60 protein-coding genes (2 of these 60 only partly in view) are annotated in these 56,748 nt (G+C 36.6%); 30 read left to right on the top strand and 30 right to left on the bottom strand.

What is annotated here, in order from left to right; translation table 11 throughout:
- The 4 genes from EGI05_RS12130 to EGI05_RS12145 all read left to right on the top strand — a co-directional run.
- Positions 1 to 594 carry the 3' portion of a copper homeostasis protein CutC gene (locus EGI05_RS12130; RefSeq protein ID WP_123263275.1) on the top strand. The gene continues 69 nt to the left of window position 1, outside the view, so 594 of the gene's 663 nt are visible here — the last part of the coding sequence; its start codon lies beyond the left edge, outside the window; its stop codon occupies positions 592 to 594.
- A gap of 95 nt (positions 595 to 689) precedes the next feature.
- Positions 690 to 815, top strand: a complete 126-nt coding sequence (locus EGI05_RS12135) for a GxxExxY protein (RefSeq protein WP_123263276.1) — start codon at positions 690 to 692, stop codon at positions 813 to 815.
- Positions 808 to 3,294, top strand: coding sequence for a beta-mannosidase (locus EGI05_RS12140; protein ID WP_123263277.1), 2,487 nt, complete (start codon positions 808 to 810; stop codon positions 3,292 to 3,294). The genes EGI05_RS12135 and EGI05_RS12140 overlap by 8 nt, the downstream gene beginning before the upstream one ends.
- Before the next feature lie 109 nt (positions 3,295 to 3,403).
- Entirely contained in the window at positions 3,404 to 4,312 is a 909-nt protein-coding gene (locus EGI05_RS12145) for an AEC family transporter (RefSeq protein ID WP_123263278.1), read from the top strand.
- On the opposite strand, the gene EGI05_RS12150 is transcribed toward EGI05_RS12145, so the two are convergent.
- On the bottom strand, positions 4,313 to 4,786 hold the full coding sequence (locus tag EGI05_RS12150; RefSeq protein WP_123263279.1) for a hypothetical protein: 474 nt from the start codon (positions 4,784 to 4,786) through the stop codon (positions 4,313 to 4,315).
- A 105-nt stretch (positions 4,787 to 4,891) separates the two neighbouring features.
- Here EGI05_RS12150 and priA point away from each other — a divergent pair, with 105 nt between their 5' ends.
- The 3 genes from priA (at position 4,892) to EGI05_RS12165 (ending at position 10,975) form a co-directional block, all read left to right on the top strand.
- Entirely contained in the window at positions 4,892 to 7,339 is a 2,448-nt protein-coding gene (gene priA / locus EGI05_RS12155) for a replication restart helicase PriA (RefSeq protein WP_123263280.1), read from the top strand.
- A 163-nt stretch (positions 7,340 to 7,502) separates the two neighbouring features.
- Positions 7,503 to 8,972: a D-alanyl-D-alanine carboxypeptidase/D-alanyl-D-alanine endopeptidase gene (dacB, locus tag EGI05_RS12160; protein ID WP_123263281.1), complete on the top strand. Its 1,470-nt coding sequence runs from the start codon at positions 7,503 to 7,505 to the stop codon at positions 8,970 to 8,972.
- A gap of 83 nt (positions 8,973 to 9,055) precedes the next feature.
- On the top strand, positions 9,056 to 10,975 hold the full coding sequence (locus EGI05_RS12165; protein ID WP_123263282.1) for a M1 family aminopeptidase: 1,920 nt from the start codon (positions 9,056 to 9,058) through the stop codon (positions 10,973 to 10,975).
- 132 nt (positions 10,976 to 11,107) lie between these two features.
- Here EGI05_RS12165 and EGI05_RS12170 read toward each other — a convergent pair whose 3' ends face one another.
- Positions 11,108 to 11,986 (bottom strand): cupin-like domain-containing protein, encoded by an 879-nt coding sequence (locus EGI05_RS12170; RefSeq protein ID WP_123263283.1) that lies wholly within the window; start codon positions 11,984 to 11,986, stop codon positions 11,108 to 11,110.
- 160 nt (positions 11,987 to 12,146) lie between these two features.
- Between EGI05_RS12170 and kbl the strand changes: the two genes are divergently transcribed.
- The 5 genes from kbl (at position 12,147) to gldG (ending at position 16,850) form a co-directional block, all read left to right on the top strand.
- Positions 12,147 to 13,343, top strand: a complete 1,197-nt coding sequence (gene kbl, locus EGI05_RS12175) for a glycine C-acetyltransferase (protein WP_123263284.1) — start codon at positions 12,147 to 12,149, stop codon at positions 13,341 to 13,343.
- 9 nt (positions 13,344 to 13,352) lie between these two features.
- Positions 13,353 to 13,781, top strand: coding sequence for a hypothetical protein (locus EGI05_RS12180; RefSeq protein ID WP_123263285.1), 429 nt, complete (start codon positions 13,353 to 13,355; stop codon positions 13,779 to 13,781).
- Between the two features lie 11 nt (positions 13,782 to 13,792).
- Entirely contained in the window at positions 13,793 to 14,347 is a 555-nt protein-coding gene (locus EGI05_RS12185) for a CopD family protein (protein ID WP_123263286.1), read from the top strand.
- 102 nt (positions 14,348 to 14,449) lie between these two features.
- Positions 14,450 to 15,178 (top strand): ABC transporter permease subunit, encoded by a 729-nt coding sequence (locus EGI05_RS12190; protein WP_123263287.1) that lies wholly within the window; start codon positions 14,450 to 14,452, stop codon positions 15,176 to 15,178.
- 4 nt (positions 15,179 to 15,182) lie between these two features.
- The gene (gene gldG / locus EGI05_RS12195) at positions 15,183 to 16,850 is read left to right on the top strand and encodes a gliding motility-associated ABC transporter substrate-binding protein GldG (protein WP_123263288.1); all 1,668 of its coding nucleotides are present in this window, start codon (positions 15,183 to 15,185) and stop codon (positions 16,848 to 16,850) included.
- 86 nt (positions 16,851 to 16,936) lie between these two features.
- Here gldG and EGI05_RS12200 read toward each other — a convergent pair whose 3' ends face one another.
- The 10 genes from EGI05_RS12200 to EGI05_RS12245 all read right to left on the bottom strand — a co-directional run bounded on the left by EGI05_RS12200 (position 16,937) and on the right by EGI05_RS12245 (position 25,546).
- Positions 16,937 to 17,767 carry an abortive infection family protein gene (locus EGI05_RS12200; RefSeq protein WP_123263289.1) on the bottom strand — a complete coding sequence of 277 codons (831 nt, stop codon included), beginning with the start codon at positions 17,765 to 17,767 and terminating at the stop codon, positions 16,937 to 16,939.
- 156 nt (positions 17,768 to 17,923) lie between these two features.
- On the bottom strand, positions 17,924 to 18,460 hold the full coding sequence (locus EGI05_RS12205) for a PDDEXK family nuclease (protein WP_123263290.1): 537 nt from the start codon (positions 18,458 to 18,460) through the stop codon (positions 17,924 to 17,926).
- A gap of 3 nt (positions 18,461 to 18,463) precedes the next feature.
- The gene (locus EGI05_RS12210) at positions 18,464 to 19,351 is read right to left on the bottom strand and encodes a TIR domain-containing protein (RefSeq protein WP_123263291.1); all 888 of its coding nucleotides are present in this window, start codon (positions 19,349 to 19,351) and stop codon (positions 18,464 to 18,466) included.
- Positions 19,352 to 19,400: 49 nt separating this feature from the next.
- Positions 19,401 to 19,769: a helix-turn-helix domain-containing protein gene (locus EGI05_RS12215; RefSeq protein ID WP_123263292.1), complete on the bottom strand. Its 369-nt coding sequence runs from the start codon at positions 19,767 to 19,769 to the stop codon at positions 19,401 to 19,403.
- A gap of 490 nt (positions 19,770 to 20,259) precedes the next feature.
- Positions 20,260 to 20,973 (bottom strand): leucine-rich repeat domain-containing protein, encoded by a 714-nt coding sequence (locus EGI05_RS12220; protein ID WP_123263293.1) that lies wholly within the window; start codon positions 20,971 to 20,973, stop codon positions 20,260 to 20,262.
- A gap of 317 nt (positions 20,974 to 21,290) precedes the next feature.
- The gene (locus EGI05_RS12225) at positions 21,291 to 22,205 is read right to left on the bottom strand and encodes a helix-turn-helix domain-containing protein (RefSeq protein ID WP_123263294.1); all 915 of its coding nucleotides are present in this window, start codon (positions 22,203 to 22,205) and stop codon (positions 21,291 to 21,293) included.
- A gap of 512 nt (positions 22,206 to 22,717) precedes the next feature.
- Positions 22,718 to 23,557 (bottom strand): SDR family oxidoreductase, encoded by an 840-nt coding sequence (locus EGI05_RS12230; protein WP_123263295.1) that lies wholly within the window; start codon positions 23,555 to 23,557, stop codon positions 22,718 to 22,720.
- 163 nt (positions 23,558 to 23,720) lie between these two features.
- Entirely contained in the window at positions 23,721 to 24,458 is a 738-nt protein-coding gene (locus EGI05_RS12235) for an SDR family oxidoreductase (protein ID WP_123263404.1), read from the bottom strand.
- 77 nt (positions 24,459 to 24,535) lie between these two features.
- Complete coding sequence (locus tag EGI05_RS12240) at positions 24,536 to 25,105, bottom strand: Crp/Fnr family transcriptional regulator (protein ID WP_123263296.1); 570 nt, start codon at positions 25,103 to 25,105, stop codon at positions 24,536 to 24,538.
- A gap of 78 nt (positions 25,106 to 25,183) precedes the next feature.
- On the bottom strand, positions 25,184 to 25,546 hold the full coding sequence (locus EGI05_RS12245; protein ID WP_262694471.1) for a DUF1801 domain-containing protein: 363 nt from the start codon (positions 25,544 to 25,546) through the stop codon (positions 25,184 to 25,186).
- A 208-nt stretch (positions 25,547 to 25,754) separates the two neighbouring features.
- Here EGI05_RS12245 and EGI05_RS12250 point away from each other — a divergent pair, with 208 nt between their 5' ends.
- Entirely contained in the window at positions 25,755 to 26,588 is an 834-nt protein-coding gene (locus EGI05_RS12250) for a CPBP family intramembrane glutamic endopeptidase (protein WP_123263298.1), read from the top strand.
- Between the two features lie 41 nt (positions 26,589 to 26,629).
- On the opposite strand, the gene EGI05_RS12255 is transcribed toward EGI05_RS12250, so the two are convergent.
- Positions 26,630 to 27,058, bottom strand: coding sequence for a DUF4268 domain-containing protein (locus tag EGI05_RS12255; RefSeq protein ID WP_123263299.1), 429 nt, complete (start codon positions 27,056 to 27,058; stop codon positions 26,630 to 26,632).
- A 245-nt stretch (positions 27,059 to 27,303) separates the two neighbouring features.
- On the opposite strand from EGI05_RS12255, the gene EGI05_RS12260 reads away from it, so the two are divergent.
- The 3 genes from EGI05_RS12260 (at position 27,304) to EGI05_RS12270 (ending at position 29,077) form a co-directional block, all read left to right on the top strand.
- Complete coding sequence (locus tag EGI05_RS12260; RefSeq protein ID WP_123263300.1) at positions 27,304 to 27,711, top strand: RrF2 family transcriptional regulator; 408 nt, start codon at positions 27,304 to 27,306, stop codon at positions 27,709 to 27,711.
- Positions 27,712 to 27,811: 100 nt separating this feature from the next.
- A complete protein-coding gene (locus tag EGI05_RS12265; RefSeq protein WP_123263301.1) occupies positions 27,812 to 28,699 on the top strand; it encodes a sulfite exporter TauE/SafE family protein in 888 nt (295 codons plus the stop codon).
- An 87-nt stretch (positions 28,700 to 28,786) separates the two neighbouring features.
- Positions 28,787 to 29,077 carry a putative quinol monooxygenase gene (locus EGI05_RS12270; protein ID WP_123263302.1) on the top strand — a complete coding sequence of 97 codons (291 nt, stop codon included), beginning with the start codon at positions 28,787 to 28,789 and terminating at the stop codon, positions 29,075 to 29,077.
- A 100-nt stretch (positions 29,078 to 29,177) separates the two neighbouring features.
- On the opposite strand, the gene EGI05_RS12275 is transcribed toward EGI05_RS12270, so the two are convergent.
- Positions 29,178 to 29,975: a T9SS type A sorting domain-containing protein gene (locus tag EGI05_RS12275; protein ID WP_123263303.1), complete on the bottom strand. Its 798-nt coding sequence runs from the start codon at positions 29,973 to 29,975 to the stop codon at positions 29,178 to 29,180.
- A gap of 95 nt (positions 29,976 to 30,070) precedes the next feature.
- Here EGI05_RS12275 and EGI05_RS12280 point away from each other — a divergent pair, with 95 nt between their 5' ends.
- The 9 genes from EGI05_RS12280 to EGI05_RS12320 all read left to right on the top strand — a co-directional run bounded on the left by EGI05_RS12280 (position 30,071) and on the right by EGI05_RS12320 (position 39,451).
- Complete coding sequence (locus EGI05_RS12280; protein WP_123263304.1) at positions 30,071 to 32,212, top strand: TonB-dependent receptor plug domain-containing protein; 2,142 nt, start codon at positions 30,071 to 30,073, stop codon at positions 32,210 to 32,212.
- A gap of 10 nt (positions 32,213 to 32,222) precedes the next feature.
- Positions 32,223 to 33,308, top strand: a complete 1,086-nt coding sequence (locus EGI05_RS12285; protein ID WP_123263305.1) for an HmuY family protein — start codon at positions 32,223 to 32,225, stop codon at positions 33,306 to 33,308.
- A gap of 22 nt (positions 33,309 to 33,330) precedes the next feature.
- The gene (locus tag EGI05_RS12290; RefSeq protein WP_123263306.1) at positions 33,331 to 34,209 is read left to right on the top strand and encodes a heme/hemin ABC transporter substrate-binding protein; all 879 of its coding nucleotides are present in this window, start codon (positions 33,331 to 33,333) and stop codon (positions 34,207 to 34,209) included.
- On the top strand, positions 34,193 to 35,233 hold the full coding sequence (locus tag EGI05_RS12295) for a FecCD family ABC transporter permease (RefSeq protein WP_123263307.1): 1,041 nt from the start codon (positions 34,193 to 34,195) through the stop codon (positions 35,231 to 35,233). The genes EGI05_RS12290 and EGI05_RS12295 overlap by 17 nt, the downstream gene beginning before the upstream one ends.
- On the top strand, positions 35,233 to 36,003 hold the full coding sequence (locus EGI05_RS12300; protein ID WP_123263308.1) for a heme ABC transporter ATP-binding protein: 771 nt from the start codon (positions 35,233 to 35,235) through the stop codon (positions 36,001 to 36,003). The genes EGI05_RS12295 and EGI05_RS12300 overlap by 1 nt, the downstream gene beginning before the upstream one ends.
- A gap of 2 nt (positions 36,004 to 36,005) precedes the next feature.
- Positions 36,006 to 36,656, top strand: a complete 651-nt coding sequence (locus EGI05_RS12305; protein WP_123263309.1) for a class I SAM-dependent methyltransferase — start codon at positions 36,006 to 36,008, stop codon at positions 36,654 to 36,656.
- Between the two features lie 5 nt (positions 36,657 to 36,661).
- The gene (locus EGI05_RS12310) at positions 36,662 to 37,690 is read left to right on the top strand and encodes a hemin-degrading factor (protein WP_123263310.1); all 1,029 of its coding nucleotides are present in this window, start codon (positions 36,662 to 36,664) and stop codon (positions 37,688 to 37,690) included.
- A gap of 143 nt (positions 37,691 to 37,833) precedes the next feature.
- Positions 37,834 to 38,706 (top strand): ChaN family lipoprotein, encoded by an 873-nt coding sequence (locus EGI05_RS12315; RefSeq protein WP_123263405.1) that lies wholly within the window; start codon positions 37,834 to 37,836, stop codon positions 38,704 to 38,706.
- A 127-nt stretch (positions 38,707 to 38,833) separates the two neighbouring features.
- Positions 38,834 to 39,451, top strand: coding sequence for a peptide deformylase (locus tag EGI05_RS12320; RefSeq protein WP_123263311.1), 618 nt, complete (start codon positions 38,834 to 38,836; stop codon positions 39,449 to 39,451).
- 31 nt (positions 39,452 to 39,482) lie between these two features.
- Here the strand turns inward: EGI05_RS12320 and EGI05_RS12325 are convergent, their stop codons facing one another.
- Both EGI05_RS12325 and EGI05_RS12330 read right to left on the bottom strand, forming a co-directional pair.
- Positions 39,483 to 39,791, bottom strand: coding sequence for a hypothetical protein (locus EGI05_RS12325; RefSeq protein ID WP_123263312.1), 309 nt, complete (start codon positions 39,789 to 39,791; stop codon positions 39,483 to 39,485).
- A 65-nt stretch (positions 39,792 to 39,856) separates the two neighbouring features.
- Complete coding sequence (locus EGI05_RS12330; RefSeq protein ID WP_134197411.1) at positions 39,857 to 40,822, bottom strand: protein-glutamine glutaminase; 966 nt, start codon at positions 40,820 to 40,822, stop codon at positions 39,857 to 39,859.
- 323 nt (positions 40,823 to 41,145) lie between these two features.
- Between EGI05_RS12330 and EGI05_RS12335 the strand changes: the two genes are divergently transcribed.
- Entirely contained in the window at positions 41,146 to 41,898 is a 753-nt protein-coding gene (locus EGI05_RS12335; RefSeq protein WP_123263314.1) for an SDR family oxidoreductase, read from the top strand.
- 104 nt (positions 41,899 to 42,002) lie between these two features.
- Here EGI05_RS12335 and EGI05_RS12340 read toward each other — a convergent pair whose 3' ends face one another.
- The 11 genes from EGI05_RS12340 to EGI05_RS12390 all read right to left on the bottom strand — a co-directional run bounded on the left by EGI05_RS12340 (position 42,003) and on the right by EGI05_RS12390 (position 51,274).
- A complete protein-coding gene (locus EGI05_RS12340; RefSeq protein WP_123263315.1) occupies positions 42,003 to 42,488 on the bottom strand; it encodes a YdbT family protein in 486 nt (161 codons plus the stop codon).
- Positions 42,488 to 43,216 (bottom strand): lipoyl(octanoyl) transferase LipB, encoded by a 729-nt coding sequence (lipB, locus tag EGI05_RS12345; RefSeq protein WP_123263316.1) that lies wholly within the window; start codon positions 43,214 to 43,216, stop codon positions 42,488 to 42,490. Before lipB ends, EGI05_RS12340 begins: the two co-directional genes overlap by 1 nt.
- 31 nt (positions 43,217 to 43,247) lie before the next feature.
- Complete coding sequence (trpA, locus tag EGI05_RS12350; protein ID WP_123263317.1) at positions 43,248 to 43,982, bottom strand: tryptophan synthase subunit alpha; 735 nt, start codon at positions 43,980 to 43,982, stop codon at positions 43,248 to 43,250.
- A gap of 61 nt (positions 43,983 to 44,043) precedes the next feature.
- Positions 44,044 to 45,228 carry a tryptophan synthase subunit beta gene (trpB, locus tag EGI05_RS12355; protein WP_123263318.1) on the bottom strand — a complete coding sequence of 395 codons (1,185 nt, stop codon included), beginning with the start codon at positions 45,226 to 45,228 and terminating at the stop codon, positions 44,044 to 44,046.
- Positions 45,229 to 45,231: 3 nt separating this feature from the next.
- Entirely contained in the window at positions 45,232 to 45,777 is a 546-nt protein-coding gene (locus tag EGI05_RS12360; protein ID WP_123263319.1) for a GNAT family N-acetyltransferase, read from the bottom strand.
- A 24-nt stretch (positions 45,778 to 45,801) separates the two neighbouring features.
- On the bottom strand, positions 45,802 to 46,488 hold the full coding sequence (locus tag EGI05_RS12365) for a phosphoribosylanthranilate isomerase (RefSeq protein ID WP_123263320.1): 687 nt from the start codon (positions 46,486 to 46,488) through the stop codon (positions 45,802 to 45,804).
- Positions 46,485 to 47,276 carry an indole-3-glycerol phosphate synthase TrpC gene (gene trpC, locus EGI05_RS12370; RefSeq protein WP_123263321.1) on the bottom strand — a complete coding sequence of 264 codons (792 nt, stop codon included), beginning with the start codon at positions 47,274 to 47,276 and terminating at the stop codon, positions 46,485 to 46,487. The genes EGI05_RS12365 and trpC overlap by 4 nt, the downstream gene beginning before the upstream one ends.
- 37 nt (positions 47,277 to 47,313) lie before the next feature.
- Positions 47,314 to 48,300 (bottom strand): anthranilate phosphoribosyltransferase, encoded by a 987-nt coding sequence (trpD, locus tag EGI05_RS12375; protein WP_123263322.1) that lies wholly within the window; start codon positions 48,298 to 48,300, stop codon positions 47,314 to 47,316.
- Between the two features lie 96 nt (positions 48,301 to 48,396).
- Complete coding sequence (locus EGI05_RS12380) at positions 48,397 to 48,966, bottom strand: anthranilate synthase component II (protein ID WP_123263323.1); 570 nt, start codon at positions 48,964 to 48,966, stop codon at positions 48,397 to 48,399.
- 13 nt (positions 48,967 to 48,979) lie between these two features.
- Positions 48,980 to 50,398: an anthranilate synthase component I family protein gene (locus EGI05_RS12385; protein WP_123263324.1), complete on the bottom strand. Its 1,419-nt coding sequence runs from the start codon at positions 50,396 to 50,398 to the stop codon at positions 48,980 to 48,982.
- A gap of 228 nt (positions 50,399 to 50,626) precedes the next feature.
- The gene (locus EGI05_RS12390) at positions 50,627 to 51,274 is read right to left on the bottom strand and encodes a hypothetical protein (protein ID WP_123263325.1); all 648 of its coding nucleotides are present in this window, start codon (positions 51,272 to 51,274) and stop codon (positions 50,627 to 50,629) included.
- A 139-nt stretch (positions 51,275 to 51,413) separates the two neighbouring features.
- Here EGI05_RS12390 and EGI05_RS12395 point away from each other — a divergent pair, with 139 nt between their 5' ends.
- Positions 51,414 to 51,638: a hypothetical protein gene (locus EGI05_RS12395; RefSeq protein WP_123263326.1), complete on the top strand. Its 225-nt coding sequence runs from the start codon at positions 51,414 to 51,416 to the stop codon at positions 51,636 to 51,638.
- A 3-nt stretch (positions 51,639 to 51,641) separates the two neighbouring features.
- On the top strand, positions 51,642 to 52,019 hold the full coding sequence (locus tag EGI05_RS12400) for a c-type cytochrome (protein WP_123263327.1): 378 nt from the start codon (positions 51,642 to 51,644) through the stop codon (positions 52,017 to 52,019).
- A gap of 49 nt (positions 52,020 to 52,068) precedes the next feature.
- Here the strand turns inward: EGI05_RS12400 and EGI05_RS12405 are convergent, their stop codons facing one another.
- Both EGI05_RS12405 and EGI05_RS12410 read right to left on the bottom strand, forming a co-directional pair.
- Complete coding sequence (locus EGI05_RS12405) at positions 52,069 to 52,572, bottom strand: transposase (RefSeq protein WP_123263328.1); 504 nt, start codon at positions 52,570 to 52,572, stop codon at positions 52,069 to 52,071.
- A gap of 4 nt (positions 52,573 to 52,576) precedes the next feature.
- Positions 52,577 to 53,032 (bottom strand): MarR family winged helix-turn-helix transcriptional regulator, encoded by a 456-nt coding sequence (locus tag EGI05_RS12410; RefSeq protein ID WP_123263329.1) that lies wholly within the window; start codon positions 53,030 to 53,032, stop codon positions 52,577 to 52,579.
- Positions 53,033 to 53,217: 185 nt separating this feature from the next.
- On the opposite strand from EGI05_RS12410, the gene lysS reads away from it, so the two are divergent.
- A complete protein-coding gene (gene lysS, locus EGI05_RS12415) occupies positions 53,218 to 54,918 on the top strand; it encodes a lysine--tRNA ligase (protein ID WP_123263330.1) in 1,701 nt (566 codons plus the stop codon).
- Between the two features lie 106 nt (positions 54,919 to 55,024).
- Positions 55,025 to 55,849 (top strand): OmpA family protein, encoded by an 825-nt coding sequence (locus tag EGI05_RS12420; protein ID WP_123263331.1) that lies wholly within the window; start codon positions 55,025 to 55,027, stop codon positions 55,847 to 55,849.
- A gap of 65 nt (positions 55,850 to 55,914) precedes the next feature.
- Here the strand turns inward: EGI05_RS12420 and EGI05_RS12425 are convergent, their stop codons facing one another.
- On the bottom strand, positions 55,915 to 56,748 hold the 3' portion of the coding sequence (locus EGI05_RS12425; protein WP_123263332.1) for a cytochrome d ubiquinol oxidase subunit II. 171 nt of this gene lie beyond the right edge of the window; 834 of the gene's 1,005 nt are visible here — the last part of the coding sequence; its start codon lies beyond the right edge, outside the window — the gene reads right to left on this strand; its stop codon occupies positions 55,915 to 55,917.

Raw genomic sequence — 56,748 nt, forward strand, 5'->3', positions numbered from 1 at the left:
AGAATAGAATTATGTGACGGGCTTAGTGAAGGAGGAACGACTCCCGATTTTGAAACAGCCAGAACACTCCGTGAAAAGATCAATATCCCGATTTTTGTAATGATCCGCCCTCGTGGAGGTGATTTTACTTATTCTGATGCAGAGTTTGAACAAATGAAGGACGAATTATCTCAGTTAAAAGCTTTACAGGTAGATGGATTTGTTTTTGGGATTTTAGATGAAAATGATGAGGTAAATATCGAACAGAATAAAGCTTTAGTTGAACTGGCAAATCCTCTTCCATGTACCTTCCATCGAGCTTTTGATAGAGCAAAAGACCTTGAGATCTCTTTGGAAAAAGTAATTGACTGTGGCTTTAAAACCATCCTCACTTCCGGACAAAAACCTAATGTCTCCGAAGGAAAAGAAAACCTGAGAAAACTGGTGGAGCTTTCTAATGGAAGAATCGAAATTTTAGTGGGTGGCGGGCTTCGCTCAACCAATATAGAAGAGATCAGGGAATTTACCAAAGCAGGATATTTTCATTCTTCTGCCATTACGGATGGTGGTGCTTTTGCCAATCCGACTGAAGTGGTTGCTTTAAAGAGTAAATAAAAACAGTTTTAACACAAAGTTTTTTTAAAGGCTCTGGTTTATTTTAAGAAAGCAAAGAATAGCGACAAAGTCGCTTAAGAAGACAGCTTAATCAAATTTATTCTCAAGTATTAACTTATCTGAAACTGATGAACATGCAACTTGGGCTTCTTATTAATTTTAATAATCCTCTTCTTAAAAATGGCATTCACAGAATTGTAAACAAATTGATCGATGAATAAAACAATCCTTTTTGCTTTCCTTCTTATTCAGAATATTATCTCTGCACAGCTTGCAGAACATAGTTTATCTGGTGAAAAATGGCAGTTCAAAAATGCTAAAGATAACAATTGGCTTTCGGCAAAAGTTCCAGGGACAGTTCATTTGGATCTGATGGATCACAACATAATTCCGGATCCCTTCAAAGATGAAAATGAAAAGAAAGTACAATGGGTGGAAAATGAAGACTGGGACTATCAGACCAGTTTTACAGTTTCATCAAAACAGTTGTCGGAAAGCCAAAATATCGACTTGATTTTTAACGGATTGGACACCTTTTCAGAGATCTATCTCAATGGTAAATTATTGAAGAAAACAGATAATATGTTCAGGAAATGGGTGATTCCCGTTAAAGAACATCTGAAGTCCGGTGAAAATATATTGTTGGTTCAATTTAAATCGGCAGTCAGTACCGGGAAAGAATTAGCAAAAAAGGTTCTGTTTACCATGCCGGAATCTCCCAGAAGTTTTGTGAGAAAAGCGCAGTATCATTTCGGATGGGATTGGGGACCGAGATTGGTAACGGCGGGAATCTGGAAAGACGTAAAATTGGAGTTCTGGAACAATGCTAAACTTGAAAACGTAAAAGTTGGGCAAAAAAATCTTACCAAAGATAAAGCGGATCTTGCTATTCAGGCTGAAATTATTACTGAAAAAGAAGGAAAATATACTGTTTCCATCAATAATAAGCCATTTAACTTTCAATTGAAAAAAGGGAAGAATGCTATTCAGATTCCTTATGCAATTATTAATCCGAAATTATGGCAGCCGAATGGGTGGGGAAAACAGGAATTATACCCCATCAGAGTGTCTTTGCAAAAAGGCTCAATTCATATTGCCGATAAAGACTTCAATATTGGTCTTAGAACGGTGGAATTAATTCAGGAAAAAGATAGCAAAGGAAAATCATTTTATTTTAAAGTCAATGGAAACCCATTGTATATCAAAGGAACGAACTGGATTCCCGGAGACAGCTTTTCCCCAAGAATGACGAAAGAGAAGTACCAACATCTGATCAAGCAGGCTAAAGAAGCAAATATGAATATGATCAGAGTCTGGGGTGGCGGAATATATGAAGATGATGAATTCTATAAGGCCTGTGACGAAAACGGTATTTTGGTTTGGCAGGATTTTATGTTTGCCGGAAGCTTTTATCCTTCGGATGAACATTTTCTGAATAATGTGAAAGAAGAAGTGGAAGATCAGGTCAACCGTTTGCAGAACCATCCTTCAATTGCTTTATGGTGCGGAAATAATGAAGTGGATGAAGCCATTGTAAATTGGGGATATCAAAAACAATTCAACTATTCAAAAGAAGATTCATTACAGGTCTGGAAAGATTACAGAAAAGTTTTTCATGAACTTATTCCAAATACTTTAAAAGAAAACGCGACAGCAGATAAAAATATCTATTGGCCAAGTTCACCTTCTATCGGATGGGGACATCAAGAAAGCTTAACCGAAGGAGATTCCCATTACTGGGGAGTCTGGTGGGGAGAACAGCCATTTGAGATCTATAATGAAAAAGTGGGACGATTTATGTCTGAGTACGGTTTCCAGGGAATGCCTACCTTGGAAACAACCAAAACCATGTTTTCAGGGAATCCGGACCTGAGTTTACAAAATCCAACCATTAAAGCCCACGAAAAACATTCACGAGGATGGCAGATCATAGATGAATACATCAAAAGAGATTATATATTTCCTGCAGATTTCGTAAAATACAACTATGTTTCTCAATTGGTCCAGGCACGGGGAATGCAGATTGCCATTGAGGCCCACCGCCGTGCAAAGCCTTATAATATGGGAACTTTATATTGGCAGCTGAATGATTGCTGGCCGGTGGTTTCTTGGTCTTCAATAGATTATCTTGGAAATTGGAAAGCACTCCACTATCAGGTGAAAAGAAGCTTTGAACAACAGGTGATTTTAACAGAGGAAAAAGAAGGTAATTTGAATTTTTACGCTATTAATGATGAATTAAAGAAATTCAACAATATAAGTTTAAGTATTCAAGTGGCTAAATTTAACGGCGAAATTATAAATCAAATTCATATTAGTCCCGCGGAAAAAGAATTGAATGATATACTGAAGCTTAATTCCGTTGAAATAAAAAAACTGATTGGAGACTCAGATAAAAGTAAAATCTTTTTAAAATTGTCCTTACAAGATCAACATGGAAATGTTATTGCTCAAAACAGTTATTACTTTTCCAAACCTAAAGATTTAAAGCTATCCCAACCGAATATCCGGATCAACAAAATTTCTCCAATGGAAATTGAAATTTCCACTGATGTTCTGGCTAAAGATGTGTACCTGATCGGGGATGTTCATTTTAGTGATAATTTCTTCGATTTGCTGCCCCAAACTTCAAAGAGAATTCAGTTGTCAAAACCGTTGGAAAAAATAGAAGTGCTGAGTCTGTGGGATACTATGAATTAATTTGTTATTCTGAGGGGGACGAAGAATCATATTTTCTTGCAATATGTCTTGTAAAAAAGACCATAACTCAAAATTCAGCCGTAAATTTGCGGCATATTCTTGAAAAGCTATGGTCAATTTTGTTCTGATTGCGGTGTGTATTCTGGCGGGAATGATTTTCAAAGCAACAAAATCCATTCATCCCGATGCTCATAAAGGCATCAATACCTGGATTCTTTATCTGGCTTTACCGGCAGTATCGTTTAAATATCTGCCAAAAGTACATTGGAGCACAGAAATGCTTTTTCCCATTGCGGCTACATTTCTTATAGCGGTTTGCTGTTTCTTTTTTATGATGTTTTACAGCAAGAGTAAGGGCTATTCAAGACGGTCCAGAAGCACATTGGAACTCACAAGCGGATACAGCAATACATCCTTTATAGGTTTTCCTCTGATCAGTGCATTTTATGGAGAAAGTTTGCTAAGTATTGCCATCATTTGTGATCAGACGATGTTCCTGGCCCTTTCCACATTGGGAATCATTGCAGCGGTGAAAGGAGGGAGCAAATCCGGGAAAGTAAGTGCCGCATTTATTCTGAAAAGATTGATCACTTTTCCTCCGTTTCTGGGATGTATAGCAGCATTAGTATTATCTCAGTTCATTGATTTTACTATGGCAGAACCTTTTTTTGATAAACTGGCGGCAACTGTAAGTCCGTTAGCTTTGTTCTCGGTGGGGTTACAGTTAAAATTCAATGGTTGGAAAAAACTGATTCCACAAATGTCGGCTTCCATGTTGTATAAGCTGATTCTAGCTCCGGCAATTGTTCTTGGAGCTGCTTTATTGTTCGGAATAAAAGGCAATATTGCCAAGATCACCATTTTTGAAGCAGCAATGCCCACAGTAGTCACTTCCAGTATTATTGCAGAACAATTCCGGTTGAATACCAAACTGACCAACTTGATCATTGGATTTAGTATTGTTGTAGGTTTTCTAACTTCTGCAATTTGGTATAAAGTGCTTGATTTTATATTCTGATTATTTCTCTAGCTGAAAATCATATAATAAAATAGAATCAATATCATCTCGCCATTCTTCTATAGAAGTGGTGTTACTTACAATAGGAATGATAGAGGTAGGCTGATATGATGAAGTACCTTTCAATCTTATTTTAGCTTTGAAGGTCATTCTTTTCCCCGTTTTTTGAATAGTTTTCAATGCAATTAAAGAAGAGTTCATCATCTGAGCTTCAGAAAAAACAAATTCGATGCTGTTATCTTTTATATCATCTTTTTCGAAGCTTTTTAATGCCTCGAGCAAATCGATTTTTTCTGTAATATTTTGTTCATCAACAGTTTTGAAATTGATAATCTTGTTCTCTTTTATTTCGGCTTTAAGGGTTATTTTTTTACCAATAGGAATTGTGATTTCTTGCTTATTTACCGAAACTTTGTCTTGAGACTGAGCAGCAATTGCAAGAAAGAATGTGATAAGTAAAAAAAATCTTTTCATGGTTGGTTTCTTTTAGATTGAATTAAAGTATTTTAAGAACGATAAAAATAGAAATTATTGCAGTTTTCTAAAGAAAAATCTAACTTTACCCTTTAATTATTTCTCTTGCGATACGCCCAGATTGTTTTACCGCTTAATTTAAAAGGATCTTTTACCTACAAAGTTCCCGAAGAATTAATACCCGCAATTCAGCCGGGAATGAGAGTTTTGGTCCCATTTCGCGGAAAGAAGATTTATACGGGAATTGTAGTTGAGCTTCACGATGCGGAACCTGAAAGTTTTGTGCCCCGCGAAATCATCAGTATTCTGGATGAATTCCCGATTCTGCCTAAAGAGCAGATTGATTTCTGGAACTGGCTTTCAGAATATTATTTGTGCAATTTGGGAGAAATCTATCGATTTGCTTTTCCTTCCTCTTTAAAGCTGGAAAGTGAAACCTACCTGAAATTAAAACCTAATGTAACGGTTGATTTCGAAAATCTGGATGTGAATGAAATGTATCTTATTCAGGCACTGGAAATAAGACAGCTTATCAACTTAACGGATATTGAAGCGTTTATCCCTAAAAAAGAGATCATTAAAACCATCAATTCACTGATAGACCTTCAATATATTGAAATTGATGAGAAAATCTCCGAAAAATATAAAGCGAAAGAAATTGCTTACGTAAAGATCAATGAAGGGCTTTTGAACAATCAGGATCTTACGGAAATACTTTCCAAGCTTAACAAAGCGCCTAAACAGAAAGATCTTTTCCTCCATATTTTAGATCAGCAAACCGAAAATCCCACCGGTTTTATCAAAAAATCCACTTTATTTGAAGATGGATACTTTGGGAATTCTCATTTCAAAGCATTGGTGGATAAAAACCTTGTGGAAGAATATTACCTTCAAAAAGACAGGCTTGAAAGCTATGAAGGAGAAACAGAAGACATCGAAGAGCTTTCTGAAACACAAAAACAGGCGAATAAAGAAATTGAAGAAGCGTTTAACCATCATAAAAATGTATTGCTTCATGGCGTTACTTCTTCCGGGAAAACCCATATTTATCTTGAAAAGATTGAAGAATGCGTCAATTCCGGGAAAAATGTATTGTTTTTACTTCCTGAAATTTCTTTAACGAAGCAGATCACGCAAAGATTAGAAAAAAAATACGGGAAAAAGCTGGGTTTTTATCACCAGAAACTTACCGATTTTGAACGCGTTGAGGTCTGGAGAAGAATTAAAAACAATGATATACAAATTCTCATAGGAACACGGAATGCTTTATTCCTTCCATTTCAAAATATAGGCTTGATCGTGGTGGATGAAGAACATGATTCGGCCTATAAGCCAAGAGAAGTTTCACCTTATTTCAATGCCAAAGATGCAGCATTGGTTTTGGCGGGGTTTTATGGTGCTAAAGTAATCCTGGGTTCTGCCACACCTTCTGTGGAGAGTTATTATCTGGCTCAGAAAAATAAATTGCAATATGTTTCCCTCAACGAAAGGTTTGGTAAGGTGAAATTGCCTGAGTATGAACTGATCAATTTCAAAGAAGCTCAGGAATCCAAAAAAACTTCCGGGAATTTTTCTTTGCGTTTACTGGAAGAGATTAAAAAAACGCTGGAAGATAAAAATCAGACCATGATCCTTCACAACCGCCGTGGTTATGCCAATGTGGTGGAATGTGAAAGCTGTGGATATGTGAATTACTGCTCAAATTGTGACGTGGTCATGACCTATCACAAAGCGGCCAATGAAATGAAATGCCATTATTGCGGGCAAAGAGCGTCTAAGCCTAAAACCTGCCCGAAATGCCATTCCGAAAACCTTAACGAAAGAGGAGTGGGCGTAGAACAGATTCATGAAGAGGTATCCAAGCTGTTTCCGGATTATGAGGTAGACAGGATGGATGTAGATTCCATGCGAAAGAAATTTGCTTATGAAAAACTCTACGAGAAAATTGAAGAAGGAGAAACCGATATTATTGTAGGAACTCAGATGATTTCCAAAGGCCTGGATTTTGATCATATCGAGCTGGTGGGAATTCCCAAAGCTGATTCTTTATTGTATGTTCAGGATTTCAGAGCAGAGGAAAGAGCGTATCAGTTGATCACTCAGGTTTCCGGAAGAGCGGGAAGGGTTTCTGGAAAGGGAAAAGTATTGATTCAGACCTACAATCCGGATCATTCTGTATTTCAGCTGATCAAAATGAATGAGGTGGCGAAAATATATGAATATTTCTTACAAGAAAGACAGAAATTCCATTATCCGCCCTTCACGAAGCTGATCATGATTGAGCTAAAGCACCGTCGGGAAGATAAAGTGAACCGCGCTTCTCAATTCTTAGGGTCTGTGTTAAGAAAATATCTGCCGGAAGATTGTGTTTTAGGCCCGGAAAAAGCACAGATTGCGAAACTTAATAACCTGTATCAGTTTCAGATATTGCTTAAGCTTCCGAGAGGAAAGAACTATGAGAAGTTCAAAAATCTGGTTTTGATAAGTTTGAATGAATTTGATAATATTACTGCTTATCAGAGCATCAAAAAAGACGTTTTTGTGGATTTTTAACAATTTTTAACAAACTTTACACACTTTTATAAGGTGTTAATGCTCAGGTTTCTGACAATAATTTCTACTTTTGATCGTTGATTTAATGTTTGGCTCTTTTATTGATGATTTTTAACCGAATCGTTTTTATGACATCCAAACATAGAAACAAATTATAAGATAGATGGTAAATTTCAGAAAGTATATTTCAGGCTTTGCGGTAATAGCATCCGGATTTTTCCTTGCTCAGACTACCGTATCTACAGTTCTGTACTCTCCGGCTTACGATAATCAAAAAAGTAATTTAAACTTGCCTTCTCCCATAACTTCGGTTGTGGAAAAAACGATTTTGTCGCCGAAAGAACTTGTAGACATTAATGTAAACACAATGATGTCCGACCCCGTGCTGAAAAATGCAAACTGGGGATTCGTAGTGTACGACCCGAAAACGAAGAAAGTAATCTCTTCGTACAACGAAAATACTCCTTTAGTTCCTGCCTCCACCACTAAGTTATTGACCACTGAAACAGCTTTAAACCTGTTGGGAGAAAACTACCGTTGGATGACACAGCTGGAATATTCAGGAAATATTGATGAGAATGGAGTTTTGAATGGGAATCTTTATATCGTAGGAAGCGGTGACCCGTCTTTAGGGACGAACAAGGCCGGAGCTTCTTCATACAGGGATATTGTTTCAGACTTCGTAAGCGGAATTTCAAATGTGGGAATCAAAAAGGTAAATGGTGATATTATTATTCAGACAGCGCTTTTCAAAGGTACTATTTCAAGGCTTCCGGAAAATGTTGTTTGGCTAGAGAACGGTAATTACTATCTGCCTGTAGGAACTACACGAGAAATAAGCCCGGCTAACGAAAAGCTGATCAAAAAAGGAAGCAATTTTTCTGCAGAGAAAAAATATTTCTATATTTCTCCGTATGTGAACCAAATGGTATATGCTGACAAATATGACGGAGAGGGAATTTTGACAACAAAATTACCGGATGCTCCTGCTTATCTGGCGAACACATTCAGAACAACTTTAGTGAAAAGCGGAGTAGCGGTTACAGGGAAAGTAACTCCTAAAATGACAGACGCCACTCCTGAAAGCAGAAAAATGATTTCTGCCTATAAATCTCCTACATTAGGGGATATTGTATATTATACCAACCAACATAGTGATAATTCCTTAGCCGAAGCTTTATTAAAAACTGTCGGGTTCCAGAAACTGGGAGACCAGACTTCTGAATCTGGAAGAGTTGTAGTAACAGGTCACTTAAAAGATATTTCTTTTGATCTGAACGGGTTAAGCTATGTAGACGGAAGCGGTCTTTCGAGAAGCAATCTGGTAACACCAATCTCTCAGGTAAAATATCTGACCTCATTAATGGATGAAAAGTATTATAAGGCTTATCTTACTTCATTGCCAATAGGAGGACAGTCCGGAACATTGAAAAGAATGTTCATAGGAACCGGAAACGGGCAGATCTTTGCTAAAACAGGAACTTTGAACAGAGTAAAAACCTTGGCAGGATATATGAAGACCAATTCAGGAAAAACATTGGTGTTCTCTTTATTAGTAAATAACTATTCCGGATCTGTAGATATGGTGAAGAAAAGAATGGAAAAAATTCTTGAACCGGCTTTAGACCTTTAATGAATAAGTAATTAAAATTATATAAGAACCTTTTAATCAATGATTAGAAGGTTTTTTTTATCTTTGAGAATAAAAGTTGTATTATGAAGAAATTATATTTTTGGGTTCTGAGCGTTTTTGCGTTTCACTCATTCTACGCACAGAATGAAAATATAGATAAAAAAGGATTGATGGCCAAGGAAATGAATTCCTATACCCATAAGATGAATGTCGGTAATGTCAATCCCAATACCTTGAACTACGATTTACAATACCAGAGAATGGATGTGACCCTAGATCCGGCGGTAGCTATGATTTCAGGTTCGGTAACATCTCATTTTAAGCCGAATCAGAATATCAGCAGTATCTATTTTGATCTCGTGAATTCTTTAACGGTTTCTCAGGTAAAATATCACGGAAACAATCTTAATTTTCAACAACTTGCCACAAAGGAGGTGAAAATTGATTTTCCATCTGCTTTGCAAGCCAATGTGCTGGATTCTTTAACGATCCATTATTCCGGAACACCACCTACAGCTAATGGTGCTTTTACAAACGGAACGCAGGGGGGGACTCCGATGCTTGCTACGCTTAGTGAGCCATACGGAGCCCAGGATTGGTTTCCTACCAAGCAAAGCCTTAATGATAAAATAGAGCGTTTTGATTTTAAAATTACCACTCCTTCTCAGTATAGTGTAGCATCTAATGGAAAACTGATGTCTGAAACCGTTACCGGAGCAAATAAATTAACGTTCTGGAGAACTATGTATCCTATGGCAGCTTATCTGGCGGCTCTTTCCATTACCAATTTCGTGAAACTGAATGATACGATGGGAAATCCACCTTTTCCTTTCGTTAATTATGTATATCCTTCTACAGCATCCGATGCAACGAGCATGGCCAATATAGATTGGACGAAGCAGATCATGAATACGTTTGAAACCTATTTCGGACCCTATCCTTTCAGAAATGAAAAATACGGACATATGCAGTTTATGCCTGGTGGCGGAATGGAGCATCAGACGATGAGTTCTATGGGAAGCTGGAGCAAGGGGCTTATTGCGCATGAGCTGGCCCACCAATGGTTTGGAGATAAAGTAACTTGTGGTGCATGGAATGATATCTGGCTGAATGAAGGCTTTGCTACTTTCGGGGAACATGTAGCGAATGAAAAGCTGATCATGTCCAATACAGATTTCATGAATTATCTGGCAGGCCAGAAAGATTTTGTGACCAGTGCAACAGGAGGAAGCACGTATGTGTCAGATGCCAATCTGGCCAATGTAAATGCTATTTTTAACAGCAGATTGAGTTATTCAAAAGGAGGCTATATTCTAAGAATGATTAAGTGGATTTTAGGGGAAACCGTATTTTATCAGGCTCTTAAAGATTATCACGCAAGACCGAATCTGGCCTATAACTACGTAAGAACGGCCGATCTTAATGCTTCTTTACTTCAGTCTACAGGAAAGGATTTTACGGAATTTTTCAATGATTGGGTTTATGGACAGGGTTATCCTACGTATGACATCAGATGGAAGCAATCGGCGAATCAGATCACTTTTAAAGTTTCCCAGACTCAAAGTAATGCTTCTGTGAGCTTCTTTGAAATGCCTTTGCCGATTAAAGTCAATGGAACCGGAGGAGAAGTTGCTTATTTTGCGTTGGATAATACTTCAAATAACCAGTATTTTACAAAAACGGTTGCATTTCCGGTAGCAAGTGTCCAGTTCAACTATGAATATCAGATGCTGGAAAGAAATTCAACAGTTACTCAGGATGCCACCTTAAGTACAGTTTCTGTAGATGCAGATAGTTTCGCTTTATACCCGAATCCGGCTAAAAATGAACTGTATGTAAAGGGAATTGACCGACCAACAGATTATACCATTCATACCGCAGACGGAAGATTGGTAAGAAAATCAACGTATCAGCCGAATAAACCGATCAACATTACAGAATTGGTTCCGGGGACCTATATTTTCTCTATCAAAGACAAGACAGTTAAATTTATTAAGCATTAATCCTGATATTAAAAAACCGGAACAGTATAAAAAACTGGATAAAAATAATACAGAGAACGTTCAGCAGAGGTTATCGCATACAGTAATTCCATTGTTACAATAAATTTAATGATTAATATATAAGAGAAGCTTTCAGATATGGAAGCTTTTTTGTTTTTTAATAGCGCGATTGGCTTTCCTTTTGGCTTTTCCCATTTTGAAGGCAAACCATTTTTCCCCAAAGATGTTCCTCATCGCATTATCAAAATTTCTGATCAGGATCATGTTTTTAAAGCCTCTCCATTTTTCAAGAAAACTTAAAGGCAATGCCCTCACGGAAACGGAATAGCCTTCTGTTTCATATTGGATATAATGCCAATACCCGGAAGGAATGTAAAGGGTTTCCCCTGGTTGTATAACGGCTTCATAACCGTTTAAATAAAGCAGTCCCGGAAACTCCCGGTAATCGGGTTCTTTGATATTGGTGATGCTGTGGAAATTATAAGGGAGCTTATACATCAGGTCAGATTGTTCCCAGGGAAACAGCCAGATCTTTTTGATGCCCTGGAATTGTGTGATGAATACATGTGACATATCTATATCAATATGATTGCGGGTAATAGAGCCTTCTCCGCCGAAAAACATAAAAGGAAGCCATTTCAGTATTTTTCCATGGGTAACATCGTTATAGATGATATCATTTTTAAGCTCCGGTTTAATGCTTAATAAGTTGAATAAAAAAAGCCTGTGTTCGGTAGGAGATGAGCTTATCAGATCCAGGTATTCTGCAAAAGAGCTTTGCCCGATGGGTTTACTGGCTACTCTGTCCAAAGAATCAAGATCACTTCCGTAAATATTGACAATATGATCTCCGGCCACTTTTTTAAAATACTCATAATTCCATTTTTTGAAAGCGGGGCTTTCAGGATCCACAAAGTCTTCTAAAACGACAGGTTTTGCAGGCTTCATATAGGTGGAAAGAAAGTCTTTATGGTCTATTTTTTTGATTTTTTGTACCGGTGATAATCTCATTTCCCTGAATTTTGGAACAAATATAACAATTAGTCTACTAAATTTATAGACTATTGAGAAAAATATTGTTCATTAATAGAAACATTCAGAATAAAACGGATATAAAGCTGATACTTTACCGCCTTTTTACTAAATTAGCGCATCTTAAAATTTACTAAAAATGATCTCGAAAAAGTATCTTGAAAATCTACAGAACGAACTTCAGAATATTGATAACGACGGGCTTTACAAAAGAGAAAGAATTATTACTTCTCAACAAAGCGCAGAAATAGAAGCGAACGGTAAAAAGCTTTTGAACTTCTGTGCGAACAATTATTTGGGATTATCCAACCATCCTGAAGTGATGAAAGCTTCTCAGGATATGATTGAATCTCATGGGTATGGAATGTCTTCTGTTCGTTTCATCTGTGGAACCCAGGATATTCACAAGCAATTGGAACAAAAGATCGCTGAGTTTTTAGGACTTGAAGATACCATCTTATATGCTGCATGTTTCGATGCGAACGGAGGGGTTTTTGAACCTTTGTTTACTGAAGAGGATGCTATTATTTCCGATGAACTGAACCACGCTTCTATTATTGATGGCGTTCGTCTTTGTAAAGCGGCAAGATACCGTTATAAAAATAATGATATGGCTGATCTGGAAGCTCAGTTAATTGCAGCTTCTGAGAAAAATCACCGTTTCAAAATCATCGTAACGGATGGAGTGTTCTCAATGGACGGAATTGTTGCCAACTTAAAAGGAGTTTGTGACTTAGCAGATAAATATGATGCGTTAGTAATGGTAGATGATTCCCATGCAACAGGTTTCATCGGAAAAACAGGACGTGGAACTCATGAAGCGAATGAAGTGATGGGTAGAGTAGACATTATTACTTCTACATTAGGAAAAGCTTTAGGAGGTGCTTTAGGAGGATTTACTTCTGGTAAGAAAGAGATCATTGATATGTTAAGACAGCGTTCAAGACCTTATTTGTTCTCTAATTCTTTGGCTCCGGGAATCGTAGGTGCTGCTTTAAAAGTATTGGATATGATCTCCGACGATACTTCACTTCGTGATAAAGTAATGGAAAATGCTTCCTATTTCAGAACGCAGATGAAAGCTAAAGGATTTGATATTCCTGATGGTGATGCTGCGATTGTTCCGGTAATGCTTTATGATGCGCCTCTTTCCCAGAAAATGGCTGAAAAGCTTATGGATGAAGGAATCTATGTGATCGGTTTCTTCTATCCTGTAGTACCGAAAGGAAAAGCGAGAATCAGAGTTCAGTTATCTGCTGCGCATACAAGAGAACATTTGGATAAAGCGATTGCTGCTTTTGAAAAAGTAGGAAAGGAGCTTGGCGTGATTTCCTAAACTATCAGAATGCTTTTTAAATCCAGCTACAGAATAGAATTTTCCCAATCCAAAGAGACTGTTTTAGAAAATATAAAAAGCAGTTTGTTGGAAAACCGTTCCAATTTGCCCAAGAATTTTATTGGAAACGTTTCTGAAAATGGTTTTAAAATTAAACTGTTAGGCAGATATTCTCCGGATTTTAAGGGAAGTTTTGACCAAGGAAATAATTTACAGCTAACTGTTGGATTAGGGCTTTTGCAAATAATCAGCCTTTTGTTTATAGTTCTGGCTGCATTTTATATGTATTATAAAAATGAATATTACACAATGGCTATTATTTTAGGCTTGGGAATTTTCATTATACAGGCAAGTTACTATAATATAAAAGTGTCAAAGCGTAAATTCTTTGATTATCTCTTGAGTGTAGATAGTCGATGTAAAATTTCAGATATTTAAAAGTTTATATAATGCTTTACACCATCATCAAAGCTTTACATATTATCTTCATGGTAAGCTATTTTGCGGGAATTTTTTATCTCGTGAGAATTTTTGTTTACTATAAGGATACGGATGAATTTGCCGAAGAAAAGAAAGCTATCTTAAGAGAACAGTATACGTTCATGGCCAGAAGACTCTGGAACATTATTACCGTTCCTGCAGGGGTGATCATGACGGTATGCGGAATTATCATGATCTTTCTGAATACAGGCTTACTGAAAACTCCGTGGTTTCATCTGAAGCTTACTTTCCTGATCGGTTTGGCAATTTACCATTACTGGTGCTGGAAAAAAGTCCTTCAATTGAAACAGCTTAACGGGAATACCCTTGAAACAGCCAATATCAAGCTGAGACAAGCCAATGAAATAGCAACTTTTATATTATTCCTGGTTGTATTCACCGTGATTTTAAAATATCAGGTGATCGAATACTGGTGGCAATTAATTGCAGGATTTTTCGTTCTGGTAGTTCTGATCATGATGACGGTGAAGCTGGTGAATAAGAATAAAAAAAATAAACAATAGTAGTTATAAGTTATGAGTTTTGAGTTATAAGTTGGTTTTTAAAACTGGCAACAAGTAACTCACAACTCATCACTTATCATTTAAAACTCATAACTCAAAAACATGTTTGCAATTTTTAAAAAAGAACTTTGGAGTTACTTCGGGAACTGGAGCGCATGGATCATCATTGCGGCTTTCAGTCTCATTGCGGCTCTTTTTCTGTTTTTTTTCGATAACGATTCCAATATTTTCGAGATCGGGATGGCATCTTTACAGAGCTATTTCGTTCTGGTACCATGGTTACTGATGTTCATTATTCCTGCACTTTCTATGAAGACCTTTGCAGAGGAACAGCAGACCGGAACTTTATACTGGCTTTTTTCACAGCCTTTAAAAGTATCTGACCTTGTATTCGGGAAATTCCTTTCCATTTGGGTAGTCGGGATTTTATGCCTGATTCCGTCATTGGTTTACCTTTATACGGTATATGTTTTGGGAGTTCCGGAAGGAAATATCGATTTGGGAATGACGTTCGGAAGTTATATCGGACTCCTCATCCTGATTGCTGCTTTTTCAGGAGTGGGGATTTTAGCGTCTTCACTTTCGCAGAACCAGATCATGGCGTATTTACTGGGCGTTTTCATGTGTTTCATTATGTATTTCGGGATCGAGCAACTGGCGAGTTATAAGCTTTTAGGCGGAGCAGATTTTATATTACAGAACATTGGGTTTTATCAGCATTTCTTAGCCTTTACAAGAGGGTTGATTGATTTCAAGGATGTAGCCTATTTTGTTCTGATCATTGGTGTTTGTTTAGCGTTGTCCAATCATTTTATTAATAAAAAGAAGTAAGATCATGAAGAAGATATCATTCAAGTCACCGGTAGGAATTTTACTGTTCGTTATTTTGCCTTTGGCGGTGATCCTGTATATTTCAGGAATCAGATTGGATTTAACGAAAGAAAAAAGATATACCCTTTCAGACAACACCATTAAAGTACTGGAATCGGTTAAAAAACCATTAACGGTTGAGGTTTACCTTGAGGGAGATTTCCCGGCAAGCTTCAAGCAGCTTCAGAGCGAAACCAAATTCATGCTGGAGGAATTCAGAAAGGTGAATCCGAAAATAGATTTTAAATTCATAGACCCTATCAAAACCAAAATGTCCCAGGATACTTTGATGGCGATGGGAATGCAGCCTTCCGTATTGCCGGATGTAAAGGACGGGAAGGTTTCACAGATCGTACTGTTTCCGTATGCGGTGATCAAGTATAACAAAAATGGGATTTCCATTCCTTTGGTGGTACAGCAGGCGGGGATTGATGCCGATCAACAGCTTACCAAATCCATTGAAAATTTAGAGTACAACCTCGTTTCCAATATCAAGAACGTAGCAACGGATAAAAGAAAGAAAGTAGGAATTCTGGTAAACCAGGATGAATTGAGTCCGGAAGAATTCCAGGGATTCATGCATTTGGCATTGGAAAGCTATGATGCAGGTCCTATCATTCCTAAAAATCAAACTGAGCTTACAATCGCCGATGTTCCTTTGTTGAAACAAATGAGCGCCTTGGTGATTGCAAAGCCAAGAAAAGCGTTTACGGATAATGAAAAGGTGATTCTGGACCAGTACATTATGAACGGCGGGAAAACCCTTTGGATGATCGATGCGGTGAATGCTGAAATGGATACCCTGATGAGATCCCAAAAAGTAATGCCTTTCCCTGTGGATATCAATATGACGGATTTCTTCTTCAATTATGGAATCAGGATCAATCCTGCTTTGGTAAAGGATGTGAAGAAATTTGCGCTATTAAGGCTGGTAACGGGAGAGGTGAGTGGAAACCCTCAATATACAAGCCTTCCATGGCCGTATTATCCGCTTGGAATTGCTGAAAAAGATCACCCGATCACCAAAAATATCAATCCGGTAAAATTTGAGTTCCCGACTTCTATTGATACATTGGGAAGAAAGAACATCAAAACCCACGTTCTTTTTGAATCCAGCGAAAGAACATTGCTGAAGCAGGTTCCGAATTATGTGGATTTAAAAGAAATTGCCAGCGTAGACAGCCTTGGACAAATGGAAAAACCAAGCACCCCGAAAATCTATGCCGTAGCACTGGAAGGCAAATTTACGTCTGCCTATTCTTCAAGGATTGAAAGAAAATCTTACCCCGGCTTCAAAGGACAAAGCCCGGAAAATAAAATGATCGTGATTGCAGACGGAGACGTGGGAAGAAACAAAGTGATCAAAGGGGAACCTTTACCATTAGGCGTAGATATGCTGACCAACGAGCAGTTTGGAAACGAACAGTTTTTAAGAAATGCACTGGATTATCTGTTAGACGACAGCAACCTGATGGAATTAAGAAACAGAAACATCGAAGAAAGGCTTCTGGACCGACAGAGAATCACCGAAGAAAAAAGCAACTGGCAATGGTTTAATTTGCTGCTTCCTTTAGTGGTGATAGGGGCTTTAGGAGGATTGTTCTTCTGGTTGAGGAAGAGGAAGTTTGGATAACTAAAAAGAGAAACCGGGAGGTTTCTCTTTTTTATTAAGAGGTTTCTTAAGTTTTACCTTTGCAAATACCTTGTTGTAAGTAATGTTTAAAATGGTAAATCAAATCCAGTTTCTGTATTTTCAACAATGTTTTTTGCATCTATTTGTAATTCTATTTTTTCAATAAACCTTATTGCTGTTGAGATGTTATTTAAAATCAATAAACTTTCGTCATAATTTAAAATAGGATTGTCGTGTGCTAAACTTTTATTATTTCTTACATCATTAAATGCATCTAGTATATTGATAGAATATTTCAAAATTTTTTCTGTCATTTCGGATTCTAACAATTTTTGATTAAATAGATATTTCACATATTTTCCAAAAATACTATTTAATGATTCTTCTTTTTTAAAATCAATATTGTGTTTTTTACAAAGTATCCGAATGTATTTAAATGTAAAAGTGTGTAATCTATCAATAGATAATTCTGGCTCATTTCTTTCTATACTTTCTCTAATATTTTTAGCTAAAGTTTCAAAATCTTTGTCATCAAAATTATTAGGCTTAATAGCTTCAATATTTTCAACAATTTTTTCTATTTTGAGTTTTTCAACTATTTTAAGTGTTTCTTTATAAAGATATTCATCACCCTTAAACCTGTTAATAGAACCTCTTTGAGATTTAGCATACCAATAGCTACAAAACTCTTCAATTAATTTGCCAACGATTGAAGAATTTTCAATTTCAATAAATTTTCTTAACAAATTTGCTTTTGAACAAGAAGCGTATTGGTAAATTGGATCATAAATATCTTTTTTGACAGCTTTATATATAAATTCCTGAAATGTCCTGTTTGAAAAGTCCATCACATACCCACTTTTCATTCCTAGAAAGTCTTCTATAGTTTCCTTTTCTTGATAGTTTAGTTCTGCCATAGTATTATTGGTTAATAATTGCCTATAACTATTTCGGCTTTGCGTTAGTGGGCTTTTGAAAAAGTAAACTTTCTGTCATCATCAACGTTTATTAATTGCTAATGTTTTTATTTACAATCTACCCACTAACACAAAACCCATGTTATACGCAGGTGTTTAGTTTAATGTTCTTCTTAGTGTTAAATTAAGGTATTTTTCAGTAATCAAATTGATTAAGTCATCAGTATTATTTAATGCCAAGATTTCAGCTCGGTCAATTACAATGACTTTAATTCTATCAGCAGTTAATGCATCCATAATAACAGAGTTTGCATATCTATAACCATTTAACTGTCCAGCAATACCACTAGAAGATATTAGCAAACCAGTATTTGCTCCACGACTCCTTAGCTTTGCAACAAACTCCCTGCATTTTGCACTACTCAATGGAGGAGCTTCATTTTTACACTCCGAAATAAGTATTGGATCAAGAAAATCAAAGGGCGACCTTACTCTGTTGTTCCAAAAAACAACGTCCAGTTCCTGTGCTCCAGTGTTATCCAATACATTTCTGTCGGCAACTCTGACACCTTGAAAACGTTCAAATAAATAAACAATGAGGTCTTCAAAAATTCGACCTTTAGCATCTGGATTGGGTGCTGTGTCTGATCTGTCTAGAAAATCTTGAATCCTTGCTCTACTGTAATTTGGCATGGCTTAAAAATTTCCGTGAACAGATTTATTTCTTTTGTCAATGAGGGTTTTTTCAAAACCGTCAGAGGCAATCCCATTTATAAAATCTTCGAGATCAAACAGCAATATCGAATTGTAGATTGTTTTAATATTTTCAAATCGCTTATTATCTCTATCCAAATAAAGAATTATTGCTCCTTTAGCCTCGGAGTGATTTAAATATTTTAATAGTTGCTGTTCTGCTTGAAGAATTCGTTGTGCATTTAAATTGCCAGTTTTGACTTCAACAAAAATTGGGTTTCCAAAATATGGCGTTAAATTCTTGCTTCGAATAATCAAGTCAACGCCCTTGTCGACCGTTGATTCGCTTATTGATACATTTTGAATGTCTATTCTCGAAAAAGTGTCCTTTATTAAGCTGAATATTTCTCTTTCATTGGGATTCTTTCTGAGATTTGAAATTCTAGCCAAAGTATTTGTAGTCTCATCTACTGATAGTGTATCTTTTTCTTCCTTCTTTAGGATGTTTTTTTTTCTACTTCCAATATCCTGTACAAAATTTTTCAAAGCCAGCTCAATGAGTGATAGATCTTTGAAGTTAGTTTGGTAATAAAATTTTGTATCTAGAAAGAAAGGAACTTTATATTCTTTGTCTACGAGTATGAAAGTTGGCTTTTTTAAGCCCTCAGCAACTCCCAGTTCAAAGAGTACATTTGAGTTTTCTGATTGTAATACAGCGATGACAAAATCCGATTCTCGAATTTTTCGTCTTATTAAGTCGGAAAAAGTAGTGCCAATAGAAAAGTCATAAAAACTATGATATTCGATTTTTTGACTATTGAGCAAAGATTCTAACCTTGTTAGATCAAAGTTTGCAGGAGCAGATATGTAACAATTCAATTTATGTTTCATGATTTCTTGTAGCTTACATATAATGCCATGATTGATGCAATTTGTTTAATTACTTGCTTTTCAACCTCTCATTCTCATCCTTCAAAGCCACAATCTGCTCTTTCAAAACTTTAATGTAATCCTGTAAGTTTTCTAGTACAGAATCTGGTACATTAAACTGTTGATTATAAAAATTTCCAGAATTAGAATTATCGCTAAAAGTTGAATTGTCATTATGTACAACATTGGTAGCTCGTTCCTCCTTTATTTCTTCCACCGGAACATCCAAAGCGGCGGCCAGTTTTTCCCATTCATCGTCGTATATTCTTACTTCATCATTTTCTTTTCGGGAATAGTTGGAGACATCTGTGGAGATGATCTTAGACATATATTCCTGGGTGTATCCTCTTTGTTTTCTTAGATTTCTTAGCTTTTCCATATACGTTCTTTTATCTGTGCTTTGTACAAATATAGACAAAAATGAGGCAAAATTTTGAAATACGCGATAAGTGAGGGGAGATTTTTTGAACCATTAAGCTTTAGTGAAGGAGTAAAAGTATTAAATGAGATTCTTCATTACGCTTGTGAACTTTGTTCGCAGACCTTCAGTCTGTAATCAGAATGACAAAAGTTACGTTATAGTAGCAGTCTCCTTGTCATTCTGACGAAGGAAGAATCTAAATTTAACCATTAAGGTTTTGGGTGAAGAAGTTAAGGATATAAGTTGAACTTCGTTTTAAGCTTTTATTTAACGCAAAGAATCTTTAGGAAGAATATTGATAAAGTGAGCAAAGGACTCAATCAATGAAATTGATTGTAAGAAGCAAGCTTTATAAGCGACTTAGTCGCTATTCTTTGCACTCTTAAAATATAACGATAGAAAATGAAACTTTGCGTTTTTGTTGATTTAGACCGGCTGTGTATGTCTCTTATCCCATAGGTGGAGGTGGAGCAGGAGCCGTCCTATACATTTTCATCTGCTCTGGAGTACCAATAATTTTTACATTTTCATCTATATACAAAATGTTCATTTTTAACTTAGTGTTTTTTCTTACATCTATTTCTTTTAATTCGTTTCCTCTAATAATTAATTGTATTAATTCCGGATTATTAGAAATATCAAGCCTTTTTAATTGGTTATTGTCAACAGACAGGTATTTTAGTTTTCTATAAGGCTTTAAATCAATCTCTGTAATTTTATTATCCATCATATTAAGAGACTCAATATTAGGACAATTTTTTATTTTAACAGTGGTTAATTGATTTATTCCACAAGCAAATTCTGTCAACATCGGCATATTACTTATTTCTAAATTTTTTAGATTATTTCTTGCACAATATAATTTTTTCAGAAATTTAAAATCCTTAAGTTTCAGGTTTTCAATTTTGTTTATTGTTAAAGTAAGATATTCCAAATTTTTAAACAGATTAATATCATTTGCATGGGTAATATTGGATTCCATCAAATCAAGTTCTTTTACACTTTCTGCCTCAAATTTTTCAATTTTTCCATTTTTATTGATGTCAATTTGAGGATATTTATTCAGAATAATGGACTCTATCTGTGGATTTTCAAATTTCAGCTCTTGTGAAAAAGTGTAATTTATAAAACTTAAGAAGAATAATGCAAAAATAGATTTCATGGACTAGCTTTCAACAAATATAGACAAAAATGAGGCAAAATTTTGAAATACGCGATAGGTGAGGGGAGATTTTTTGAACCATTAGATTTTAAGAAGAGTAAGAGTATCATTTTAACGCAAAGAAAATCTTCATGATGGATATTTAAAAGTGAGCAAAGAGATTCAATCAATACATTGATTGTAAGAAGCCAGCTTCATAAGCGACGTAGTCGCCATTCTTTGCTACCTTAGAATATAACGTGGTGAAATGAAAAACTTTGCGTTTGAACCAATAATGGTTTACCAATAAAGTCGTCACTTATCAGAAACCGCAAGTTTCAGTTAAACAATTTCCTAAACTCTCCCGGCGACTGATTGGTCTTCTGCTTAAACAGCTTACTGAAAGACTGCGGATGCTCAAATCCCAATTCATACGCAATTTCACTCACCGAAAGACTCGTTGTGCTCAGGCGTTCTTTGGCAGAATCAATGATTTTGTTCTGGATATGCTGCTGTGTATTTTGCCGGGTATGAATCCGCAATAAAGTTCCCAGGTAATTCGGAGAAATATTCATTTGCTCGGCGATGGTTTTTACGGAGGGAATTCCTTTTTCGAGGAGATTTCCGCTGTCAAAATATTGGGAAAGAACTTCTTCAAACCTTACCAGCAATTCGTGGCTGGATTTTTTCCGGGTGAAAAACTGCCGTTCATAAAAGCGTTCGGAGTAGATGAGGAATAATTCAAGCTGGGCTACAATGAGATCCTGCGTAAACTTATCAATATTGGTCTGATATTCTTTTTCAATGTTTTTAAACAGATCCACAATGATCTTCTCTTCCTTATCCGAAAGGAAAAGCGCTTCATTGATCTGGTAGCTGAAAAACTCGTAAGATTTTATCTTCCTGATCAGGGAAGTTCCCCAAAGAAAATCGGGATGGATCAGCAATAAATATCCGGTGGGTTCCACTTCCACCTCCGGTTTCATTTCCAGGCTTAAAAACTGGAGCGGAGAAACAAAACACAACACGCCGGAATCAAAATCATATTCCTGCTGCCCGTAATTGAACTTGGCATTCACATTGCGTTTCAGGCCGATGGAGTAGTAGTTCTGCACCCATTTCAGTTCATTATCGTTCACGGGATATTTTACCTTGCTGTAATCGATCAGGCTGATCAGCGGATGTTCAGGATTCGGAAGACCACAGAAAGCATGAAAATCTGAAATAGAATTGAAGCGGAATGTCTCTTTCATAATGACTAAGTTATTTAATTAATTTTAATCCTGGAAAAATTTTGAATCACTAAACCTTAATGGTTCAAAAACGCAAAGCTTTTATTTTTATCATGTGATATTTAAGAGAGCAAAGAATGGCGACTACGTCGCTTATGAAGCTGGCTTCTTACAATCAATGTATTGATTGAATCCTTTGCTTACTTTATAAATATCCATCATGAAGATTTCTTTGCGTTAAATAAAAGCTTCAAATGAAGCTCAACTTAATATTCTTAACTACTTCACTAAATCTTAATAGTTCCAAAAACGCAAAGCTTTTATTTTTATCATGTGATATTTAAGAGAGCAAAGAATGGCGACTACGTCGCTTATGAAGCTGACTTCTTACAATCAATGTATTGATTGAATCCTTTGCTTACTTTATAAATATCCATTATGAAGATTTCTTTGCGTTAAATAGAAGCTTCAAATGAAGCTCAACTTAATACTCTTAACTACTTCACTAAATCTTAATGGTTCAAAAAGATAAATTAAATGGCAGTTGCTTCTGTCAAAGTTTTCCAATCTTGGGCATCTTTGGTCATGATTTCAATCTTTTTATCAAGGTAGTCGGTTGTTCCCACACCCAATAAGAAGTGTACCGGTGGATTAGCCTGTTTACTGATCTCGATCAGAACTTCTGCGGCTTTATCCGGATCGTTCGGCTGGTTTCCATTGATGTCATTAAGGTGCGCCTGTTCCAGGGTTCTTGCGGCTTCATAAGCTTCGATAGGATTTTCCGGTGTTTTTATGGAACCTTTGTTCAGGAAATCCGTACGGAAATATCCCGGATATACTACGGTTGAATGAATTCCGAAATCTTTCGTCTCTTCAGCCAATGCTTCAGTAAATCCTGCTACGGCAAATTTGGTGGCACAATACACTCCCCAACCCGGAAAATTCCCGGAAAACCCTCCGATGGAAGAGATATTGATGATGTTTCCGGATTGTTGCTCACGAAGATGAGGCATCGCATTTCTGATCACATTTAAGGTTCCGAAAACATTCACATCGAAATTTGCTCTTGCTTCTTCATCCGTAAGTTCCTCCAAAGTCCCGATCTGTCCGTACCCTGCATTGTTTACCACGACATTGATCTGTCCGAAAGCGTCCATTGTTTTTGCAATGGCAGATTTCACATCATTGTTGTCTGTTAAATTGACTTCAAGGGGTAAAAAATTCCCGGAAGCTTCCCCGATTTCAGAAATTAAGGATTGTGCATTTCTGGTAGTAGCAGCTACGCGGTAATTTTCAGATAATAATTTTTTAACCAAAGAAAGTCCTAAACCTTTTGAAGCTCCTGTCACGAACCATACATTTTTTGTTTCCATTTTTAAATATTTTTATTTGTTTTAATTGATGGTACAAAGATGGAACGTTGTAAGGTGGAAAATGTAGCCAAATCAACGAATGATGTATCTGAATCGTGGATACTCCGTTTTTTAATAAAAAAGAGAAACACAAAGGTCTCTCTTTACTTATTGATCTCACATTTTACCAGGGGCTTATTCCTGTTTCATCTTCAATATCATTGCTGAAATACTGACCTGTAGGTCCGTTTTCATCAGTCAGAGTATGTTTGATAATAAAAGATGCCGCACTTTCTACAGAACCGGGCCCGCTGTGCGCATTGAAATCTGTGGCGGTATAACCGGGATCAATGACATTCACTTTGAACGGAAGGTCTCTTAATTCATAGGCCAGAACAATTGTATAGGCATTCAAAGCTGATTTTGATGGTCCGTAAGCTGCAGATTTTACATGATAATATTTCCAGTCCGGATCGCTGTGTAAGGTTAAAGAGCCCAGTCCTGAAGTAATATTACTGATTCTCGGGCTGTCTGATTTTTTCAAAAGAGGTAAAAAAGCCTGTGTAACATTGATGACTCCGAAGAAATTGGTTTCAAAAACTTCTTTAATATTATTAACGGAAGTTTCGGTGGCTGTTTGCGGATTTACTCCTAAAATCCCGGCATTGTTGATGAGAATATCCAGTTTTCCCTGTTCTTTTTCCACAATATTTCTAGCTTGTTCAATAGATTCCGGTTTAGTGGCATCGATCTCAATGGCTTTGATATTTTGAAATCCTTTTTCATGGAGTTCTTTGACAACGGCTTCACCCTTTTCAAGATCACGGCTTCCCAAATAAACAAATAATCCTTTTGCTGAAAGTTGTTTTGCGGTTTCCAGGCCAATGCTTCTGTTGGCTCCTGTGATGAGTACTGTTTGCATTTCTTTTGTTTTTAATTGTTGGTGTAAAATTCCGTCAATTAAACAGGATAACATTTGTCATTTGACAAAAAGTGTTTTCAGCGTATATTTTTTCTTATCCGGCTTAGGGAAGATTGCGTAACGCCCAGATAAGAAGCAATATAGGAAAGAGGAATGCGGTTGACGGCATTAGGATAGATTTCCAGGAATTTCAGATAACGGGTGGTAGCATCTTCGGAAACGAGCGGGCTTCTTCTTTCTACTTTTTGAATCAATGCCCGTGAAGTAATTTTGTGCACAATGGCATCCCAGCCTACAATGGTCTGCAAAAGCTCAAGCCAGTCTTTTCTTTGGAAGACAATGAGCTTACAGTCTGTTACAGCTTCCACATAAGAACTGGAGCAGATTTCATTGTCAAAACTTTCCAGATCCACCACCAGATTATTTTCATCGATGAAGTATTTGGTAACTTCTTCTCCTTTGTTATTGTAATAGCAGACCCTCAGGATACCATCTGCCAGGAATCCCACCTGTCTGGCAATTTTTCCCGCTTCTGAAAAATACTCATCTTTAGACAGCTGAAGCTCTGTCGCCTTACTTGCAATAAGATCCATCTGCTGCTGATTCAGACTTCCGAATCTTAAAATAAAATCAAATAACTCTTTCATACTGCAAGATAAATAAAGGTAAGGTAAAGACATTTGCCATTTGGCAAAAAATGATACTAAAGAAAGGGTGTAAAACAATTATTGTCTCTGTTCAGCACGGTATCGTATGGCTTCTTCAAGCACTTCGATATGGATGTCTTTCAGCGCTTTGAATTTGATGCAGTATCCGGTCACACTCGCTTTTCCTATTCTTTCTCCGTAATTTTGAACTAAGAATTTCTTGTCCTCAATACCCATGATATATACGGAAATTCCGGTTGTATTAGCACTCATTCCAATCTTGTAGAATTCTCTGGTTTTTCCACCTGTATATTGCATCATATAAGATCCGTAGCCGATATTCGGATTGGAAACGGTTTCATTATTGTCATTTTTACCATCCAGAAACCATAATTGACAATTCGGCATAATTTGCAGAATGAGCTTGTGCAGTTCTTGCATATCGCTACGTTTAGTTTCGGGCTGGCTGGAAATATAGTTTTCGATTTGTTCCTGGGTGTTCATGCTAACAAAAGTGAGATAATTTTTTTATTACACAAAGAAATTTTCTCCGAAATAGGTATTTGAAATATTACATTCTCTATTCTTACAATCAATTAAAAATATTAAGGATAATAATTAAATTTTAGTATATTTAAAGAAAAATGGAATGATAGCAGATCATTTTTCTAAAAAGGATATCTGGACATTCATGCGGGTAATCCTTTTTTATTTTACCTGCACGCTGTTGTTTATTGCCATTACAGGTTTTACGAACATTTTTTCTAAACCTTTCGGAGAATTATTGTCCGTGATACTAGCTTCTGTATTAACATTAGCTTTTGCTATTCTATTTGCAAAATGGGAACATTTGAGTTTAAGGCAGATAGGTATTATTCCGGGAAGATTTACCATAAAAAGATTTTTTTCAGGCTGCCTAATCAGTTTTCTTGCTGTATCATTACAGGTGCTTATTGTATATTGCTTTAATCATTTGACTTTAAAATTAGTTCACACATTAGACATAGGAGTTATTTTTTTTCACGTAATGCTCTATTTCTTTGTGGCTTGCCGTGAAGAATTGGTCTTCCGGTCTTACGCTTTAAGAGCTCTTAATTATAAATTCAGATCCGTATTCGCATTATTCGTAATTACCGTCATATTTATTGTTGAGCATCTTGTTGCGGGAATGGAGTGGAAAATGGCAGTCATAGGATCCGGATTAGGAGGTCTGTTATTTGGGATAGCAGCTTTAAAGACAAAAGGATTGGCATTACCAATGGGGCTCCATTTTGCATGGAATTTCGGGCAGTGGATTACAGGATTCAAAAATCAGGCGGGAATATGGGAGGCAACCGTAGATAAAGGATATGAGGCAGAAACCCAAAATATAGGTTTGGGAGCATATGTATTTGCCATTCTGATTGCCTTGGCTTTAATTCTCAGATTTTATAAGAATCAGGAAGAAAATAATACTTCTATAAGCCAGGATAATAAAGTGTAGTCTAACAATTAGTTTGATTTGAATGAAAATTTTCTAAAAAATCAAACATCCTTTATAAAATCCTCATATTCATAATAAAACCTCTCAAAACCATCCATTTTCTCTACAAAAAACTCAAAAGTTTCCTGCCATTTATTCTTATTGAAAATGGAAACGCCATGTTTCTCCACCCAGATTTTGCTGATCACTTTGCCGTTTTCCAACGTGTGGTATTCCTCTTTTTGGAAATCTCCGATAAAGTCTTTGAGGATGTCTTCCAAAGACCAGATCTTTTCATAATAGGCATTCCGGAAGATCTCATCTTTCATCTCTATATCCAGGGAAACTTCCGCCTTTTTATTGTCTGCATAAAACTTAAAAGAAAAATCTTTGATCTTAGTATCATACAAAATCCATTTTCTCGGAAAAGATTTTCCGAAAGCGGTCCAAAATTCCTTTTTTAACTGCTGTGCTTCCTGTTTACTGAACATAAAAACAAAAATAAGTATTTTGGATGGAAGATGGAAAGAATGTGAAATCGCGAAATTGTTGAGTTGCAAAACCGCAAAACTGCAAAATCGCTAAATATGAACCCGTGACCATGAATCACCACTGGAATTGTGAGCTGTGGAAAGAAAAACTGTAAGTTGCTAGCCGTACTATGCAAATCCACGATTCTGCACTTAGCAATTTTACTCTTTTGCAACATATCAAACAATTTATTACTTTTGCTGTAATGCTGTCTAAAAAATCTCAATATGCTTTTAAGGCGCTTTCATACCTGGTAGAAAAAAGGAATGAAGGCCCGGTTCTTATATCCGAAATTGCGGAATACAAGAAAATTCCATTAAAGTTTTTAGAAAATATTCTGCTTGAGCTTAAAAAAGCAGATATTCTTGATAGTAAAAAAGGAAAAGGAGGCGGATATTTTTTTAAAGAAAATCCTGAAAATGTGAAGCTTGCTAAAATTATCCGGTTAGTAAACGGACCTATTGCGCTTCTCCCTTGTGTAAGCTTGAATTTCTATGAAAAATGTGAAGACTGCAATGAAGATCACTGCGGACTTCATGATGTTCTGATAGAAGTTCGTGACGCTTCTTTAAACATCCTGGAAAGAAAAACATTAATGGATTTGATCGACTGATAAAAATCCTTTTTTTTGAATAAATAGTCCACTGATTTGGTAGGATAAATATTTTATTTCATATTTGTATTGCTTCAAATCAATAAATGATGAATAGAGTATGGTAATCTCCAGAAAAATCCAGATAAGGCTGAATGTTCTTTTTGTAACCATAGCTATACTGTCGGTGGTGGTATTTTCTATGTTTGAATTAGGTTATCTGGATGAACTTTCAACTATTCTGGCTAAAGACAATTACATTTTTTACTGGATGCTTTTAGTCGGAGTCTTTGCAGAAATAGTGGCCGGATCTATGGGAATGGGCTACGGTGTTATTTGCACAACAACACTCTTATTCCTGAATATTCCGCCACACATTGTAAGTGCGAGCATCCATTCGGCGGAAAGCTTTACAACGGCAGCTGGAAGTGTCAGTCATATCAAGCTTAGAAATGTAAGCAAAAGCCTTGTTAAAAAATTGGCAATTCCTGCTGTTATTGGTGCCATTATCGGGGCTTTATGCCTTACTTATTTCGGTGAATATTATGCAAAGGTTACCAAAACCATTATCGCTTTCTATACCTTATATCTCGGTTTTCAGATTTTCAGGAATGCTTTTAAGAAAAAACAGAACAGGGCATTGAAAAGAAAAACCAATTTAACCAGACTTGGGCTTCTCGGAGGTTTTATAGATTCTTTTGCAGGAGGAGGATGGGGACCGTTGGTAACAGGAACTTTAATTAAGAATTCATTTACGCCCAGATTTGCAGTGGGAAGCTCTACCGTAGCTAAATTTATTCTCACTATTACTGCTGCTGTTACGTTCTTTTTTACCTTGGGAATACAACATTGGAATATTATTTTAGGCCTTCTGATCGGAGGAATTCTTACTGCTCCTTTTTCAGCAATGCTTACCGCTAAATTGCCGGTAAAAAATATGTTTCTGATCATTGGTGCTTTGGTGATGGTGATGAGCTGTATTACTATTTATAAGTCAGTTTTTAATTGATTTTTTTGTTTATTGTGGAAAACTGGTGATAGGAAAAACAGATTTCAGTCCTGAAATCATTTATTTTTACATCACAAAAAACAGAACATGAACTTACACATTGTCGCGCTTTTTAAATTTAATGAAAATTATCTGATGGAAGCGGTGGAACTATTCCAAAACCTGGTGAAAGAAACAAGAAAAGAAGAAGGATGCCTTCAGTATGATCTAATAGAAGATAAAGACCAAAAAGGGACATTTTTCCTGATTGAATTATGGGAAAGTGTAGAACATCACGGCAATCATCTTGGGCAGGATCATCTTCTGAATTTCCGCAGAGATGCTTCAAGAATGATGGAAAGCTCAACAGAAGTCTATAAAGGATTCAAAATATATTAAAGATCAACTTTAATTCATTGTAAAAGGCAGTTTCAACATATTGAAACTGCCTTTTTATTAGAAAAAATAGAAAGTATTGTTGGTTGGCAAGAATTGCAATTTATTTTTTGATGAATTTTGTTTTAAGCACTGAACCATCCATCGCTTCAATTAGAATATAGTACACACCAGTCTGAAGCTGGCTGATATCGAATCTCTGGCTATTAAGCTTACCTTCCGCAGCCTTTTGACCATTGGCGGAATAAATACTGATATTCTTTACCTCTTTTCTTGTCACAAATTGTAACGCTGTATTCTCAGCATTCAGGGCAAACCGGATATCACGGTCTGAAGATTTTACCTGATCGGAAACTCCCAGAGTAGAAGTTGGAGCATATACAACATCATCCAGCTGGATGGCAGTATGCTGTGCACTTCCTATGATTTTGAAAGCGATGTATTGCTTGGTAGAAGCAGGTATAGTAAATGAATACGTAGTATCTGTGGAGGTTAAAGTAATGACACTTCCTATGGGAGTAAATGATGGCATTTCTGCGGAACTTATACCATCTACCAATCCTACTTCTATTGTACCGGTTGCTCCACCGGCAGAGCCCCCTGTAATTGCGGCCTTAAAGGATAAGGTTTTACTGCCATCCGGTGCCACAATCTGTGGAGAAATGAGATATCCGGCGGTATTGCTGGTAAAGAAGCTGTAATACTGAATGTGTTTATCTGTAGTTCCATCTGCGTATACCCAGGGTCCGGATCCACTTTGGACTCTGGACCAGTTATTTTGCGGCCAGGCAGCACTTGTTCCAATCGTAAAGTTATCAAAATTCTCATTGATTGTTGCCAGCTGTGCCTGAGCTGAAATGGTTGAAAGCACTAAAGTTCCTAGAAGTAATTTCAATTTCATAGCTTATTTTTATTTAGAATTATTCTACAAAACTAACAAATTATTTTTAATTGTTCTAAATAAATATATATATTTGTCAAAAATTTTTTGCCATTATGAAGAAGAAAGTGCTTTCTATTCTATCATTATCCGCAGTTCTATGGATACATGCACAGGAAAAAGATACTCTTGATCAGAAAAAAATAGAGGAAGTTGTCATTACTGGGCAATATATGCAGCAATCCATTAATAAATCCATCTATAAAGTTGAGGTCATTGATGCACAGCAGATCAAAAATATGGCAGTAACCACGGCGGCAGAGGTGCTTAATCAGAATCTTAATATTCTCATTGAACCAAGCAGAGGTTCCGGGGATTCAAGTGCCAATATAATGGGTCTTACAGGGGAATATACTAAAATCCTTATCGATAATATCCCGGTAGTAAGTGATCAGGGAATGGGAAATCTGGTTGACCTTACCAAGTTGAACGTCAACAATATCGAGCGTATTGAAATCGTGAAAGGCTCAATGGGAGTGGAATATGGAAATAATGCGGTAGCAGGAGTGATCAATATCATTACCAAGAAAAATTACAGCAAAAAATTTACAGGAATAGCTTCTCTGCAGGAAGAAACGGTAGGCAAAGATTATGACTGGTTCAAAAAAGGGAACGGACGCCATATCCAATTTTTAAATTTGGGATATAAGATCAATGATAACTGGACGATTGCAGCAGATATCAATCATAATGACTTCCAGGGTTTCAAAGGAAGATACAACGGTTATAAATATTTCAGTGAAAATAATGATGGATTGAGAGGCTATGACTGGCAACCGAAAGATCAGTTAACGACCAACGCATCTATTCGATACAATAAAAATAACACCACTTTTTACTATAAAGTCAATTTTCTTACGGAGAAAATCAATGTTTATAACCCCGTGATTGAAGAATTATATGTAGGAGGCGGAAACAGAACCTATATAGCCAATGACGCTGATTATAAAACAAAAAGATGGATCCACCAGTTCAACATTCAGACAAAGATCGGCTCAAGAATCAATTATAACGGAGACTTTTCTTACCAGACACAGGAAAGAAAAAAGCAGGAATACCAGTATGACGTTCCGAACAGGCAGGAACTCTCCAGAGGAGAAGATTTTACCTATTATAAATCGGAAGTGATGTATTCCAGGGGGATGTTCAGCAATTTCTTAGATAGTGATCGGGTGAATTTCCAGATCGGATATGAATTGGACAGAACGAAAGGTTTTGCGAGCGGGGAAATCGGGGATTTCGGAAGTACGGGAAATGATGACGTGAACAGGACTATTTTCAATTATGCCAATTTCTTATCAGCAGAATGGAACGTGAACAGCTGGTTGTCATTACGTCCCGGAGTAAGACTAGCGTTAAGCAACAAATTCGATTCCCAATACAATTACTCAGCAACGGCAAGATTTAAGACTACCCAAAATTCAGACATCCGTCTGGTATTTGGTTCTGCTAACCGTTTCCCGACTTATGATGAATTGTACACTTATATGGTGGATAATAATCATGATATCAGAGGAAATGAAAATTTAAAGCCTGAAACGGGATATTCGGCAGGAATTTTCTGGGATTATACTACGGCAACAGCTGATAACTGGAAATTCAATTTCAGTGCTTCAGGAATGTACCTTGATGTAAAGGACAGAATTGAAAGTGTTATTATCAGCAATAGTCCGTTAAAATATACCTATCTCAATGTTGATAATTATAAATCTTTGCTTTTCGGAGGCTCTATAACGGCTAAAAAAGGAGACTTATCCCTTAATGCAGGAGTTTCTGTTTTAGGGATTTCTCAGGGTTTGAATACAGGAAACATTACTTCACCCGACGACTATAATTTTTATGCAGAAGCCAATTTAGCGGCGAACTATACTTTACCTTATACCCAAACGCTTTTTGCCCTTTATTACAAATATACGGGAACCAAAAAAATGTTCACGCATCAGGTCAATGCACAGGATCCTTTAGATCCGGGACAATATATATTGGGTACAATTGATGATTTCAGTATGCTGAATTTTACGGTAAGCCAACCCTTTTTCAACAATCATCTTGAACTGAGTGCAGGAATCAAAAATATTTTTGATGTAAGTACCATCAGAAATACAGTACAGGGTGGAGACGGCCACAATGCAGCAGCCAATCAACAGAACTTATTCTATGGCAGAAGTTACTTCGCCAGATTAAATTATAACTTTTAAAACTTTAAACATGAAGAAAATACTATTTTGCTTTTTGATAGGAACTTCTTTGATCTCTCAATCATGCATCAATGATAACGAAGATCCTGTTTCCATAGCTCCTACGGATGGTGAAGTTGTCAATCCTGATGTGGGTGGAGCCACTCAGCCGAACCAGGCCTGGATTGATCTGGGAACCAATACGCAAATCCTTACCAAAAGAACGGATTGGGATTTGGCTTTCTATTCCGGAAGTGCTTTTAAAGTAATGCTGAACTCTTCGATCATGATGGCTGCGGGAAAAATTCCTAATGCAACTGATATAGATTTAGTTACAGAAGCCAATGTAGCAACCTTAAAAGACGAAGTACAGGTCGCCAATTTTAATCCGGCCAACGTGGTTTATATTGATGATGTGAATGGGAATTTCCCTTCAGGATATACAGCGATTGAGGAAATCAAGGTCAACGATGCTGAAAACGCAGTATATCTTGTGAACATGGGAAAAGAAATTTATACCGGAACAGTAGCTACAGGATCGGTGGCAACAGGAGGAGACAGCAGGGGCTGGATGAAAGTTCAGGTAGTGAGATCAGGAGACGGCTATAAAGTAAAATATGCTAGTTTAAATGACACCACCCACAAAGAATTGACCATTACGAAGAATACAGCATATAATTACAATTTTGTAAGCCTGAAAAACAATAAAGAAGTGCCTGTTCAGCCCGAAAGAAAAAAATGGGACATTAGCTTCACCGTCTTTACTAATACTATTACGGGAGCAGGAAGCTATATTTATGCAGACTTTGTCACCATTAATAATTTAGGTGGAGCAGGAGCTTATGAAGTAAAAGTAACGGCACCTGCATCCGGTGTGGAAGCCTACAAGAATTTCAAGGCAACAGATATTGATCAGTCTAAATTGATCTACAATGACCAGAGAGTAATCGGTTCCAATTGGAGAAATCCGGTGGGAGTGAACGGATTGGAAGTATATGGTGACCGTTTCTACATCATTAAAGATGCGGAAGGATATTACTTTAAGCTGAGATTCACAAGACTTACCAGTACAACCGGAGAACGTGGAAGACCACAATTCGAATATCAACCTTTATAAAAATAATCTAATCCATATCAACATGAAAAAAATTGTTGTAATAACATCTGTACTTTTAGCAGTGTATTCTTGCAAAAAAGCAGAGGAAACCAAAAAAGAAAACACTACAGAAGCTGCTTCAGAAGCTCCGAAAAGCAATCATAAAATCGTAACTCTGAGTGGCGGAATTACCGAGATTGTAAGCGCATTAGGCCATGAAAAAGAGATCGTGGGAACTGATGTTACCAGTACTTATCCTGAGACATTAAAAGCAACAGCCAAAGATTTAGGCCATGTAAGATCAATGACCATTGAGCCGATCATGGCAGTAAAGCCAACCCTGATTTTAGCCTCTGAAAAAGATATTAATCCGGAATTATTAGGGAAAATCAAATCTTCAGGGATTAAAGTTGAGGTTTTCAAGCAGGAATATTCAGTGGAAGGAACCAAAAAATTAATAGCAGATGTTGCCAAAGCTATAGGTAACACGGATTATCAGAAACTGATCGATAAGATTGATGCCGATCTGAAGCAAATTCAGCCTATCGCTAAAAAACCTAAAGTATTATTCATCTACGCCAGAGGAAATATGCTGATGGTAGGAGGGAAGAACACACCTATGGAAAAACTGATCACCATTGCAGGAGGGGAAAACGCAGTCAATGATTTCGAAGATTTCAAACCGTTAACACCTGAAGCTGTTGTAAAAGCAAATCCGGACGTATTATTTTTCTTTACAAGCGGATTGCAGGGAGCAGGAGGAAACGAAGGAGCTCTTAAAATGCCTGGAGTTTCGCAGACCAATGCGGGTAAAAATAAAAGAATTATAGCCATGGACGGGGGATTGGTTTCAGGATTCGGACCAAGATTAGGAGAAGCAGCAGTAGGATTAAATAAGCTATTAATTGAAAACACAAAGTAAACTCTACTTTTATTTTACTATAAGTGCCATACTGCTGATCCTTATCGCAGTATGGTCACTGAACACCGGGGTTTATGATTTTGGCGGAAAATCCCCTTTCACGATATTGTGGCAGTCTATACAGGGAAACCCTGATTTGGCCTTAAGCGATCAATATGTGATCTGGGATGTACGTGCAGCGAGAATTGTAATGGCTGTTCTGATCGGAAGCATGTTGGCTGTTTCAGGGACGGGATTGCAGGGACTTTTTAAAAACCCTTTAGCAACCGGAGATCTGATTGGTTTAACTTCCGGAGCAACCTTATTAGCTGCTGTTGCCATTGTTTTGGGAGGACATTTTAAAGAATATCTTCCTGAAGCGGTACAGTTTTCACTGGTAAGCCTGTCTGCATTTATAGGGGCTTTTTTATCTATGATGTTGGTATACAGAATTTCTACCAATGGAGGAAAGACCAATATTGTGATGATGCTTTTAACGGGAGTTGCTATTACTGCCATCGGATTTTCTATTACTGGCTTTCTGATCTATATTTCAAAAGATGAGCAATTGAGGGACCTTACTTTTTGGAATTTAGGGAGTTTAGCCGCAGCCACCTGGACGAAGAATATTGTTTTAGCAGTAGTGTTGATTATTTCTTACGTTATTTTACTGCCCAAAGGAAAAGCATTGAATGCCATGATGCTGGGTGAAAAAGATGCACAGCATTTAGGAATTAATGTCGAAAGACTGAAGAAGCAGATCATCATTATCACAGCATTAATGGTTGGAAGTAGTGTTGCTTTCTCAGGAACAATCGGTTTTGTAGGACTTATTGTCCCTTATATTTTAAGGCTTTTATTTAAATCGAACTATACCTTTATTCTGCCTTTGTCAGCAGTTTGTGGGAGTATTTTATTATTGACGGCTGACACATTCAGCCGGAGTATTGTAGCACCTTCGGAACTGCCGATCGGGATATTAACAGCATTGATGGGAGGACCGATTTTTATAGCGATTCTGGTTAAACATAAAAAATCATTGTAATGATAAAAGCACATCAGATCAATTATAAGCATAAGGAATTCCATATTCTGGACGGTGTGGATGTTTCTTTAGAATATGGTGAGTTTTTAGCCATTGTTGGGCCCAACGGAGCAGGAAAGTCAAGTTTGCTAAGCGTATTGGCGAATGAAGTGAAATCCAAACAGAAGATTCTGTTTAAAAGCAAACCTATCAACAATTGGGAAGTCAGAGAGCTTTCTATGCACAAAGCTAAATTTTCCCAGCACAACAGCGCTGATATTCCTCTTGAAGTAAAAGATGTAGTGATGATGGGAAGATACCCTTATTTTGACGGGCAGCCGAGAAAAGAAGATCATGAAGCCATGAATAATATGATGTATGAGACAGATGTTTTTCATCTCAAAGACAGGGAGTATAATACTTTGTCCGGTGGAGAAAAGCAGCGTGTGCATCTATCCAGGGTGATGGCTCAATTGCAGAATGAAATTGCCCATAAACTTGTTTTTCTGGATGAGCCGCTGAATAATTTAGATATCAAACATCAATACAAAACGTTAGAAATTATAAAAAACTTTACTAAAAAAGCTAACAGTGCTATCGTTGTTTTACACGACCTGAATTTAGCCGCACAGTTTGCGGACAAAATTTTACTGATGAAATCAGGAAAGGTTTCATCCTACGGGACACCGGAAGACGTTTTCACAGCTGAAAATATCAGTAATGCCTACAACTTTCCGTGTACCATTTGTCCGCATCCTATCAATCATAACCCAATGATCATTTTTGGATAACCATGGAAAAAGACGAACTAAGAATACTTGCTGAAAATCTTGCCTGTCCACAAGGGGAAAAAGGAATTGAAATAGGTGAAATGATGAATGAAACCAATATCGGGATGACTTCAGAAAGCATTAAAGCTCTTTTGATAGAAGATAACGAGCATGTTCTTGAGATAGGACATGGCAACGCCGGACACCTGAAAACCATTGTAAGCAAAGCTAAAAATATTACCTATACCGGAATTGACATTTCCGAAACCATGCATTTCGAAGCTAAAAGACTGAACAAGGAATGGGAACTTCAGGCGGATTTCGTCCTGTATGAAGGAAAAAAGCTTCCCTTTCAGGATGAAACCTTTGATAAGATATTTACCGTAAACACGGTGTATTTTTGGGAAGAACCCGTTGCATTTCTCAATGAGATCCACAGAGTACTGAAAGACAGCGGAACTTTTGTTCTCACTTTCGGGCAAAGAGAATTCATGGAAAAACTACCTTTCATCACTTTCAATTTTACTTTATATAACAACAGTGAAATGGAAGAACTTGTCTCGGAAAGCGAATTCAAGAGAATGAAAATTTCTGAAAAGCAAGAAGACGTAAAAAGCAAAACAACCAACGAAACCATACAAAGAATATATACAGTTTTAACCATCAAAAAATAAATGAAATGAGCACATTAGTAAATGATCTAAAAGAAAAATGGGAAGCTCTGAAAGCGGAAAATCCGCATTTGAGAATAAGAAATGCCGCTGAACAATTAGGAGTAAGCGAAGCCGAATTATTAATCACAAACATCGGGAATGAAGTAACAGTTCTAAAGCCGGAATTTGCAAATATCTTGTCAGAAGTTGAACAATTAGGAAAAGTAATGGCTCTTACCCGTAACGATGAATGCGTTCACGAAAGAAAAGGAACTTACCTGAACGGAGATTTTAGCAGTCCTCATGCACAATTATTTGTGGGTGAAGATATTGACCTTAGAATCTTCTTACACTCATGGAAGTTTGCTTTTGCGGTGGTAGAAGGAGATAAAAAGAGCCTTCAGTTTTTCGGAAAAGACGGTTTGGCACTTCATAAGATCTATCTTACAAAAGACAGCAATGCAGAAGCTTTTGATGTTATCGTAGAAAAATATAAAGCGGAAGATCAGGATCAGACTTTTGAATTTGAAGCAGTTGCTGCGAAACCAGTAGAAAAGCCGGATGCTGAAATTGATGTGGAAGGTTTCCAAAAAGAATGGAGAGAGCTGACAGACACCCACAATTTCTTCATGATGACCAGAAAATATGGGGTGAGCAGAACCCAGGCTTTAAGATTGGCTCCGGAAGGATTTGCGGTGAAAATCGACAATTCTAAAGTAGTAAACGTTCTTGAAGATGCTTCAGAAAAGAATATCCCAATCATGGTATTCGTTGGAAACAGAGGAATCATTCAGATTCACACAGGAAATGTGAAGAAAACGCTTTGGCACCAACAATGGTTCAACGTTATGGACCCGGACTTCAATTTACACCTGGATGTAACCAAAATCGCAGAAGCTTGGATCGTTAAAAAACCTACGGAAGATGGTGAAGTAACGGCGATAGAAGTATTTAATAAAGAAGGAGATTTTATTGTTCAGTTCTTTGGAAAAAGAAAACCCGGAATTCCTGAATTACAGGAATGGAAGGATCTTGTAGCAGAATTAGAGAAATAATAGTTAGATGATTTGAATGAGGCCGTTTTGTTTGTCATGCAAAGCGGTCTTTTTTCTTACTATGTAAACTGAGGATAAAGTAAATTTAATGTTGGCTTTCTTTTGTAGTTTGGAAATAGTAGTATTTTTATAACATGATAAGAATGAAAAATATTTTCATAGCCCTGTTGATGGCAGGATATTCTTTCCTGAATGCACAGGAGTTTAAGGCTTACCAGTTTTATGATCAGAAAGGGAAAGCCATTAGCACGGATAAATTAATTAAAGAACTGGCGGAATATGATGTTGTGTTTTTTGGTGAAAACCATAACAATTCCATTAATCACTGGCTTCAGCTGAAAGTGACGGAAGCTCTGTATACCTTTAAAAAAGGACAGCTTATCCTGGGAGCTGAAATGTTCGAAAGAGATAATCAATCCCAATTGAATCAGTATTTAGCAGGGACTTTTGATGCCAAAACGCTGAAAGATTCCGCCCGGTTATGGAATAATTATACCACAGATTATAAACCTTTGGTGGATTTTGCAAAAGCTCAAAAGCTGAATTTCGTTGCCACTAATATTCCCAGAAGGTATGCCTCTCAAACCGCTAAAGAAGGGATTGAATCTTTACTTACATTAAGCGAAAAGGAGAAATCCTATATTGCTCAATTACCCATCAAAGTGAGCCTCGAAACTCCCGGTTATAAGGAAATGAAAGCTATGATGGGGGACCACGCCGAAGGAACGAAGGTAATGAATTTCATTTCTGCACAAGCCACAAAAGACGCAACGATGGCGGAATCTATCCTGAAAAATATTCAACAGGGAAAAACATTTATTCATTACAACGGAAATTATCACAGCAAGGAATTTGGCGGGATTTACTGGTATATCAAACAAAAGAATCCCCATCTGAAAATGGCAGTGATCTCGGTTTTTGAAACAGAAAATCCGGATTTGAGGATTCCTGAAAAAGATTATACCCCAACGAATTTCAATCTGGTTATTCCATCGGACATGACCAAGACATTCTGACTTTCCACGAAACATTACCAAATAGAACGGGCTCTAACCCGTTTTTTATTTTTGACAAAGAAACTGTCATGCTGAATGGTAAAAACTATTCATCGCAATATCTATCTTTGTATTACAAAAGTTAAACATGAAAAAATTCCCTTTTCTATTCCTGATCCTGATAAGCTTTGTCCATGCTCAGAAGCTCACGCCTAAAGAACTTTCCATTATTAATCAGGGAGATATAAACTCAGCACTTCCAATTTATCAAACAACAGATCCGGAGCAGCATAAAACGTTATTAAGCACTTCTACGGAAGTCGATCCGGTTGATCCTAATACAGCCACTTTGGTTAAAAGGATGAAGCTTTCTCTTCTTACAACAGACGGTGGAGTAGGAATTGCTGCACCACAAGTAGGAATTAATAGAAAAATAATCTGGGTACAGCGTTTTGATAAAGAAGGGGAGCCTTTGGAATATTTCATCAATCCTGTTATTGTCTGGAGATCCGAAATACAAAACCTGGGACCTGAAGGGGATCTGTCAATTCCAGATTTCAGGGATCAGTTTTATAGAAGCAAAGTTATTCAGTTGGAATATGTGGATTTGAAGGGACAGAAATATTCAGAGCTCGTGGAAGGATTTACCGCAGTCATCTTTCAGCACGAAATAGACCATCTTTTCGGAATCCTGATTTCAGATAAAAAAGAAAAGCAGAAAAACGATACTTACCAGAAAGTGGATGCTTTTCAGAAGAACCCATAATAAAAACAGGCGATCATTTGATCGCCTGTTTTTATTTAATGTCGTTAATCTGTCTTATAATATTCGTATTATTTTCAATACCTATATTAAAGGCTTTTCCCTCTTTAGCACTCTGGTTCAGTTTCTCCAAAAGAGACTTATAATCGGAATCTTTTTTTGAGAGATAAAAAACCTGCTGGCTTATCCCAATCGTAATCCGCAGAAATTTTTCAGGATTTTCCGGATCTTCAGAGACCTGATTGATCGTTGAGTTATTATACCAGGTTAAATTCTGTGAATTGGGATTGCTATTGGAACAAGAAGTTATCATAAAGAGTACTATATAAATCCATGCTTTCATAAAAATAGTATTAAAAAGCAACCCCTGCAATTTGCGCAGAATATACAGGAGCTGCATAGTAAGTTTTAAGAGATTCCTCCACAGTGCGATACACTCGGTGCAGGAGTCGGAGAACAACCTGAAAGAGATGAGAACGTTGTCAGTACACAATTGGTATTGATATAACTGTTATCATACAGGTAAGAACCGGTTGAGCTTCTGTAATAAATATTTCCTGCCGTATTCGCATATGAAGAGGAAGAAGCTGTTCCGCAAGAGGTATTTACACATGCATTTCTCCAGGTAGTTTCGGTAACAGGTCCGTTAGGAAACAGGGAAGGATCAATAATTCTTTTTTCAGTAACTCCGGAAGCATTTTTATAGCTCACCAAAATGGCTACATGATAATTCCATGATACGCAGCAAGAACCGGTAGACGCTTTCAGGTTTCCATAGATAAACTGTTTTTCACAGTCATATCCATTATTTACTAAAATTTGTCTCATTTTGTGAGCTCTTGCATAGCATCCGTCCACCGCATATCTGAATGTGATACACGGAGAAGAAGCTGTGGAAGTTCCGCAAGACTGATTTTTAATTTGGGTAAACATACTGTTTAAAGTTGCCACATTAGGGAGGACAGATGTTAATTTGTTAAGTTCCTGTTTTTCTCCTTTGGTTAGAATAGATCTGAAGTATTTGATGTCTTCTTCACTTCCTTTTTCAACCTTCACGATCTCATTACTGTTATTTTTCATGAAAACATGGATAGGTGATTCATTTTGTATAGCCTCCTTAATCAAACTGATATATTCTTCGTTTTCTTTGGTAGGCTTGATTTCATAGAACTGGGCACTGAGAATAAAAGAAACTTTCAACGTTCCGTTTTCTTCATTGATTCCCACAGGAACCGTTTTTCCGAAGTCCCTTGAAGCAATCGGGGTACTCGTGTTTTCTTTTCCGACTACATCCTGATTGGTAGAGGAGTCTGAGCAGGCATTTGATGACAATACAGTCAAAAATACCACCATTGATAAGAATAGTTTTTTCATGATTTTTAAGATTTAATATAATGGTTTGGTGTTTGGTAGGAATTATAGTTTTTAATTAATCATATGTTTAATATTTCCCTGTTTGGTGATATGAAATTAAAAAAAATCAAAATACCAGCCAATTATTTTTAATAAAAAATTAAAAAAAATACACTTTAAAGTTGAAAAAGTCTTTATTAAAAGGAAATTAGTAGAATATTCATAATCAAAAAAGAATAAAATAGAGATCCTTATTAAAGTTATCTTCATAACTCCGCAAGATCCGGATTTTTTTAGAAGGCCTCAATGGCAATCTTTGTAACAGAATTTAAAAACAGAAAACAATGCAAAGATTTAAAAACAAATTTGCGCTGATTACAGGCGGTACCAATGGAATGGGTTTAGCAACGGCCCAACAGTTCATTGATGAAGGGGGAAATGTAATTATTACGGGTAGAAGTGAAGAAACAGTGAACAAAGCTTTAAAAACACTTGGGAAAAATGCTTTTGGGATTGTATCAGACGCGGGAAATATGAAAGATCTAATGAATTTACAAAACGAAGTCAGAAAATATACTTCCCAGATAGATTTGGTTTTTGCCAATGCGGGATATGGAAAATTTGCTCCTATTGAACATGTGGATGAAAATGGATTTGATGAGCTCTTTAATTTGTTGGTAAAAGGTCCCTTTTTTACGGTTCAGCAAATGTTACCTTTGATGAAGAAAGGAAGTTCTGTTATTTTCAATACATCTGTAGCCACAGATATTGCGATGCCGAACTTTTCCATTTATTCAGCAGCGAAATCAGCGGTGCAGTCATTCATCAAAACTTTTGCTACTGAACTTACGGAAAGAGGAATCCGTGTGAACGGAATCAGTCCGGGACACATCAAAACCAATATTTTTAATAATACGGGACTGAATGCTGAACAGATTGAAAATGCGGTTGAGAAAATTATCCCTACCATTCCTTTTAAGAGGCAGGGAGAACCTGCGGAAATTGCTCATGCTGTACTTTTTCTGGCATCTGATGAAGCCTCCTATATTCACGGTGCGGAATTGAAGGTGGATGCGGGAATTTCTGTTATTGGATAAGATGTAGTATTTGAAATTTTTTGCCACTCCGTAGGAATCTAATAGAAAGATTTTCGAGAGTGATTTCGAGACTCCTATGGAATGGCAATTAATTTTATATTATGCTATGATAGAATATCCTTTATCTCCTTTGCTTTTTCATGAGTAAGCCAATCAATAATCCTGATTGTAAGATTGTTATAAATAAATGTAACAGAAAATGTTGAATTTGAAAAAATATGATAGCGGGTATTAAATTGAGTTTTTTCTATTTTGAAGTCTTCTATATTTATACTTTGAATTTTTGCTCTATAATATGTTTTTGATTTACTGAATAACTTATTCTTTTTAATCAAAATTATTTTCTCTGTATCAAATTTTAAAATTGTTTTTCCAAATGTATTCCAAAGCCAAATATACATGAATAGAATATAAAAGGCTAAAAAAGGAATGACTAAAGCTATATAAGAAATAGCAGACAATAAATAAGTTTCTCTTATTGAAGCAAGAGGTAGGATCAAGACAATAATAAAGGTTAGAATTAACAATCCAATACTTGAAAAAATTGTTAAAAACCAATTGGTTTTATTTTTAACCTTTATCGTTGTCATTATTTCTTCACAAGCTCAGCTCCAAAAACATCCACAAAATGCTTTCTGATGCTTGATTTTACAGTATCTACTTCTTCAGGAGTAAGCTCTCTTTCCAATTCTCTTTTTAAAGAAGTTACCTGCTTGTCTTTGATACCACAAGGAATAATGTATTCAAAATAGCGCATATCCGTATTCACATTCAATGCAAAGCCGTGTAAGGTTACCCAACGGGAAGCTTTTACGCCCATTGCACAGATTTTTCTGGCATAAGGTTTTCCTACATCCAGCCAAACACCGGTTTCTCCTTGTGAGCGTTCTCCCTTCAATCCGAAATCACCGATGGTTCTGATGATCACTTCTTCCAGGTTTCTCATATATAAATGAATATCAGTAAAGAAATTTTCAAGGTCCAGAACAGGATAGCCTACAATTTGTCCGTATCCATGATAGGTAATATCTCCACCACGGTTGGTCTTCACAAAAGTGGCATCAATTTCTTTTAGCTTATCAATTCCGGCCAGCATATTTTCTTCATGACCGCTTTTTCCTAAGGTATAAACATGCGGATGTTCTACCAAAAGCAAATGGTTGGGAGTGATAACGTGCTGTTCTGCAGGAAGGTCGCGGTTTTTTATTTTGGTATCAATAATATCTTTCATCAGGCTTTCCTGATAATCCCATGCGGACTGATATTCTTTTATGCCCAGATCTTCAAATTCTACTACTTTATTCTGATGTGTATTCATACCTTCTATTGATGTACAAATTTACTGAATTTTATCCTTTTATGGAATTGAGAAAATCTATGGTGCTCTTTCTCCAATCTTTATCTTCTAAAAGTATATTTACGAAAGCCGTTCCAATGATTCCGCCGTCCGCTTTTTCGGTAACATTTTCAAAATCTGCTTTTGATTTTATACCGAAACCGATCATCACAGGGTTTTTAAGAGGAAGAGAAGCCAGCTTTGAAAGGTAATCTTCATTTTTCAGGACAGTATTTTCTTTTCCTGTTGTGGATGAGGAACTTACAGCGTAAAGAAATCCGGAACTTAAAGAATCCAGGTAAAGAATTCTTTCATCGGACGTTTCAGGAGTGACCAGAAAAGTAAAATTAAGATCATATTTTCTCAAAATTTCCCGATAATTCTTTTCAAACTCAATAGGAGGTAGATCGGGAATAATCAATCCTGAAACTCTGCTTTCTGAACATTCTTTGCAGAAATTTTCAAATCCGAAGCTTAAAACGGGATTGATGTAACCCATTAAAATAATGGGAATTTTTATTTCGTTTTTAATGGATTTCAATTGAGAAAAAAGCTTTTCTATTGTCATTCCGTTTCTCAAAGCCAGTTCATGAGCTTGCTGAATAACCGGACCATCCGCTACAGGATCGGAATAGGGCATCCCGATTTCTATCATGTCGACTCCGGAATCCTGAATAAGTTTTATAATTTCACCCGTATCTTCCAACTGTGGAATTCCTGCTGTAAAATATATGTTGAGTTTTTTCATTTATTTTTAGTTGTTAGAGATTAGATGTTAGATGAGGGTGGTGCAACTCATAACTATTAACTTATAATTCATAACTCTTCAAATACGTTTCCATATCCTTGTCACCACGTCCGCTCAGACAAATTACCACAATATCATTTTCATTGAACGTCTTTTTGTCTAAAACCGCCAAGGCATGGGCACTTTCCAAAGCAGGGATAATTCCCTCCAGCTTCGTTAGTTCAAAAGCGGATTGTAATGCTTCATCATCATTAATGCTGAAAAATTCCGCCCGTTTTTCCTGAAACAGATGAGCATGGAAAGGCCCGATTCCCGGATAATCTAATCCGGCGGAAATAGAGTGGGGTTCAATCACCTGCCCATCATTGGTCTGCATGACAAGGCTTTTGCTTCCGTGCAAAACACCCAATGTTCCCAAAAAGGTAGTTGCTGCCGATTTTCCGGACTCAATACCATGACCGCCGGCTTCTGCGGCAATAATTTTCACATGTTCTTCTTCTACAAAATGATAAAAAGTCCCGGCAGCATTACTTCCGCCACCCACACAGGCAATCACATAATCCGGATTTTCTCTTCCAATGTGTTCTTTCAGCTGCTCTTTGATCTCTTTTGAAATGACACTTTGAAATCTTGCTACCAAATCAGGGAAAGGATGAGGTCCAACCACACTTCCAATCACATAATGGGTAGTTACAGGATTGTTGATCCAGTCTCTTAACGCTTCGTTTACAGCATCCTTCAATGTTTTTGACCCTGAAGTTGCGGCAACCACTTTAGCGCCAAGCATTTTCATTCTTGCGACATTCGGAGCCTGTCTTTGGATATCGATTTCACCCATATACACGATGCACTCCAATCCAAGCAATGCACAGGCTGTAGCAGTGGCAACTCCATGTTGTCCTGCTCCCGTTTCTGCAATGATCCTTGTTTTTCCAAGACGTTTCGCCAGTAAAACCTGTCCTAAAGCATTATTGATTTTGTGGGCTCCGGTATGGTTAAGATCTTCTCTTTTTAAATAGATATGCGTATGGTATTTTTTACTCAGATTTTCAGCATAATAGAGTGGAGTAGCACGTCCTACATAGTTTTTCAATAAAAACTGATATTCTTTCTGAAAGTCTTCGGATTCTATGATTGCAAGATAGTTTCTCTGTAATTCTTCTACATTCGGATACAGCATTTCGGGGATGAATGCTCCGCCAAATTCACCATAATATCCGTATTCATCCGGGTTTTTATAATTCATTTTTTATTCTTTAGTAATTAAATAAGCATTATTCTGTGAACTAAGCCGGCTGAGCTTTTCTTTTTTTTCCTGAGAGATATTGAAAATTAAAATATCATTATCTTCCGAATTTACCCATTCCTGGCCAACTTTTTCCTGGATCGCTTTAGCTTTATCATACAGGATTTCTATATTGCACTTCTCGTAAAAAGGACGAAGATTTTCATGACAAAACCCGATGGTTTCAATATTTCTTTGAGCGACATTATCTTTAAAGTATTGAACCAGTCTGGATCCATTTCCTTTTTTTCTATAGTTTGAAATGAGTCCGACCGCTTCCGCCAAGGCAATTCGTTCTCCAGATATTTCCAAAACAAAATCAAAATTAATTCGGATAATCGCCAATATGCTGTCATCTGGATTCAACAGAAAATGAAACTCCGAATCTTTAAAAAACTTTCGGAAATAGGTGGATTTCATTGCATTCCATGCCGGTATATCCCATAATTGCAGAATATATTCTATCTCATGTTCTGTTAGTTCGTCGGTTTGTTTTACCTGATATTGCATAGGTTTGGATTATTCATTATCATTTTACAATATATTCCTTTCTCTTTGTAAAAAAGATTTGAATTGCCTGATTTTGTCAATGTCTTTATTACCGGGCATTATTTCAAACTTTGAGTTAATATCTAAAGCAAAAGGCTTATGTTTTAAAGTCTTGCTATTCTCTATGTTTTCTTCTGAAATCCCGCCGCTTAAAAAATAAGGAAGCGGTATTTCAAACTCATTCAGGATACTCCAGTCAAATTGTTTCCCTGTTCCGCCAAAAGCTTTGCTGTCCGTGTCAAAAAGAAAAAAATTAACAGTTGATAGTTGCTGGTTGATAATTTCTTCAATTTGGTTTTTGATTTTCGGTTTCTGATTTCCAACCCTGATCGTTTTTATAATCCCTGTTTCCGGCCTCAGTTTTTCTCTTAGTTCAAAAACAAAATCTGCATTTTCATCACCATGAAGCTGTATAAAATTCAGGTTGGTATTTTTTGCTATCTCTATCATTGTATTCATTTCTTCATTTACAAAAACTCCGACTTTTCCTTGATGATCAATTGTTGAAATATCATCTAAACTTAAATGATTCAGAACATATCTCGGTGATTTTTCATAGAATATGAAACCAAGAAAATCTGCATTCATGGAAATCAATTCATCTATCTGATCCCTTTTGGTTAAACCGCAGACCTTGAGTTTTAGATGTAAAGTTTGAAGTCCGGAATTCATGATTCAAAATTGCTTTTTTGTACAGAAATAAATTCTTCAAATGCTTTTCCGGGATTTTTATTTTTCATAAAATATTCCCCCATAAGGAACCCGTCAAATCCTTTTTCCTTTAAATAATTAAAATCTTTAATACTGTAAATTCCACTTTCTGCAACTGATACAGTTTCTTTGGGCAGCAGATTTTTCAATTGAACCGAATGCTGTAGATCTACTTTGAAATCCTTTAAATTTCTATTGTTGATCCCGACCAGATCCACTTTTGAGTTATAATGCTTCAATTCTTCTTCAGTATGAATTTCAAGCAGAACTTCCAGTCCCAATTCATGAGATAAATCGGTGAATTCTTCAACCTGTGCTGGTGAAAGACAAGATGCAATCAGTAAAATCACATCCGCGCCTATGCTTTTGGCTTCATAAAACTGATATTCATCTATCATGAAATCTTTTCGCAGAATCGGAATATTGATATGGTTACGGACATTTAAAATATCCTCGGATGAGCCACCAAAGAAATCTTTATCAGTAAGGATTGAAATCCCGCTGGCTTCAAATTTTTCATACGCTGAAACCACTTCCAAAGGCGAAACATGATCATTAATGATTCCTTTTGATGGAGATTGTCTTTTAAATTCGGCAATAATCCCGCTTCTGCTTTTTGTGCTTTCTTTTAAAGAAATGTTTTTTCTTCCGAAGAATCCGGAGTTTTTTAATTCCTCAACAGAAACTTTTAATCGGGATGCTTCAACTTCCTCTTTTTTTCTCTCTATAATTGTATCCAGTATTGTCATTACGTTTTTTTAACTTATAACTCATCATTTAAGAATTCTACTCCAGCAAAAGCTGAAGACATTTTAATGCTTTTCCGCTTTCTAAACTTTCCTGGGCCTGTAGAAGGCAATCATCATAACTGCCAAACTTATTGGTGTTATATAGCGCAACGGAAGCATTGGCTAAAACCACGGAATTCTGCTGTCTGGTTCCTTTTCCCTGTAAGATGTTTCTGAAAATTTTTGCCGTTTCATGGGAAGTGCTTCCCGCTTCTATACTTTCCGGAGAAACAGAATCAAAACCGAGATCCTCAGTAGAGTAAATCTCTTCTCCTTTTTTTGTAATAATCTTTGTATCGTGAGTGAGGCTTATTTCATCATAGCCGTCCATACTGTGAACCAAAATGAAATCACGCTCATCTTTTTGCATAAGATACTGGTAGATTCTTGCTATTTCAAGATTGTAAACTCCGATCATTGAAAACTTGGGTTTGGCCGGGTTTACTAAAGGTCCAAGAAGATTGAAAAAAGTCCTTAAACCCAATGATCTCCGTAAAGCACCAACAGATTGAAGCGCCGGATGAAAATAAGGAGCATGTAAAAAGCAAATGTTGGCTCTTTCCAGATCCTGGTTTAATGTATCGACGTCTGTCTTGAAAGTATATCCAAGTTCTTCCATAACGTTGGATGATCCGGTAACGGTTGATGCTCCGTAATTTCCATGTTTGCTTACTTTCTGGCCTGCTCCGGCAACAATAAAACTAGCCAGAGTAGATATGTTGATGGTATTTTTTCCATCTCCGCCCGTTCCTACAATGTCTATGGTATCATCGGCATCCAAAGTAATGGGAACCGCCATCTGTAATAGCGCTTCTCTGAAACCTTCCAATTCTTTTAAAGTAATATTTCGCATCAGGAAAACACTGATGAAAGCCGTTACTTCAATACTATTGAACTTATTCTGTGCAATCTCAATCATGATCGCCTTAGCCTCAGACTTGGATAAGGTATGATGATTGAACAGGTACTGTAAAATTTCTTTCATTTGTGGGGTCTTTATCGTTGAGGGATCTTGTGTAATACTATTCATTTCAGGGCATTATCAATCATCTTTGATGAGAATTATACTTTCTTTGTTGCTTTAGTTTTGTAAAAAATTGCGGATAATGATTTCCCCATCTGGAGTCAGGATGCTTTCAGGATGGAACTGTACCCCATGAACATCATATTTCTTATGTTGCAAAGCCATGATCATTCCGTCTTTATCTACAGCCGTTATTTCCAGTTCATCCGGGAAACCTTCAGGGTTTACCGCCCAGCTGTGATATCTTCCGACTTCAATTCCGGAGTGTAAGTTTCTGAAAAGCTTAGTGTCATTTTTTACAAGCTCAGCAGAAGTGGCAACACCGTGGAAAATCTCGGTAAGGTTGATTAAACTTCCTCCAAAAGCTTCCGCAATAGCTTGTTGGCCTAAGCAAACTCCCAGAATACTTTTGGTGGCTGCATATTCTTTGATAAGGTCCAATAAAATTCCCGCTTCTTCAGGAATTCCCGGGCCGGGCGAAAGTATTATTTTATCATATTTTTCAATTTCCTCTAAAGAAATTTCATCATTTCGATACACATCCACTTTATCATTCAGAATTCTTTCAATGATCTGAACAAGGTTATATGTGAAGCTATCGTAATTGTCAAAGACTAATGTTTTCATTTTGATCGTAGTTTTAATCTATTGTGGCAGCTTTCTGAACTGCTTTTTTTAAGGCATTTAATTTATTATTCACTTCCTGAAGCTCATTTTCCGGCTCTGATTTGGCAACAATCCCTGCTCCCGCCTGATAATACAATGTATTGTTTCTGCTCAGGAATGTTCTGATCATAATGGCTTGATTACAATCGCCATTGAGTCCGATGATTCCGATACAGCCTCCGTAATATCCCCGCGAATCTTTTTCATACTTATTGATCAGTTGAAGGGCTTTATGTTTAGGAGCGCCGCTTAATGTTCCCTGTGGAAAAGTGGCTGCAACCATTTCAAAAGGATTCTGGTTTTCCGGAAGTTCGGCGGTAACTTCACTTACCATATGAATGACATGAGAAAAAAGCTGGATTTCCTTTAATTTCGTAACAGTGACGTTTTTTCCTAGCTTTCCTAAATCATTCCGGGCTAAATCGACTAACATCGTATGCTCCGCATTTTCTTTAGGATCTTTTTTCAATTCCTCAATAGACTGAAGATCGGTATCGAAATGTCCCGTTCTTTTGAATGTCCCTGCAATGGGGTGAATGATAGCTTTGTTATTTTTGATGATCAGCTGACTTTCCGGGCTGGAACCAAATAATTTATAGTTCCCATAATCAAAAAAGAATAAATAAGGAGAAGGGTTGATGTTTCTTAATGCGCGGTACACATTGAACTCATCTCCCTGAAATTTTTGCTCAAATCTCCTGCTTAAAACCAGTTGAAAGACATCTCCTCTCATACAATGCTTTTGAGCGGTTTTTACCAGATCAATATATTCTTCATCCGTAATATTAGATGTTTCTTCACCTATCTTTTCAAAAGAATAAACAACAGAATTTTGATTTTTAATGAGACTTTCCAGTAAATACAGTTCAGATTTCACGCCTTCGATCTGGTTTTCAATAATGTGCATTTCATCGGTGTAATGATTGATGGCAATGACATATTGGTATAATCTGTATCTGAGAATAGGAATCTCAACCTCAGAACTTTGAGCTTTGAATTGTATTGTGTCAAAGAACTGTACCGCTTCATAGCTGGTATATCCAAAAAGACTCTGGGCTGTTTGCTCAACCGGATCTTTGGTTTTTTCGCAGACAAAAATGTGAGAAAAATGTTCAAAAATATCAGCAACTTTATGTTCGATGATGAATTGCTTGATAGGCTCTTCTCCCGGAAGTTTTATTTCAAATTCGTTGAGGTTTTTTATTTCAATCCCTGCAACGGCATTAATGGCAATAAAGGAAAAATTATTGTCAATGTTTTTAGAATCGGAGCTTTCCAGAAGAATGGTGTCCCGGAACTTGTCCCGAAGTTGTAGATAAATGTTCATCGGGGTTTTCAGGTCGCCCAACGTTTTTTTGGAAACAGTTTTTATTTGTATTTTTTTATTGAACATTTTGGGAAGTATTTTGATATGAATTTAATAAATAAAAAAAAGACTCTGACGAATTCGTCAAAGTCTTTGATATATTTTTTGTATTATTCCAGTTGTAGATTAACAACATGACAAAAGCTTCAGACCCGACGAAGAGTTTGAAAGCCACCACCACATATTGTTGTTGTTATTTAACATGGGACAAATGTAAATAAAAATTTTAATATAAAAACAAATTGAGCTGTTAAATTATTTTTCAAGGGCTTTTAACTCTTTTCTTAATGCTGCTAATTGCTTCTGATAGGCATCATTATGATATAACTTCAGATAGTCTTCCAAAGCGGAAATGTATTCTTTTATGAATTCCGGATTCGTCTTATCTGCTTCATATTTAATTTTAGCAGCATCAATGGGTTTTCGTTTTTCATATTTCTCCATTATTTTTCCTTCTTCGGATTGATTATAGAGAATAACGATATTTTTTTCATACCCCGGAATATATTTTACCGGAAAAGCGATTCCCGTTTGAGGAATTCTGATCGCATTTTCTATCGGATAAATAGTTGCTGTTGTGGTAGAGAAAAAGGTAGTGATGTATTGTCCGTCAAGCTTTTTTACAATCGCTTCGTAATCGTGAATATAACGCTCATTTAAAGTGGAATTGGTTTCAACATCTGACGTAATAATTGCTGTACTTTCCACACCGTATTTATTCAGGAACCATGCGTTTAAAAACTGACCTGCAACTCCGTTGGCTATACTTAAAGGAATAATAGGAATAAGGAACCAGCCTTTTTTCGTAACAAAAGTCAATAATCCGAAAATAAAGAGCAGGATCACCACAGTATAAAAACCGTGATGGCTTGTGAAAAACAAAATTTTAGAAAGACTTACCATAACTTAAAATTAAACAATCTTTATGTATATAGGTTACAGAAATTATTAATTTTCTGAGAAATATGATGAAGATGGAGATTTATCATGAGTTTACAACGTAATTTTTTATATTTTTGCTCTGAATTTATATAGAAAAATAATGAAAAAAGTATTAGCAATCGCATTTATCGGAAGTTTATTCGTGGTAAACTGTTCTAAAAAACCGGATCATTCTTTACAAGACAGCAATACGATGCTTGAAGAGCCTGAAGTAACAACTGTAGTAGATTCTTCTGCAACAACGCGTAATAAGCCTGAGGCAGATGTAAATGCTGCTGTATCAGTTCCTGCAAGTGAAGCAAAAGCGGATACTCTTACAAAATAATACATGAAAAAATTGTTTTTGGCGGGATGTATAGGGTTTTTAACCCTTTCCTGTTCTCAAAAAGAAAATACACCTGTTGATGCCGGATCTGCAGAAGCAACATCTGTTTCTGAGCCTGCTAAAGCCAATCTTTCAGGAGATCAGATCATTGAAACATTGGATTGCACCGGTTGTCACACTGTGAATGAAAGAATGATAGGACCTTCATATCAGGAAATAGCAGATAAATATGCTGAAAAAGATGTTGAACTGCTTGCTTCAAAAATTATTGAAGGCGGAAGTGGCGTTTGGGGGAGTGTTCCAATGCAGCCTCATCCTCAGGTATCCAAAGAAGATGCAAAAAAAATGGTAGAATATATTTTGACTTTAAAAAAGAAATAAATTTCACATTTTTAAATAAAAAAAGCCTTACAAATCTGTAAGGTTTTTTTTATGAACGAAAACTGAATAATTTAACGCATAATGGGATCAGCCCGCATGAAATGATTATAAAAATAGCCACTCTTACACAGTTGAGTTTTTGCCAAAGAGATACTTTGCTGATAAGATTTGCGGGTACTGTTTGTGATTCCGCTATTTTTTGAAATAAGATGATATTAGGAGCAAAAAATGTCAATGTCCAGACCCTAACTGCAATATGAAGAATAAATAAAACGAGAAGCCAGTTTCTCACAGGATCGATTTTCCAACAAAAGAGAATGGTTAAAATGAATATAACTTCATGAAGAGAATGAAAAATAATCCAGAAATTTTTCAGACTGGTGCCATTTCCATCCAATAATAGTTTGAAATGGTTTGGTGGGAATGATGCCCATTTAGGAACAAAGACCAGGGTTTCAAAAATTTGGGCCCCATTCATTAGAAAATAGATCAGTGTTGTGGCACAAAGCCATATTTCAGCACGTGCTACATAATTGGTGGTTAGAGTTTCCATTGTATTATTTTTTATTAAGGTGGTCTGACATCTCTTGCATAATGACTGCCGCTTCTGTAAAATAGCGTTTGATTACAGACAATTCTTCCTCTGAAAAAGTAGAAATAAGTTCTTGTGTTTTTTGTTGTAAATCGTCAAAAAGTGGTTTTAAAAGTTTCATGCTGTTTTCCATATTGGGAATAATGATCACTTTTCTTCGGTCTTCCTTGCTGAATTGCCTTTTGAGAAGTTTCTTTTTCTCCAGGCGATCTATTAAGCCTGTGACTGCACCGGTAGTTAAGCCCGTCAGTTTTGATATTTCACCGGCAGTGATGGATGGATATTGAAGGATAAGTCCTAAATATTTATGATCTGTCCCGGAAAGTCCAGCTTTTTTTGCAATGGCTTCATGCATAAAAATGGAGGAATCAGAATATTTTCTGCTCGCAGCCCTGAATTGTTGTAAGAATTCTTCAGTCATTATTTAGTTTAGTTGTTAATTATCTTAGTTGCTAAGATAAAATATTTTTTTGAATTACAATAGGTAGTAGTCAATTTTTGTAATCATGAATAATTGTTTGAGCCGTAAGGAATTATTAAATCCGTTTTTTCCTCTAGGATTTTATAAATTATCACTAAATTTGTACGCTTTTAGAAAAATAAGAAATGCAATTATCAGAACAAGAAATCATTAGAAGAGAAAAGCTGAACAAGCTTGTTGAAATGGGAATCAACGCATTCCCTGCGGATGAATATGTAATTACAGATACTACACAATCTATAAAACAGGATTTTTCTGAAAATAAACAGGTGAAGATCGCTGGTAGATTGATGTCCCGCAGAATTCAAGGTAAGGCTTCTTTTGCTGAATTGCAGGATTCTACTGGTAAGATCCAGGTATATTTCAACAGAGATGAGATCTGTACAGGTGAAGATAAAACGTTGTATAATGAAGTATATAAGCACCTTTTAGATATAGGAGATATTATTGGGATTGAAGGGGAATTATTTACTACACAGGTAGGGGAGAAGACTGTTTTAGTTAAAAACTTTACCTTGTTAACGAAATCTCTTCGTCCGCTACCATTGCCTAAAACAGATGCGGAAGGAAATGTTCATGATGCATTTGTAGATCCGGAATTGCGTTACAGACAACGTTATGCAGATTTAGTAGTCAACCCACATATCAAAGAGATCTTCGTGAAAAGAACAAAATTGTTCAACGCGATGAGAACTTTCTTTAATGATGCAGGATATTTTGAGGTGGAAACACCAATCTTGCAATCGATCCCTGGAGGAGCTGCTGCAAGACCGTTTATTACCCATCATAATGCATTAGACATTCCATTGTATTTAAGAATTGCCAATGAATTGTATCTGAAAAGATTGATCGTAGGTGGATTTGACGGAGTGTATGAATTCTCTAAAAACTTCAGAAATGAAGGGATGGACAGAACCCATAATCCGGAGTTTACTGCCATGGAAATTTATGTAGCCTACAAAGACTACAACTGGATGATGGACTTTACAGAAAGATTATTGGAATTCTGTGCTACACAGGTTAATGGAAATGCAGAATCAACTTTCGGTGAGCATAAAATTAGCTGGAAAGCACCATATCCGAGAATTTCAATGACGGAAGCCATCCAGAAATTCACAGGGTTTGACATTACGGGAAAAACAGAGCAGGAATTATTTGATTTCGCAAAATCTATCGGAATTGAAGTGGATGAAACGATGGGTAAAGGTAAGCTGATCGATGAAATCTTCGGAGAAAAATGTGAAGGAAACTTCATCCAGCCGACATTCATTACAGATTACCCGGTAGAAATGTCACCTTTAACGAAAAAGCACAGAAGTAAGGAAGGTTTGACCGAGCGTTTCGAATTAATGGTGTGTGGAAAGGAAATTGCCAATGCGTATTCTGAGCTGAATGATCCTATTGACCAGAGAGAGCGTTTTGAAGAGCAATTGAGACTTTCTGAAAAGGGAGATGATGAAGCAGGACAATTTATTGATGAGGATTTCTTAAGAGCTTTGGAATATGGAATGCCGCCAACTTCAGGATTAGGAATCGGTATGGACAGATTGATTATGTTCTTAACGAATAATCCGTCTATCCAGGAAGTATTATTCTTCCCTCAGATGAGACCGGAAAAAACGGTTCCTCAGGTTGAATTGGGAGAAGATGAAAAAGTAATCCTTGAAATTCTGAATTCTCAGGAAGAACCATTTTCTTTAGCTGAAGTAAAAGAGAGAAGCCAGTTATCCGGAAAAAAATGGGATAAAGCATCCAAGACTTTAACAAAGAATAATCTGGTGAAAGTTGAAAAGATTGATGAAAATCTTTTAATGAAATTAGTATAATCTTTACAATAGAATAGTACAAATAGAATTCCTGAGTTTTTCAGGAATTTTTTATTTTTATGAACTATAAATTGACCTTTCCCGTTGTTTAGAAAACCTACAACCGATGAAACCTGTCCTTTGCCTCAGTCTTATTATATTTTCGGCAGGAATTAATGCTCAAATGCTCACATCTGTTTATTTTGAGCATAACAGTTATGAGCTTGGCGCAGAATCTAAAAAGAAGCTGGATAGTTTAGCTGCGTTAAAAACTAATCTTACATTCAGAATTTTTGGAAATTGTGATCCTTCAGGAAGTACAGAATACAATAAAATCTTATCTGAACATCGGGCAAATACTGTTTATGAATATTTGCAGGGAAAAATAGGGAATAATATCCAATTGGTAAGCTCAAGAGGGTTAGGAGAAGAAAAACAGATCAATGATAATACTACAGAACAATTACGAGAAAAAAACAGGAGGGTAGATGTTTTCATAGAACAGAAGTATGTTCCGGGACAAAAAATATCCAGAAGAGTACTTCCGAGCTTTTTGGATACTCAAATTTCCCAAATGAGAGTAAATGATACCTACTCGTTGCCTGATGTCAATTTTATCGGGAATCGGCATGTTTGGCTTCCCAATGGAGATGCACAGCTTCTCCGCCTTTTAAAGATATTAAAAGAGAATCCGGCATTGGAAATTGAACTGCAGGGACATATTTGCTGTGATTACGAAAATTTTGATGGGGAGGATATCGATTTAGGAACGTTTAATCTTTCCTGGACAAGAGCCAATGCCATCAAGGAGTATCTTGAAAAACAAGGGATAGATCCTTCACGGATCAGAGCAAAAGGCCTTGGACATCTCAATCCTGCGGTTTATCCTGAACTAACAGAAGCAGATCAGGTGAGAAATAGAAGAGTAGAATTGGTTTTGATTAGAAAGTAAATTGGAAAGTTTCGGCGGCAGCTTTGCTGCCGCCGAAACTTTTTATCAAAAAATAAAATACATTATCACCTCCTTTGTTTGCTAAATGAAGCCATCAGATAAAACAAAAACGGTAAAATAAAAAGCGATCCCAACATCAGAGCCCATGCTAAAGCGGAAATAGCTTTGGGAGCCGCAGCTTCATACAATAATGAAAGATGGCTGCCATTTCCTAATAAGATAATATCCGGATAATGTTGATAGGTTGCAGCTACCAGGATCATGATCATCTGAAATCCGGCTAAAACCCGGACAGGCATAAGCTTTCTTTCCCTCATACAGTAAAAGATCAATCCTAAAGCTAGTGTTGCCAAAACAACAGCCGTAATACCCAACGGTTTAGAGAAAACCCACATCAGAAGCGGAATATCTGAGAGATAAGCCGTAATGAAAACCAGGATACCTGTTACTACGACGAAAATCATGGTTTGTTTAGACTTTCTGATCATCAAGGTAAGATCCAGTTTATCCTTAGTTTCTCTTAAAGAAAAGATTGATGCTAAATAAGCGCATAGAGACACAGTGAATAAGCCTACTGCAGCTCCGAACCAATTCAGCCAGCTAAAAATATAAAGACTTAAAAAATCTGTAGCATCGGGATTGATGGATTTTGAAACCGTAGAAGCGGCAATTAACCCAAGGAAAAAAGGGGTCAATAAACTCGCATAGTAAAAAATCTGGGTGTATAAAATCTGCCAGTCGTCCTTTACAGCATCATAATGCCTGAACGTAAAAGCAGTTCCTCTTGCGATAATTCCCAAAAGCATTAATACCAAAGGAATATGAAGGTAGGTCGACAAAGTAGTATAAATACCTGGAAACCCTACAAAAAGAATCACGATAGCAATGATCAGCCACAT

Source organism: Chryseobacterium daecheongense (assembly GCF_003729955.1).
Classification (GTDB): Bacteria; Bacteroidota; Bacteroidia; order Flavobacteriales; family Weeksellaceae; genus Chryseobacterium; species Chryseobacterium daecheongense.

Excerpts from the sequence above, each read along its gene's own strand:
- EGI05_RS12140 (WP_123263277.1), top strand. The coding sequence starts at position 808 with ATGAATAAAACAATCCTTTTTGCTTTCCTTCTTATTCAGAATATTATC.
- EGI05_RS12145 (WP_123263278.1), top strand. The coding sequence starts at position 3,404 with ATGGTCAATTTTGTTCTGATTGCGGTGTGTATTCTGGCGGGAATGATT.
- EGI05_RS12150 (WP_123263279.1), bottom strand. The coding sequence starts at position 4,786 with ATGAAAAGATTTTTTTTACTTATCACATTCTTTCTTGCAATTGCTGCT.
- dacB (WP_123263281.1), top strand. The coding sequence starts at position 7,503 with ATGGTAAATTTCAGAAAGTATATTTCAGGCTTTGCGGTAATAGCATCC.
- EGI05_RS12165 (WP_123263282.1), top strand. The coding sequence starts at position 9,056 with ATGAAGAAATTATATTTTTGGGTTCTGAGCGTTTTTGCGTTTCACTCA.
- EGI05_RS12170 (WP_123263283.1), bottom strand. The coding sequence starts at position 11,986 with ATGAGATTATCACCGGTACAAAAAATCAAAAAAATAGACCATAAAGAC.
- kbl (WP_123263284.1), top strand. The coding sequence starts at position 12,147 with ATGATCTCGAAAAAGTATCTTGAAAATCTACAGAACGAACTTCAGAAT.
- EGI05_RS12180 (WP_123263285.1), top strand. The coding sequence starts at position 13,353 with ATGCTTTTTAAATCCAGCTACAGAATAGAATTTTCCCAATCCAAAGAG.
- EGI05_RS12185 (WP_123263286.1), top strand. The coding sequence starts at position 13,793 with ATGCTTTACACCATCATCAAAGCTTTACATATTATCTTCATGGTAAGC.
- EGI05_RS12190 (WP_123263287.1), top strand. The coding sequence starts at position 14,450 with ATGTTTGCAATTTTTAAAAAAGAACTTTGGAGTTACTTCGGGAACTGG.
- gldG (WP_123263288.1), top strand. The coding sequence starts at position 15,183 with ATGAAGAAGATATCATTCAAGTCACCGGTAGGAATTTTACTGTTCGTT.
- EGI05_RS12200 (WP_123263289.1), bottom strand. The coding sequence starts at position 17,767 with ATGGCAGAACTAAACTATCAAGAAAAGGAAACTATAGAAGACTTTCTA.
- EGI05_RS12205 (WP_123263290.1), bottom strand. The coding sequence starts at position 18,460 with ATGCCAAATTACAGTAGAGCAAGGATTCAAGATTTTCTAGACAGATCA.
- EGI05_RS12210 (WP_123263291.1), bottom strand. The coding sequence starts at position 19,351 with ATGAAACATAAATTGAATTGTTACATATCTGCTCCTGCAAACTTTGAT.
- EGI05_RS12215 (WP_123263292.1), bottom strand. The coding sequence starts at position 19,769 with ATGGAAAAGCTAAGAAATCTAAGAAAACAAAGAGGATACACCCAGGAA.
- EGI05_RS12220 (WP_123263293.1), bottom strand. The coding sequence starts at position 20,973 with ATGAAATCTATTTTTGCATTATTCTTCTTAAGTTTTATAAATTACACT.
- EGI05_RS12225 (WP_123263294.1), bottom strand. The coding sequence starts at position 22,205 with ATGAAAGAGACATTCCGCTTCAATTCTATTTCAGATTTTCATGCTTTC.
- EGI05_RS12230 (WP_123263295.1), bottom strand. The coding sequence starts at position 23,557 with ATGGAAACAAAAAATGTATGGTTCGTGACAGGAGCTTCAAAAGGTTTA.
- EGI05_RS12235 (WP_123263404.1), bottom strand. The coding sequence starts at position 24,458 with ATGCAAACAGTACTCATCACAGGAGCCAACAGAAGCATTGGCCTGGAA.
- EGI05_RS12240 (WP_123263296.1), bottom strand. The coding sequence starts at position 25,105 with ATGAAAGAGTTATTTGATTTTATTTTAAGATTCGGAAGTCTGAATCAG.
- EGI05_RS12245 (WP_262694471.1), bottom strand. The coding sequence starts at position 25,546 with ATGCAAGAACTGCACAAGCTCATTCTGCAAATTATGCCGAATTGTCAA.
- EGI05_RS12250 (WP_123263298.1), top strand. The coding sequence starts at position 25,755 with ATGATAGCAGATCATTTTTCTAAAAAGGATATCTGGACATTCATGCGG.
- EGI05_RS12255 (WP_123263299.1), bottom strand. The coding sequence starts at position 27,058 with ATGTTCAGTAAACAGGAAGCACAGCAGTTAAAAAAGGAATTTTGGACC.
- EGI05_RS12260 (WP_123263300.1), top strand. The coding sequence starts at position 27,304 with ATGCTGTCTAAAAAATCTCAATATGCTTTTAAGGCGCTTTCATACCTG.
- EGI05_RS12265 (WP_123263301.1), top strand. The coding sequence starts at position 27,812 with ATGGTAATCTCCAGAAAAATCCAGATAAGGCTGAATGTTCTTTTTGTA.
- EGI05_RS12270 (WP_123263302.1), top strand. The coding sequence starts at position 28,787 with ATGAACTTACACATTGTCGCGCTTTTTAAATTTAATGAAAATTATCTG.
- EGI05_RS12275 (WP_123263303.1), bottom strand. The coding sequence starts at position 29,975 with ATGAAATTGAAATTACTTCTAGGAACTTTAGTGCTTTCAACCATTTCA.
- EGI05_RS12280 (WP_123263304.1), top strand. The coding sequence starts at position 30,071 with ATGAAGAAGAAAGTGCTTTCTATTCTATCATTATCCGCAGTTCTATGG.
- EGI05_RS12285 (WP_123263305.1), top strand. The coding sequence starts at position 32,223 with ATGAAGAAAATACTATTTTGCTTTTTGATAGGAACTTCTTTGATCTCT.
- EGI05_RS12290 (WP_123263306.1), top strand. The coding sequence starts at position 33,331 with ATGAAAAAAATTGTTGTAATAACATCTGTACTTTTAGCAGTGTATTCT.
- EGI05_RS12300 (WP_123263308.1), top strand. The coding sequence starts at position 35,233 with ATGATAAAAGCACATCAGATCAATTATAAGCATAAGGAATTCCATATT.
- EGI05_RS12305 (WP_123263309.1), top strand. The coding sequence starts at position 36,006 with ATGGAAAAAGACGAACTAAGAATACTTGCTGAAAATCTTGCCTGTCCA.
- EGI05_RS12310 (WP_123263310.1), top strand. The coding sequence starts at position 36,662 with ATGAGCACATTAGTAAATGATCTAAAAGAAAAATGGGAAGCTCTGAAA.
- EGI05_RS12315 (WP_123263405.1), top strand. The coding sequence starts at position 37,834 with ATGAAAAATATTTTCATAGCCCTGTTGATGGCAGGATATTCTTTCCTG.
- EGI05_RS12320 (WP_123263311.1), top strand. The coding sequence starts at position 38,834 with ATGAAAAAATTCCCTTTTCTATTCCTGATCCTGATAAGCTTTGTCCAT.
- EGI05_RS12325 (WP_123263312.1), bottom strand. The coding sequence starts at position 39,791 with ATGAAAGCATGGATTTATATAGTACTCTTTATGATAACTTCTTGTTCC.
- EGI05_RS12330 (WP_134197411.1), bottom strand. The coding sequence starts at position 40,822 with ATGAAAAAACTATTCTTATCAATGGTGGTATTTTTGACTGTATTGTCA.
- EGI05_RS12335 (WP_123263314.1), top strand. The coding sequence starts at position 41,146 with ATGCAAAGATTTAAAAACAAATTTGCGCTGATTACAGGCGGTACCAAT.
- EGI05_RS12340 (WP_123263315.1), bottom strand. The coding sequence starts at position 42,488 with ATGACAACGATAAAGGTTAAAAATAAAACCAATTGGTTTTTAACAATT.
- lipB (WP_123263316.1), bottom strand. The coding sequence starts at position 43,216 with ATGAATACACATCAGAATAAAGTAGTAGAATTTGAAGATCTGGGCATA.
- trpA (WP_123263317.1), bottom strand. The coding sequence starts at position 43,982 with ATGAAAAAACTCAACATATATTTTACAGCAGGAATTCCACAGTTGGAA.
- trpB (WP_123263318.1), bottom strand. The coding sequence starts at position 45,228 with ATGAATTATAAAAACCCGGATGAATACGGATATTATGGTGAATTTGGC.
- EGI05_RS12360 (WP_123263319.1), bottom strand. The coding sequence starts at position 45,777 with ATGCAATATCAGGTAAAACAAACCGACGAACTAACAGAACATGAGATA.
- EGI05_RS12365 (WP_123263320.1), bottom strand. The coding sequence starts at position 46,488 with ATGAATTCCGGACTTCAAACTTTACATCTAAAACTCAAGGTCTGCGGT.
- trpC (WP_123263321.1), bottom strand. The coding sequence starts at position 47,276 with ATGACAATACTGGATACAATTATAGAGAGAAAAAAAGAGGAAGTTGAA.
- trpD (WP_123263322.1), bottom strand. The coding sequence starts at position 48,300 with ATGAAAGAAATTTTACAGTACCTGTTCAATCATCATACCTTATCCAAG.
- EGI05_RS12380 (WP_123263323.1), bottom strand. The coding sequence starts at position 48,966 with ATGAAAACATTAGTCTTTGACAATTACGATAGCTTCACATATAACCTT.
- EGI05_RS12385 (WP_123263324.1), bottom strand. The coding sequence starts at position 50,398 with ATGTTCAATAAAAAAATACAAATAAAAACTGTTTCCAAAAAAACGTTG.
- EGI05_RS12390 (WP_123263325.1), bottom strand. The coding sequence starts at position 51,274 with ATGGTAAGTCTTTCTAAAATTTTGTTTTTCACAAGCCATCACGGTTTT.
- EGI05_RS12395 (WP_123263326.1), top strand. The coding sequence starts at position 51,414 with ATGAAAAAAGTATTAGCAATCGCATTTATCGGAAGTTTATTCGTGGTA.
- EGI05_RS12400 (WP_123263327.1), top strand. The coding sequence starts at position 51,642 with ATGAAAAAATTGTTTTTGGCGGGATGTATAGGGTTTTTAACCCTTTCC.
- EGI05_RS12405 (WP_123263328.1), bottom strand. The coding sequence starts at position 52,572 with ATGGAAACTCTAACCACCAATTATGTAGCACGTGCTGAAATATGGCTT.
- EGI05_RS12410 (WP_123263329.1), bottom strand. The coding sequence starts at position 53,032 with ATGACTGAAGAATTCTTACAACAATTCAGGGCTGCGAGCAGAAAATAT.
- lysS (WP_123263330.1), top strand. The coding sequence starts at position 53,218 with ATGCAATTATCAGAACAAGAAATCATTAGAAGAGAAAAGCTGAACAAG.
- EGI05_RS12420 (WP_123263331.1), top strand. The coding sequence starts at position 55,025 with ATGAAACCTGTCCTTTGCCTCAGTCTTATTATATTTTCGGCAGGAATT.